The 57387-nt window shown below is 71.9% G+C and carries 51 protein-coding genes (2 of these 51 only partly in view); 15 read left to right on the forward strand and 36 right to left on the reverse strand.

The annotated features are described in order from the left end of the window. From ABT324_RS05580 to ABT324_RS05630, 11 genes are all read right to left on the reverse strand, one after another. Nucleotides 1–104, reverse strand: partial view of a hypothetical protein gene (locus ABT324_RS05580; protein ID WP_351172114.1) — the 5' portion only. The gene continues 52 nt to the left of window position 1, outside the view; the window shows 104 of its 156 coding nt (coding positions 1–104); it begins with the start codon at nucleotides 102–104; its stop codon lies beyond the left edge, outside the window. 55 nt (nucleotides 105–159) lie between these two features. Continuing rightward, nucleotides 160–537, reverse strand: a complete 378-nt coding sequence (locus ABT324_RS05585; RefSeq protein ID WP_351172117.1) for a WhiB family transcriptional regulator — start codon at nucleotides 535–537, stop codon at nucleotides 160–162. 484 nt (nucleotides 538–1021) lie between these two features. Then, on the reverse strand, nucleotides 1022–3109 hold the full coding sequence (locus ABT324_RS05590) for an ATP-dependent DNA helicase UvrD2 (RefSeq protein WP_351172120.1): 2088 nt from the start codon (nucleotides 3107–3109) through the stop codon (nucleotides 1022–1024). 126 nt (nucleotides 3110–3235) lie between these two features. Beyond that, nucleotides 3236–4162: an NAD(+) diphosphatase gene (gene nudC, locus ABT324_RS05595; protein WP_351172123.1), complete on the reverse strand. Its 927-nt coding sequence runs from the start codon at nucleotides 4160–4162 to the stop codon at nucleotides 3236–3238. Between the two features lie 25 nt (nucleotides 4163–4187). Beyond that, nucleotides 4188–5555, reverse strand: a complete 1368-nt coding sequence (locus ABT324_RS05600) for a M16 family metallopeptidase (RefSeq protein WP_351172126.1) — start codon at nucleotides 5553–5555, stop codon at nucleotides 4188–4190. Then, nucleotides 5552–6871 (reverse strand): M16 family metallopeptidase, encoded by a 1320-nt coding sequence (locus ABT324_RS05605; RefSeq protein WP_351172129.1) that lies wholly within the window; start codon nucleotides 6869–6871, stop codon nucleotides 5552–5554. Before ABT324_RS05605 ends, ABT324_RS05600 begins: the two co-directional genes overlap by 4 nt. 80 nt (nucleotides 6872–6951) lie before the next feature. Continuing rightward, entirely contained in the window at nucleotides 6952–7767 is an 816-nt protein-coding gene (locus tag ABT324_RS05610) for an ESX secretion-associated protein EspG (protein WP_351172132.1), read from the reverse strand. A gap of 85 nt (nucleotides 7768–7852) precedes the next feature. After that, nucleotides 7853–9313: a PPE domain-containing protein gene (locus tag ABT324_RS05615; protein WP_351172134.1), complete on the reverse strand. Its 1461-nt coding sequence runs from the start codon at nucleotides 9311–9313 to the stop codon at nucleotides 7853–7855. Between the two features lie 13 nt (nucleotides 9314–9326). Continuing rightward, entirely contained in the window at nucleotides 9327–9872 is a 546-nt protein-coding gene (locus tag ABT324_RS05620) for a DUF3558 family protein (protein ID WP_351172137.1), read from the reverse strand. Beyond that, on the reverse strand, nucleotides 9869–10276 hold the full coding sequence (locus ABT324_RS05625) for a hypothetical protein (RefSeq protein ID WP_351172140.1): 408 nt from the start codon (nucleotides 10274–10276) through the stop codon (nucleotides 9869–9871). Before ABT324_RS05625 ends, ABT324_RS05620 begins: the two co-directional genes overlap by 4 nt. A 163-nt stretch (nucleotides 10277–10439) precedes the next feature. After that, nucleotides 10440–12062, reverse strand: a complete 1623-nt coding sequence (locus tag ABT324_RS05630) for a DUF2207 domain-containing protein (protein WP_351172143.1) — start codon at nucleotides 12060–12062, stop codon at nucleotides 10440–10442. A gap of 390 nt (nucleotides 12063–12452) precedes the next feature. Here ABT324_RS05630 and ABT324_RS05635 point away from each other — a divergent pair, with 390 nt between their 5' ends. Next, on the forward strand, nucleotides 12453–13451 hold the full coding sequence (locus ABT324_RS05635) for a neutral zinc metallopeptidase (RefSeq protein ID WP_351172145.1): 999 nt from the start codon (nucleotides 12453–12455) through the stop codon (nucleotides 13449–13451). 10 nt (nucleotides 13452–13461) lie between these two features. On the opposite strand, the gene ABT324_RS05640 is transcribed toward ABT324_RS05635, so the two are convergent. Together ABT324_RS05640 and ABT324_RS05645 are read right to left on the reverse strand one after the other, a co-directional pair. Then, nucleotides 13462–13890 (reverse strand): hypothetical protein, encoded by a 429-nt coding sequence (locus tag ABT324_RS05640; protein ID WP_351172148.1) that lies wholly within the window; start codon nucleotides 13888–13890, stop codon nucleotides 13462–13464. Nucleotides 13891–13959: 69 nt separating this feature from the next. Then, a complete protein-coding gene (locus ABT324_RS05645) occupies nucleotides 13960–15021 on the reverse strand; it encodes a potassium channel family protein (protein ID WP_351172312.1) in 1062 nt (353 codons plus the stop codon). A 193-nt stretch (nucleotides 15022–15214) separates the two neighbouring features. Here ABT324_RS05645 and ABT324_RS05650 point away from each other — a divergent pair, with 193 nt between their 5' ends. Further along, nucleotides 15215–15742 carry a hypothetical protein gene (locus ABT324_RS05650; RefSeq protein WP_351172151.1) on the forward strand — a complete coding sequence of 176 codons (528 nt, stop codon included), beginning with the start codon at nucleotides 15215–15217 and terminating at the stop codon, nucleotides 15740–15742. A gap of 256 nt (nucleotides 15743–15998) precedes the next feature. Here ABT324_RS05650 and ABT324_RS05655 read toward each other — a convergent pair whose 3' ends face one another. The 3 genes from ABT324_RS05655 to ABT324_RS05665 all read right to left on the reverse strand — a co-directional run bounded on the left by ABT324_RS05655 (nucleotide 15999) and on the right by ABT324_RS05665 (nucleotide 23171). Further along, nucleotides 15999–16607: a hypothetical protein gene (locus ABT324_RS05655; protein WP_351172154.1), complete on the reverse strand. Its 609-nt coding sequence runs from the start codon at nucleotides 16605–16607 to the stop codon at nucleotides 15999–16001. A gap of 56 nt (nucleotides 16608–16663) precedes the next feature. Continuing rightward, nucleotides 16664–19921, reverse strand: coding sequence for an ATP-dependent helicase (locus ABT324_RS05660; RefSeq protein WP_351172157.1), 3258 nt, complete (start codon nucleotides 19919–19921; stop codon nucleotides 16664–16666). Nucleotides 19922–20000: 79 nt separating this feature from the next. After that, nucleotides 20001–23171 carry an ATP-dependent helicase gene (locus ABT324_RS05665; RefSeq protein WP_351172160.1) on the reverse strand — a complete coding sequence of 1057 codons (3171 nt, stop codon included), beginning with the start codon at nucleotides 23169–23171 and terminating at the stop codon, nucleotides 20001–20003. Between the two features lie 329 nt (nucleotides 23172–23500). Between ABT324_RS05665 and ABT324_RS05670 the strand changes: the two genes are divergently transcribed. Continuing rightward, complete coding sequence (locus ABT324_RS05670) at nucleotides 23501–24487, forward strand: chitinase (RefSeq protein WP_351172163.1); 987 nt, start codon at nucleotides 23501–23503, stop codon at nucleotides 24485–24487. A 145-nt stretch (nucleotides 24488–24632) separates the two neighbouring features. Further along, nucleotides 24633–24926: an MGMT family protein gene (locus tag ABT324_RS05675; protein WP_351172166.1), complete on the forward strand. Its 294-nt coding sequence runs from the start codon at nucleotides 24633–24635 to the stop codon at nucleotides 24924–24926. Nucleotides 24927–25077: 151 nt separating this feature from the next. Here ABT324_RS05675 and ABT324_RS05680 read toward each other — a convergent pair whose 3' ends face one another. The 5 genes from ABT324_RS05680 to ABT324_RS05700 all read right to left on the reverse strand — a co-directional run bounded on the left by ABT324_RS05680 (nucleotide 25078) and on the right by ABT324_RS05700 (nucleotide 30376). Beyond that, the gene (locus ABT324_RS05680) at nucleotides 25078–25905 is read right to left on the reverse strand and encodes a uroporphyrinogen-III synthase (RefSeq protein ID WP_351172169.1); all 828 of its coding nucleotides are present in this window, start codon (nucleotides 25903–25905) and stop codon (nucleotides 25078–25080) included. Between the two features lie 55 nt (nucleotides 25906–25960). Beyond that, complete coding sequence (locus tag ABT324_RS05685; protein ID WP_351172172.1) at nucleotides 25961–26758, reverse strand: TIGR02569 family protein; 798 nt, start codon at nucleotides 26756–26758, stop codon at nucleotides 25961–25963. Between the two features lie 128 nt (nucleotides 26759–26886). Then, nucleotides 26887–28059, reverse strand: a complete 1173-nt coding sequence (gene moeZ / locus ABT324_RS05690) for an adenylyltransferase/sulfurtransferase MoeZ (protein ID WP_351172175.1) — start codon at nucleotides 28057–28059, stop codon at nucleotides 26887–26889. 176 nt (nucleotides 28060–28235) lie between these two features. After that, the gene (locus ABT324_RS05695; protein WP_351172178.1) at nucleotides 28236–29279 is read right to left on the reverse strand and encodes a DUF3152 domain-containing protein; all 1044 of its coding nucleotides are present in this window, start codon (nucleotides 29277–29279) and stop codon (nucleotides 28236–28238) included. Between the two features lie 86 nt (nucleotides 29280–29365). Then, on the reverse strand, nucleotides 29366–30376 hold the full coding sequence (locus tag ABT324_RS05700) for an alpha/beta fold hydrolase (protein ID WP_351172180.1): 1011 nt from the start codon (nucleotides 30374–30376) through the stop codon (nucleotides 29366–29368). A 127-nt stretch (nucleotides 30377–30503) separates the two neighbouring features. Here ABT324_RS05700 and ABT324_RS05705 point away from each other — a divergent pair, with 127 nt between their 5' ends. Continuing rightward, the gene (locus ABT324_RS05705) at nucleotides 30504–31124 is read left to right on the forward strand and encodes a TetR/AcrR family transcriptional regulator (protein WP_351172183.1); all 621 of its coding nucleotides are present in this window, start codon (nucleotides 30504–30506) and stop codon (nucleotides 31122–31124) included. 298 nt (nucleotides 31125–31422) lie between these two features. Here ABT324_RS05705 and ABT324_RS05710 read toward each other — a convergent pair whose 3' ends face one another. Together ABT324_RS05710 and ABT324_RS05715 are read right to left on the reverse strand one after the other, a co-directional pair. Continuing rightward, nucleotides 31423–32322, reverse strand: coding sequence for an alpha/beta fold hydrolase (locus tag ABT324_RS05710; protein ID WP_351172186.1), 900 nt, complete (start codon nucleotides 32320–32322; stop codon nucleotides 31423–31425). Between the two features lie 44 nt (nucleotides 32323–32366). After that, nucleotides 32367–33266, reverse strand: a complete 900-nt coding sequence (locus ABT324_RS05715; RefSeq protein ID WP_351172189.1) for an AurF N-oxygenase family protein — start codon at nucleotides 33264–33266, stop codon at nucleotides 32367–32369. 65 nt (nucleotides 33267–33331) lie between these two features. Between ABT324_RS05715 and ABT324_RS05720 the strand changes: the two genes are divergently transcribed. Together ABT324_RS05720 and ABT324_RS05725 are read left to right on the forward strand one after the other, a co-directional pair. Then, on the forward strand, nucleotides 33332–34087 hold the full coding sequence (locus ABT324_RS05720; RefSeq protein ID WP_351172192.1) for a TetR/AcrR family transcriptional regulator: 756 nt from the start codon (nucleotides 33332–33334) through the stop codon (nucleotides 34085–34087). Beyond that, nucleotides 34080–34385 carry a DUF4873 domain-containing protein gene (locus tag ABT324_RS05725; RefSeq protein WP_351172195.1) on the forward strand — a complete coding sequence of 102 codons (306 nt, stop codon included), beginning with the start codon at nucleotides 34080–34082 and terminating at the stop codon, nucleotides 34383–34385. The genes ABT324_RS05720 and ABT324_RS05725 overlap by 8 nt, the downstream gene beginning before the upstream one ends. Nucleotides 34386–34479: 94 nt before the next feature. On the opposite strand, the gene ABT324_RS05730 is transcribed toward ABT324_RS05725, so the two are convergent. After that, nucleotides 34480–34707 (reverse strand): DUF3107 domain-containing protein, encoded by a 228-nt coding sequence (locus tag ABT324_RS05730; RefSeq protein WP_093153123.1) that lies wholly within the window; start codon nucleotides 34705–34707, stop codon nucleotides 34480–34482. Between the two features lie 130 nt (nucleotides 34708–34837). Beyond that, nucleotides 34838–35524 carry a ferritin-like fold-containing protein gene (locus ABT324_RS05735; RefSeq protein ID WP_351172197.1) on the reverse strand — a complete coding sequence of 229 codons (687 nt, stop codon included), beginning with the start codon at nucleotides 35522–35524 and terminating at the stop codon, nucleotides 34838–34840. A gap of 640 nt (nucleotides 35525–36164) precedes the next feature. Here ABT324_RS05735 and ABT324_RS05740 point away from each other — a divergent pair. Together ABT324_RS05740 and ABT324_RS05745 are read left to right on the forward strand one after the other, a co-directional pair. Beyond that, the gene (locus tag ABT324_RS05740; protein ID WP_502949700.1) at nucleotides 36165–37604 is read left to right on the forward strand and encodes a DEAD/DEAH box helicase; all 1440 of its coding nucleotides are present in this window, start codon (nucleotides 36165–36167) and stop codon (nucleotides 37602–37604) included. A gap of 167 nt (nucleotides 37605–37771) precedes the next feature. Next, complete coding sequence (locus ABT324_RS05745; protein ID WP_351172200.1) at nucleotides 37772–38980, forward strand: Rv3212 family protein; 1209 nt, start codon at nucleotides 37772–37774, stop codon at nucleotides 38978–38980. Here ABT324_RS05745 and ABT324_RS05750 read toward each other — a convergent pair whose 3' ends face one another. The 5 genes from ABT324_RS05750 to ABT324_RS05770 all read right to left on the reverse strand — a co-directional run bounded on the left by ABT324_RS05750 (nucleotide 38981) and on the right by ABT324_RS05770 (nucleotide 42193). Next, nucleotides 38981–39361, reverse strand: coding sequence for a hypothetical protein (locus ABT324_RS05750; RefSeq protein WP_351172203.1), 381 nt, complete (start codon nucleotides 39359–39361; stop codon nucleotides 38981–38983). After that, a complete protein-coding gene (locus tag ABT324_RS05755; protein WP_351172206.1) occupies nucleotides 39361–40146 on the reverse strand; it encodes a RecB family exonuclease in 786 nt (261 codons plus the stop codon). Before ABT324_RS05755 ends, ABT324_RS05750 begins: the two co-directional genes overlap by 1 nt. Before the next feature lie 95 nt (nucleotides 40147–40241). Next, on the reverse strand, nucleotides 40242–41123 hold the full coding sequence (locus tag ABT324_RS05760) for a PHP domain-containing protein (protein WP_351172318.1): 882 nt from the start codon (nucleotides 41121–41123) through the stop codon (nucleotides 40242–40244). 87 nt (nucleotides 41124–41210) lie between these two features. Next, entirely contained in the window at nucleotides 41211–41783 is a 573-nt protein-coding gene (locus ABT324_RS05765) for a PH domain-containing protein (RefSeq protein WP_351172209.1), read from the reverse strand. A 242-nt stretch (nucleotides 41784–42025) separates the two neighbouring features. Continuing rightward, nucleotides 42026–42193, reverse strand: coding sequence for a hypothetical protein (locus ABT324_RS05770; protein ID WP_351172324.1), 168 nt, complete (start codon nucleotides 42191–42193; stop codon nucleotides 42026–42028). Between the two features lie 140 nt (nucleotides 42194–42333). On the opposite strand from ABT324_RS05770, the gene ABT324_RS05775 reads away from it, so the two are divergent. The 3 genes from ABT324_RS05775 to ABT324_RS05785 all read left to right on the forward strand — a co-directional run bounded on the left by ABT324_RS05775 (nucleotide 42334) and on the right by ABT324_RS05785 (nucleotide 45451). Beyond that, nucleotides 42334–42762: an NUDIX hydrolase gene (locus ABT324_RS05775; protein ID WP_351172212.1), complete on the forward strand. Its 429-nt coding sequence runs from the start codon at nucleotides 42334–42336 to the stop codon at nucleotides 42760–42762. A gap of 451 nt (nucleotides 42763–43213) precedes the next feature. Next, on the forward strand, nucleotides 43214–44293 hold the full coding sequence (gene corA / locus ABT324_RS05780; protein WP_351172214.1) for a magnesium/cobalt transporter CorA: 1080 nt from the start codon (nucleotides 43214–43216) through the stop codon (nucleotides 44291–44293). A gap of 681 nt (nucleotides 44294–44974) precedes the next feature. Beyond that, entirely contained in the window at nucleotides 44975–45451 is a 477-nt protein-coding gene (locus ABT324_RS05785) for a CAP domain-containing protein (protein ID WP_351172217.1), read from the forward strand. Nucleotides 45452–45485: 34 nt separating this feature from the next. Here ABT324_RS05785 and ABT324_RS05790 read toward each other — a convergent pair whose 3' ends face one another. From ABT324_RS05790 to ABT324_RS05815, 6 genes are all read right to left on the reverse strand, one after another. Continuing rightward, nucleotides 45486–46658 carry an ABC transporter ATP-binding protein gene (locus ABT324_RS05790; protein ID WP_351172220.1) on the reverse strand — a complete coding sequence of 391 codons (1173 nt, stop codon included), beginning with the start codon at nucleotides 46656–46658 and terminating at the stop codon, nucleotides 45486–45488. Nucleotides 46659–46663: 5 nt separating this feature from the next. Next, nucleotides 46664–47509, reverse strand: coding sequence for a carbohydrate ABC transporter permease (locus ABT324_RS05795; RefSeq protein ID WP_351172223.1), 846 nt, complete (start codon nucleotides 47507–47509; stop codon nucleotides 46664–46666). Beyond that, nucleotides 47509–48432, reverse strand: a complete 924-nt coding sequence (locus ABT324_RS05800) for a carbohydrate ABC transporter permease (protein WP_351172321.1) — start codon at nucleotides 48430–48432, stop codon at nucleotides 47509–47511. The genes ABT324_RS05795 and ABT324_RS05800 overlap by 1 nt, the downstream gene beginning before the upstream one ends. Further along, nucleotides 48432–49730: an ABC transporter substrate-binding protein gene (locus tag ABT324_RS05805; RefSeq protein ID WP_502949701.1), complete on the reverse strand. Its 1299-nt coding sequence runs from the start codon at nucleotides 49728–49730 to the stop codon at nucleotides 48432–48434. Before ABT324_RS05805 ends, ABT324_RS05800 begins: the two co-directional genes overlap by 1 nt. 174 nt (nucleotides 49731–49904) lie before the next feature. Then, nucleotides 49905–50426: a YflT domain-containing protein gene (locus ABT324_RS05810; RefSeq protein ID WP_351172228.1), complete on the reverse strand. Its 522-nt coding sequence runs from the start codon at nucleotides 50424–50426 to the stop codon at nucleotides 49905–49907. Nucleotides 50427–50580: 154 nt separating this feature from the next. Next, nucleotides 50581–51792 carry an MFS transporter gene (locus tag ABT324_RS05815; protein ID WP_351172231.1) on the reverse strand — a complete coding sequence of 404 codons (1212 nt, stop codon included), beginning with the start codon at nucleotides 51790–51792 and terminating at the stop codon, nucleotides 50581–50583. A 180-nt stretch (nucleotides 51793–51972) separates the two neighbouring features. Here ABT324_RS05815 and ABT324_RS05820 point away from each other — a divergent pair, with 180 nt between their 5' ends. The 3 genes in view from ABT324_RS05820 to narJ are tightly spaced (each overlapping or abutting the next) and all read left to right on the forward strand, a layout consistent with a single transcriptional unit that may run on beyond the window. Next, nucleotides 51973–55653, forward strand: coding sequence for a nitrate reductase subunit alpha (locus ABT324_RS05820; protein ID WP_351172234.1), 3681 nt, complete (start codon nucleotides 51973–51975; stop codon nucleotides 55651–55653). Further along, nucleotides 55653–57299, forward strand: a complete 1647-nt coding sequence (narH, locus tag ABT324_RS05825) for a nitrate reductase subunit beta (RefSeq protein WP_351172237.1) — start codon at nucleotides 55653–55655, stop codon at nucleotides 57297–57299. Before ABT324_RS05820 ends, narH begins: the two co-directional genes overlap by 1 nt. Next, nucleotides 57299–57387 carry the 5' portion of a nitrate reductase molybdenum cofactor assembly chaperone gene (gene narJ, locus ABT324_RS05830; RefSeq protein ID WP_351172240.1) on the forward strand. It continues 532 nt past the right edge of the window, so 89 of the gene's 621 nt are visible here — the first part of the coding sequence; the start codon lies at nucleotides 57299–57301; its stop codon lies off the right edge, out of view. Before narH ends, narJ begins: the two co-directional genes overlap by 1 nt.

The following is a 57387-nucleotide window of genomic DNA, read 5'->3' on the forward strand; positions in this document are numbered from 1 at the left end:
CACCGCCACCAGCGACCGGCGGACAGGTCGCGAGTCAGCCGTTGTCGATGCGCTTCCTCGCGCAGTTCGTTCATGCGCAACAGGGTCATCTGCTCCGGGAACATGGTCCTCACCTCGTAGTCGTTCGGATGCCGCAGCACGGTTGGTGTTCGGAACTGCTCACGCCGCCTGCTCCTGGCGACGGCCCTGCGCGGCCGCCGGCTGGTCCGCTGGCAGCGGGTGCTTGCGCGGGCGGCCACGCGGCCGCTTGCGGGCGACCACCGCTCCGCGTTCGAAGATCTCGCCGCCCCAGACGCCCCAGGGCTCGCCCCGGGACAGCGCCCCGGCCAGGCACTCGGCCCGGATCGGGCAGTCGGCGCACAGCGCCTTGGCCTGGTCCAGTTCCCGGGGGTTCTCGGCGAACCACAGGTCCGGGTCCTGGCGGCAGGGCAGCTTGTCGTCCAGGCCGGGTGAGCTGTCGAGAAGTCCGGCGACGGTGTCGGCAGCTGGCTGCAAGTCGGTGCCCGAGCTGGTTATCGGCACACTCGCGGTCAACATGCGACGTCCTCCTGTAGTCGATCGGTAACAGGTCGTGGTTGTGGATGCAGCTGGGAAAAGTTGGCGACGCCAAAAAGGCCGCGGACCCAATCGCTGGTCCGCGGCCTTGAACAAGCCTGAGAGGCGCCCCTAGATCAGAGGATCAGGGTTTCGCCAACGAACGGACCGACGCGGGGCCACCGCGCTCAGCGGGAGCGCGCGGAACCACTGCGGCTGGAACTCTCGGCCATAGCCCGCGTGGACGTCAGCTGGCAGTGGCGCGAAAGTGGTGTTGAACAGCGCGATGGCCCCGGCCATGAGGCGGCTGGGGGTGCGGTACATCGAAATCGTCGTCACCGGAGCCACCTCCCTTTCAGGACTTCAGATCGTGGTCCTGCCGACCACGACTCGCGCTCTTGCAGGTTATTGGCACTGCCGTGCCGGTCGCAACGTATTTTTCAAAGAATCCGCCCGAAGGCCTGAAAAACCTCCGTCACCAGGCATTTCACCGCTGATCGGGGCGCTCGCCCTGGATCAGCGCGAGGACGTCGGAGCCAAACTTCTGCACCTTCGACGCCCCGATCCCGGAGATGCCCACCAGCGCGCCCTCGTCGAGCGGGCGCTGCTCGGCGATCGCGGTCAACGTGGCGTCGGTGAACACCACGTAGGCGGGCACCTTCAGCTGGCGGGCCCGCTCGCTGCGCCACGCCTTCAGCTGGGAGAGCAGGTCCTCATCCACATCGGACGGGCAGTCCGCGCAGCGCCCCAGCTTGATGTCCATGGTGCTCACCAGCTGGGCGTTGCAGATGCGGCAACGCGGTTTGACCGGTTTCGACAACCGCTGCAGCGGCTCGCGGGGCTTGGCCCGGCCTGGCAGCGCAGCCGGGTGCTCGTCCGGGACCAGGTTGTACAGGAACCGGCTGCGCCTGCGGAACCGCCGCCCACCAGCGCGCGCCAGCGCCCACGACAGGTGCAGGTGCTCGCGGGCCCGGGTGACCCCGACGTAGAGCAGGCGGCGCTCCTCCTCGACGGCCGCATCGGTGTCGGCGTGCTGGATCGGCAATGTCCCCTCGACCAGCCCGGCGAGGAACACCGCGTCCCACTCCAGGCCCTTCGCCGCGTGCAGCGAGGCCAGCGTGACGCCCTCGACCGTCGGCGGGTGCTGGGACTCGGCGCGCGCGTCCAGCTCGGCGACGTAGCGGGCCAGGTCCGCCTCGGGCGCCGAGGCCGCGAGCTCCTCGGCGAGCTCCACGAGCGCGATCAACGACTCCCACCGCTCGCGGGCGGCGCCACCGGCTGGCGGCTCGTCGGTCAGGCCGACCTCGCGCAGCACGTCGCGCACCGTCGCCGGCAGGTCCTGCGCACCGTCGTCGCGGGCGACGGCCGTCCGCAGCGAGACCATCGCCTGCCGCACCTCGGCCCGCGCGAAGAAGCGCTCCCCGCCCCGCACCTGGTACGGGATCTCGGCGTCGGCCAGCGCCTTCTCGTAGACCTCCGACTGCGCGTTGACCCGGAACAGCACCGCGATCTCCGACAGCGCGACGCCGCGCTTGGCCAGCTGGGCGATCTTGCGCGCGATCGCCTCCGCCTCGACGGTCTCGTCGTCGTACTCGGCGAAGTCCGGGCGCGGACCGTCCGGGCGCTGGCCGACCAGCTTCAGCCGGGTGCCCGCCGGGCGCTCCCGGGCCGCGCCGATGACCTGGTTCGCCAGCGACACCACCTGCGGGGTGCTGCGGTAGTCCCGCTCCAACCGGACCACGGTGGCCTCCGGGAAGCGGCGCGGGAACGCGATCAGCCACTTCGGCGAGGCGCCGGCGAAGGAGTAGATCGTCTGGTTCGCGTCGCCCACCACCGTGATGTCGTCGCGGTTGCCGAGCCAGGCGTCCAGCACCCGCTGCTGCAGCGGGTTGACGTCCTGGTACTCGTCCACCACGAAGGACCGGTAGCGGCTGCGGAACTCCTCAGCGATGTCCGAGCGGTCTTCGAGGATCGCCGCGATGTGCAGCAGCAGGTCGTCGAAGTCGAGGGCCTGCGCGCGGTTCTTGAGCTGCTCGTAGGCGGCGAAGGCCTTGCTGAGCTGCTCCGGGGGCACCGGGACGTCGCGCCCGGCAGCGGCCGCCGCGGCCGGGTACTGCTCCGGGCCGATCAGCGAGGACTTGGCCCACTCGATCTCCCCGGCCAGGTCCCGGACGTCCTCCTTCTCGGTGGACAGCCCGACCTTGTTCGCCGCCTGCACCACCAGCCGGAACTTGTTGTCGGTGAGCTGCCACATCTGGGTCTCGTGCACCCGTGGCCAGAAGTACCGCAGCTGCCGGAAGGCCGCGGCGTGGAAGGTCTGGGCCTGCACGCCCGCCGCGCCCAGCCCGCGCAACCGGGTGCGCATCTCCCCCGCCGCGCGGGCGGTGAAGGTCACCGCGAGGACCTGCTGCGGCGCGACGAGCCCGCGCTGCACGAGGTAGGCGATGCGGTGGGTGATGGTGCGGGTCTTGCCGGTGCCCGCACCGGCGAGGACGCACACGGGTCCGCGTGGTGCGATGACCGCCTGCCGCTGCTCCGGGTCGAGACCTTCCAGGAGTCGCGGTTGTTCGGCCATGCCCGGCATCTTCGCAGACCTGCTCGCCCGATCGGGGTCACACCCCGGAGATCGGACCGCGTGTCGCGGCCCCGTGGCCGGACGACCTGCGCGGGGCCGGTTGGGCGTGTCGACCGGCCCCCCGGGTCAGGACTGCCAGGTGGCCCAGCCGCGGATCATGCGGTAGGCGATGGAGACGCCCGGCGGCAGGCGGAGGCCGTCGACCGCGCCGCCCTCCGACTCCAGGGCCGCCAGCACGGTGTCCCGGTGCACCCAGCGCGCTTCCTCGATCTCGCCGTCGGCCGGGACCAGCGGCGACTCGGGGTCGGCGACCGCGGCGAAGCCCAGCATCAGCGACCGCGGGAACGGCCACGGCTGGCTGCCCAGGTAGCGGACGTCGGCCACGGCCACGCCCACCTCCTCCGCCACCTCGCGCGCGACGCAGGCCTCCAGCGACTCGCCGACCTCGACGAACCCGGCCAGCACCGAGTACCGCTCCGGCGGCCAGCCCGGCTGGCGGGCCAGCAGCACGCGGTCCGCCCCGTCGTGCACCAGGCAGATCACCGCGGGATCGGTCCGCGGGTACTCCTCGCGGTCGCAGCCAGTGCAGCGCCGCGCCCACCCGGCGCGCACGCGCGTGGTGGCCGCTCCGCACACCGCGCAGTAGCGGGCGCTGTCGTGCCAGCCGAGCAGGCCGACCGCGGTGGTGAACAGCCCGGCGCCCGTGTCGTCGAGCAGCCCGCCGCCGCGGCGCAGGTCGAGCCAGCCGTCCTGGTCACCGTCGTGGTCGCTGCGCAGCGCCCAGTAGCTGACCTCGCCTTCGATGCCGAGCAGCACCGCCCCGGGGGCCGGGCGCTCACCGAAGTCACCCGCCGGGTGGGTCACCAGGCCCGCACCCTCCTGGATGCGGGTGCGGCCCTTGGCGTCGACCAGCACCACCTTCCCGGTCGCCCACAGCTCGGCACCGCCGTCCGGGGCGTCCCGCAGCTGCTCGCGGCGATCCACGGTGGACCTGGACAGCAGCGGGGCGGAGTCCAGCTGGAAACCGGTCCCCACGAACACGTTGGAGGTCATTCTCCCGCCTCACCGACTAACGAGATCACGGCAGCACCACACCACCGAGCAGTCGCAGCTGGTCAGCGAGCTGGTCGGCGTCGCCGACGACCACGCCGGTGAACGCGGTCGGGGCGAACCGCTCCGCAGCCCGGGCCACCTGCTCGACGGTCACCTCGCGCAGCCGCTCCGGGTGCTCCACCAGCCAGTCCTGGGTGAGCCCGGACACCGCCAGCGCGACCAGCGTGGAGGCCATCCCGGACTGCGACGCGGTGGAGGTGAGCAGGCCGCCGATGGCGTACTGCCGGGCGGACTCGACCTCGGACTCGGTCGGCGGCACCAGCGCCAGCCGCGCCAGCTCGTAGCGGGTCTCCAGCAGGGCGGCCGCGGTCACCTCGCTGGCCGTGTCGGCGTCCACCAGCAGCGTGCCGTTGCCTGGGGTGAACTCGAACGAGGAGTGCGCACCGTAGGTGTAGCCCTTGTCCTCGCGGATGTTCTCCACCAGCCGCGACGAGAAGTACCCGCCGAAGGTCAGGTTCGCGATCTGCAGCGCCGGGTACTGCGGGTCGGTGCGCGGCAGCGCCTGCGCGGAGAACCGCAGCTGCGACTGCACCGCGCCGGGCCGGTGCACCAGCTTCACGTCGCCGCCCCGCACGACCGGCAGCGACGGCAGCTCGCGGGCGCTGTGCTCGGACTCCCAGCCGCCCAGGCTCCGCTCGACCGCCGCGACGGCCTGCTCCGGGTCGATGTCACCCACCAGCACCAGGACCGACCCGCGCGGCAGGACCGCCTCCGGGTGCAGGGCGCGGACCTCCTCCGCGGTGACGGCGGCGACGTCCTCGGCTTGCGGCACCTCGCGGACGAACGGGTGGTCGCCGTAGCGGTGGCGCTGCAGCTCCTCCCGCGCGATCACCCGCGGCTGCGAGCGCGCGACGGCGATCCGCTCGACCAGCCGGGCGCGCTCCCCGGTGATCTCCTCCTCGCGGTAGGCAGCACCGGTCAGCGCGTCGGCGAGCACGTCGAGCAGCGTGTCGAGGCCGCTGGCCAGGGCGTTGCCGTGGACGCTGAGCCGCTCGGGGTCGACGCCGGCGTGCAGGTCACCGCCGACCGCGGCAAGGTCGGTGTCCATCTGCACGCGGTCGCGGCGCTCGGTGCCCGTCAGCAGCGTCTCGGCCAGCACCTCGGCGACCGCCGGGTGCTTGGCGTCCGCACCGGCGAACGGGATCCGCAGGCGCAGCTCGACCATCGGCACCACGCCGTGGCGGGCGGCGATCACGCGCAGGCCGTTGCTGAGCACGGTGTCCACGGTGACCGGCGGGCGGCCCGGGCGGGGTTCGCCGAGCGGCGGCAGCGGCCGCGGGCCCAGCTCGGTGCGGCCGATCTCCTCGGCGCTGCGGTGCGTAGCGCGGGTCATGCCGCACCTCCGTTCTCGTCGCCAGCGGGTTCGAGCTCCAGGACCGCGCGGGCGTCGGAGCGCAGCGCCTTGGCCGCCGCCGCGACGTCCTCGGCGCTGACCTGGCTGATCCGCGTCGGCAGCTCGGAGATCAGCTCCGCCCGGCCGTGCAGCAGCTCGGCGCTGCCCAGGTCCAGGGTCCGGGAAATCACCCGGTCGTGTTCCCGGTGGAGGCTGGCCGCCCAGCGGGCGGTGACCCGGGCCAGCTCGTCGGCGGTCGGGCCGTCGCTGGCCAGCTTCTCCAGCTCCTCGTCGACCGCGCCGACCACCCGGTCCAGCCCGACCTCCGGCGTGTGGATAGCAGTGACGGTGAAGGTGTCCGGGTCGCGAGCGTCCAGCGGAGCCCCCATCAGACCGCACCCGGCGTGCACGTCGACCACCAGCGAGTCCTGGTGCAGCAGGCGCTGCTGCAGGCGGGAGGCGTCGCCGTCGCTCAGGACCGCGGCCAGCACCACGTCGGCCAGGTAGGCGTCCAGCTCGCCGACCGGGTCGGGCAGCCGGTAGCCCAGGGCGACCGCGGGCAGCGGCGCGTGCGGGTCCGCGTGCTTGCCGCGCAGCTCGCCGGACGGGAACGGCTCGCCGAACGACGGCCGCGGCGCGACCTCGCGGGCCGGGACGTCGCCGAAGTGCTTGTGCACCAGCTCGGTGGTGCGCTCCACGTCGATGTCCCCGGCCACCGTGAGCACCGCGTTGCCGGGCGCGTAGTAGGTGTCGAAGAAGGCGGCGCAGTCGTCGACCGTCGCCTGCTCCAGGTCGGTGAAGTCGCCGTAGCCGTTGTGCGCGTTGGCGAAGGTCGAGTACAGCACCGGGGGCAGCAGGATCCACGGGAACCCGCCGTAGGGCCGGTTGAGGACGTTGAGCCGGATCTCCTCCTTGACCACGTCCACCTGGTTGCGCAGGTTCTCCTCGGTGATCTTCGGCGCCCGCATCCGGTCCGCCTCGAGGAACAACGCCCGCTCCAGGGCGGCCGACGGCAGCACCTGGTAGTAGTCGGTGTAGTCCTGGTGCGTCGAACCGTTGAAGGTGCCGCCGGACCCCTGCACGTGGCGGAAGTGCGCGAGCTTCTCCAGGCTCTCACTGCCTTGGAACATCAGGTGTTCGAAGAGGTGCGCGAAACCGGTGCGCCCCTCCGGCTCGGAACGGAAGCCCACGTCGTAGTGCACGCTGACACCGACCACAGGAGCCTGCCCTGACGCTTGGCCCGCTGCCGAGTCCGGTGCCAGCACCACGCGCAGCCCGTTGGGCAACGTAACGCGATGCAGCTGGGGTTCGACCATGCCATGCAGCCTACGTGCGCTGCCAGCAGCGGCGCCTGCCCCCTTCGCCACTCCCCGGAATCAGGCGTGCGCGGAGCGCATCAGCGCACCTGGGCGATCAGCCGGTCGATCTCCGCCCCGATGGTGCGCGCCTCGGCGGGCAGGATCGCGAACACCGGTTCGCCGGTGCTGCCGCGCTCGACCCGGTTCAGGTAGCGGCCCTCGGGCTCGTTGTCGAACCAGGACACAACCTCGGAGCGCTTCCGGCGGCCGTACTGGTCGCGGGCGTTGGCCCCGATCTGGCCGAGGCGCTGGTGCGGCGCCTTCCCGATCCGCTCGTACAGCGCCACCTGCTGGTCACCGCTGCTGCCCCGGTCCGGGGTGGCCGACTGCATCAGGCTGCCCTGGTCGTAGTCGTCGGGCTGCCGCGGCGCCAGTGAGCTCTGCGGCACGCGCACCGGGCCCTGCGAGCCCGGCCTGGTGGGCGGCAGGGTGGCCAGCAGCACCTGCGGCAACGGGACGTTCTCGTGCACCTCGACGGTCAGCAGCCCGCCGCGCTTCGGGTCCTCGCTCGGCGCCTGCACCCCGAGCACCACCCGGTTGCCCTCGGTGGGCACCGCCAGCGCGCGCCAGCAGTGGTCGCTGCCGACCTGCGGGAACCACAGCGAATCGACCCACAGGTACGGGGTGGCGAGGGTCTTGAGCGCCTCGGCCAGCTGCGGCACCACCTCGTCGTCGGCCACCAAACCCGCGGCCACCATCCGGTCCAGCTCGGCGAGCCCGATCTGCCGGAACTGGTCAGCAGTGTGCCCGAACGACCGGCTGCTCAGCGGCAGCGTCAGGCCGCCGATCCCCAGGTACTTGAGCACGATGTCCAGGTGCACCGGCTGAAGCTGCCACCGCCCCAACACGCCCACTGCGCTTCTCCTCTTGTGAGATCACCTGCCGCGAAACGGCTGACCGGCGGCGCCGCCGCGCGGCACCGCCGGTCAGCACTGCTCGTCACTCCCCGAGGACCGGCGGCGCGGTCTTCGGCATGTCGTTCATCCAGACGTCGTCCTGCTCCTCGAGCCAGGACGGGCGGTCGTGCTCGTCGTCCTCGCCGCCCTGGCCGCGTCGACCGGCGCCACCCATGCCAGCGCCCATCATGCCCCGGCCAGCGCCCGCACCACGGGCTCCGGCGGCACCGCCACCGACTGCGCCCGCGCCCGCTCCGGCACCTGCGCCGAGCCCGCCGACACCGGCCCTGCCGCCAGCACCCAGCCCAGCAGCTCCGGCGCCACCGGGGCCCAGGCCGCCGACCATGCCCGCGCCCCCGGCGCCAGCACCGCCGCCGACACCGGTACCGCCACCACCGGGGAGACCTGGGCCGCCACCACCGGGGATGCCGGGGCCACCGGCTCCCGGGAGGCCGGTGCTGGGCGGATCGGCCCACTGGCTGCCGGTTCCGGAGGGCGGGGTGTAGCCGCCACCGGGAATGCCCCCACCTGGGATGCCACCGCCGGGGTAGCCACCGCCGGGGCCACCGCCACCGGGGATGCCACCACCCGGGTAGCCACCGCCAGGACCGCCACCACCCGGGTAACCGCCGCCAGGACCGCCACCACCCGGGATGCCACCACCGGGACCGCCACCGCCGGGGATGCCACCACCGCCGGGGATGCCGCCGCCACCGGGGCCGCCGGGGCCGGGGTCCCCGGGGCCACCGCCCCAGTCGGTCGGCGGCGGGGGCGGCACGGGCGGCGGTTCCTTGATGTTGCCGTCCGGCGCCGTGTAGCTCGGCATCTTCGCGTCGACCTGGGTGAGCGTGGGGCTGTAGACGCGCGCCATCGTCTCCTGCGCGGCCTTCTCCGCCTGCTCCTGCTCCTCCATCTGGCTGAGCGCGTTGATGCCGCCGCCGACCACGCCGAACGGGACGGCGCTGGCCGCGGCCTCGCCCCAGCTGAAGCCCTCCGGCGCCGGCACCATGCTGGCCGCCTGCTCAGCGGCCTCACCAGCGGTCCGGAGGTTGTTCCCGGTCGCCTCGAAGGCGTCGGCGCTGGCGATCATCCAGTCGGAGGCGGGCTTGCCGACCTCCTTGGCGTTCTCGGCGGCCTCGCCCTCCCAACCGCTCTTGATGATGTCGGCCAGGTCCGTGGAGTACTTCTCGCCGCGGGCGCGCAGTCCTTCGGCCAGCTTGCGCCAGGCATCGGCGACCTCGCCGACGTGACCCGCGTTGATCGACTCCTGGTTGGTCTTGTAGATGTCGGCGTGGCTGAACCCGGACCAGTTGACGCACTGCGTGATCGCCGGCGAGTCGTAGCCGTTGATGTCCAGCCCGGCGTTCTGCTGCGCCAACTGGTTCTGCTGTTGCTGAGCGACCTGGGAGGCCTTGGCCTCCTGCTCCTTGCGCTGCTCCTCAGCCGCGCTCTCCCAGCCGAAGACCCGGGAACCCGCGTTGTCGAGTGTGTCGAGAAGCCCCATCACTCCCCCTCAGTCATTCCGGCAACCGCGAAGCCGTCTGGTCCGCGATCTTCTCCGCCTCGGCGCACGGGTCCGCCAAGGAGTCGCGCAGGTACCCGGTGATCTGGTAGAGCACGATGCCGCCACCCGTGTTGACGACGGTGACGCAGCCGCCCTGGTCGGTCGCACCGGAGACGATCATCCGCCCGGCTTCGCGACCACCGACGGTGATCGGCTCGAACTTGTCGTAGCTGCCGCTCTCCTGGATGCTCTGCACCGTCTCGTCGGCGTTCTTCTGCAGGGCGAGGTCCATCTTTTCGCCCTCCCACGCGCATCCCGGCTGGAAGCTGACCTGCGTGAACTCCTCGGCCTGCGTGGACAGCCCCCAGGACTGCAGCTCGTCGGGCTTGAAGAACGTGCACGGGTCGAAGTCGGCCAACCCGCCGCCCGAGGTGGCCGAGGTCGGTGCCGCAGCGGTCGTCTCCTCAGCGCCACCGCTGGTTCCGCCGCCGCACGCGGAAAGCCCGAACAGCGCCAGTCCGGCAGTCGTCGCGATCAGGGACCGGGAAAACGTGCTCACTGAATACCTCGCCTCAGGTCGTCGGCGTTCTGCTCGTCGGTGGCACGGTAGTCCTTGGCCGCGTCCCGAAACGCCTGCGCCTGCTTCTTCAGCTCGTCCTGCATGTCGCGAATCAGCTTGAGCGCCCCGGAATCGCCGTCCGCCGCCTTGTCCTGGAACCGCTTCGCGAGCTGCTGGCCGTCCGGGTAGTCACCGAGGCCCTTCACCGTGCGGAGGGCCTGGGCTGTTCGCCACAGGTCCTGCAACGCCTCGACCTCGTCGTCGCAGCGCTTGGCGGCGCGCTCGGCCACCTCCGGGTCCAGCGACAGCTTGCCCGCACCGACCTGACTGCTGATCCACTGCGTCTGCCCGCTCACCGCCGCCAGGCCCGCTTTGGCCTTGGCGAAACCCGCATCGTCTGCCATCCCAGACCCCTCTGGATTCTGCGATCTCCCCCACGAAGTGTGGTTACTCTAGCTTGACGCACGCCGGGTCGGAACGGTTCCCACCAGCAATGTTGCCGATGTGCATCACTCTTCTGGCCGCAGATCACGGGATCATCACAGAAGGCGCGAGGTGTAACGCGGATCAGGATTTCAGAACCGTGTTGAACCCCTGCACCAGCTTCGGGAAGACGTGGCGGAAGTTCCGCAGGTCCGCCGCCGGTTCCAGCGCCGCGTACCAGTACAGGCCCGGGGCGCCGTCCGCGGCCGGGTCGAGTTCGGCGAATTCCGCCAGCCAGCGGTCGGTTTCACCCAGCACCACCGCGTACGGGAGGGCGCGGGAGAACACCAGCTCGCGGTCGGCCGCTGGCAGGGCGTTCGCCGAGACGTCGTGGAGGTAGCTGCGCAGGCCGCGGACCTGCATGACCAGCGCGCTGCCGCGGCGCGTCCGGGCGGGCATCAGGCGGGCGCTGGCCACCATCGCGACGCCGCCGAGCACCACGCCCAGCCCGAGCAGCGCAGCGGAGCTCGTCAGCGCCAGCAACGCGGTGAGCGCCGCACCACCCAGTGTGACGCCGATCCCGGCCCACCAGAACAGGTTCCGGTCCGCGTCCGGGCGGCGGGCAAACCACTCCTTGTCCACCACGTCCGCGTACAGCGCGTCGCGCACCCGATCCAGCTCCAGTCCGCGTAGCTGCGACAGGCGCACCTCCGCCGACTCGCCCACCAGCAGCTCGTGCACCGCGCGCTCGAACGGTCGCAGGGCGTCGTCGGCCGGGTTGATCCGGACCAGGCGCCAGTCCTGCTCGGGCAGCTCCTCGATCCGCAGGTAGTTGCGGACCGCGAGGTCGACCACGGTCGCGGTGACGTCGACCGGATCGACCCGCTCGTCGACGACCACGCCGATCTGGCCCGGCAGCACGCCGTCCGGGGAGGCGAAGATGACGCCGCCGCCCGGATCGCGCATCAGCACCTCGACGCGGCCCACGTCCTCGCCGAACGCGCGGACGTCCCGGCCGCGGGCGTACCAGACCAGGCCGAGGCCGCCGATCAGGACCAGCCCGATGGCCGCCAGCCCCGCACCGGTGGCCGGGGTCAGCGAGAACGCCTTCGCCAGGCTGAAGTGCTCCTCGGTCACCGCCGTCGCCGGGACCGTCCCGGCGGGCAGCTTGAACGTGATGTCCACCCGGTCGCCGGGTTCGAGACCGTAGGTCAGCGCCCGCATCTCCTGGGTGTGGGAGATCTCGTACTGGTCGCAGCGGTGCGTGCTGCCCACCGGTCCGGCCAGGCACATGATCGCCTGCGGGACCTTCGGCGCCAGCAGCGACACCTCGACGCGGTCCACCGGCACGTCCCAGCCACCGGTGACCTGCCAGCGCACCTCCTGCAGGTCACCGGCGTCCGAAACCGCGCCGCGCACCGCGTACTCCAGCGTCGAGACCCCGGGCTGCAGGGTCACCCGCATCTCGTCGGCGTCGACGCGCACCGCGCCACCGCCGTCGACCGAGGCGTCCGCGACGCTGAACACCCGGGCCGCGCCGGGACCGCTCGGCTGGCGCAGCGGCAGGCTGCGGGTGACGGGGCGACCTTCGGGAACGGCGACCTGCTCGGTGACCGACACCACTCCGTCGCGCTCCAGCTTGAGGTGCACCTCGCTGGACACCGAGCCGGGCAGCGCGTCGACCGGTTCCTCCTGCGCAGCGGCTGCGGTCGGCGCCCCCAGCAGCAGCCCGGCCAGCGCGATCAGCAGTCCCCGTTTGGTCAACACGGCCCGAACCATAGCGGCCCGAAGTTATTCTCCAGGGCGCAACCGGCGAGATCGATTCGAGGAAGTTGGGGAGCTGACGGGCCGGTGTCGGACCGCCGAACTCCGCTCGATCGTCCACATTCGACACACCGCGAGGAAGACCGCATGACCCAGCCGCCTCGGCCGCCGAACGGACCACAACCCCCGCAGCAGCCGTGGCCGCAGCAACCTCGCGGAGCCCGCCCGCAGCCGCCGCGCCAGGGGCCGCCACCGCAACGCCCCGGCGCGCAACCACCACGCCCACCGTTACCCCCGCCCGGCGTTCGGCCGGTCGCACCACCGCCGACCGCGCGCCCGATGCCACCGAGGGGTGGCGCACCCATGGGCCCGCCACCGAGGGGTGGCGCACCGATGGGCCCGCCACCGCCGCCGATGCCACCGGTGCGGCCGCCTCGGCGCAAGAGCAACGCCGGGGTCATCGTCACGCTGGTGCTGGTCGGCGTCACGCTGTTCGGCATCACCATGATCGGCGCGGTCGCCGCCGCGATCACCTCCGACCAGGCCTCGGACTACGGCAGCAGCCCCACCAGCAGCCAGACCACCACCAGCTCCGAGACCTCCAGCACGAGCTCGGAGACCAGCAGCTCGAAGACCACCACGTCCTCGGCGACCAGCAGCTACGACGCCGAGGACCAGATCCGGCCGGTGGCGCGGCTGGGCGACCACCCGATCAACATCCCGAACAACGGCGCCGTGAACACGTCGTGCCAGCTGCCCACCTTCCGTACCGACGTGGCCTCGCAGGACCGCTTCTACCAGGCCGCGCTGCCCTGCCTGATGGCGGCGTGGACGCCGCTGCTGGAGGAGGCGGACCTGCCGGTGCGCACGCCGAAGGTGGTCACCAGCGGCAGCGACTTCGAAACCCCCTGCGGCACGCGGAAGTGGAACCAGACCGCGATGTACTGCCCCGGGACGCACACCATCTACATGACCGCGCGGTACTACGCCGAGGAGGAGCAGCTCGTGGAACCGGGCGCCTACCTCGGCCAGTTCGCGCACGAGTTCGGCCACGCGGTGCAGGGCATGTCCGGGATCAGCACCGCCTTCGGCGACGCGGCCTACGACGCGGGCGGCCGGGACACCCCGACGGGCCTGGAGCTGACCCGCCGGTCCGAGCTGCAGGCGACCTGCTTCGGCGGGATGACGTTGGCCGCGCTGCAGAACGGCGGGGTCAGCAACGACTACATCTTCCCGGCGCTGTACGACTCCCGCGGTCGCGGTGACGAGCACTCCAACGTCCGCGACCACGGCACCACGAAGAACAACACCGCCTGGGTGGACCAGGGCTTCTACAAGAACGAGATCACCCAGTGCAACACCTGGCTGGCCGCCGCCTCGGACGTCAACTGACGCGCGTGCGTCAGCGGCGGCCGAGCATCAGGGCGTAGCCGCCGCCCGCGACCCCGGCGAGGGTGAGCAGGATCCAGTTGGCCCGGGTGGCCAGGTCGTCGAGCTGCGACTCGTTCGCGGTGGCCGGGCGCACCACGAGCGGACCGGCCGGGTCGGCTGGGACCAGCACCGGCAGCTGCTGGCCGCGGCTGTGCCCGCAGCCGTCGAACTGCGCACGGCGGAGCTCACCACCGATCTCGACCTCGACCAGGTCACCCGCGCCCTGGGCCCCGCACGGGCGCGACTCGACGACGGTCGCCGTCGCCGGGCGCAGCTCCACGCGCTCCCGATCGGCCGCCGCCACCAGCGGCCACACCGCCGCGGCGGTCAGGACGGCACCGAGCAGCCCCAGGACGAGCAGGATCGGCGCGACCGACGCCGAACCACGCTGCCTAACCACGCCCCCGATAGTGCCAGGACCCCGGCGGGTGACCACCGGCAGTCGCGTGATCACCGCCCGTCGAGCAGGTCACGGTTCGGCGGGAGTCACCTTCTTCACGTACAGCAGCCGGTCGCCGGATTCGATCGCGTCGGCTTCCGGCGCGTCCACCCGGTACAGGTGCCCTCCGCGCACCACGCCGAGCACTATGTCGGACAGGTGCCGCGGCGAGCCGCCGACCTCCTGCTCCTCGACCTCGCGCTCGGCGATCGCCAGCCCGGCGTCCGGGGTGAGCAGGTCCTCGAACATCTCCACCACGGACGGCGTGGAGGTCGCCATGCCGAGCAGCCGCCCGGCGGTCTCGCTGGACACCACCACGGAGTCCGCCCCGGACTGCCGCAGCAGGTGGACGTTCTCGGCCTCCCGCACCGCCGCGACGATCTGCGCCTTGGGCGCCAGCTCCCGCGCGGTCAGCGTGACCAGCACCGCGGTGTCGTCGCGGGCCGGGGCGACGACGATGGCCTGCGCCCGCGTCACACCGGCCACCCGCAGCACGTCCGAGCGGGTGCCGGACCCGTTGACCGTGACCAGCCCTTGCGCGGAGGCCGCCTCGAGCGCGGTGTGGTTGGTGTCGACCACCACGATGCGGCCGGGCTCGGCGCCTTCGCCGAGCAGTGCGGTGACCGCCGACCGGCCCTTGGTTCCGTATCCGATGACGACCACGTGGTCGCGCACCTTGGACCTCCAGCGTTGGATCTTGAACGCCTGTCGCGAGCGCTCGGTGAGCACTTCCAGTGTGGTACCGACCAGCACGATCAGGAACAGGACCCGCAGCGGGGTGATGACCAGCACGTTCACCAGCCGCGCGAGGTCGCTGACCGGGGTGATGTCGCCGTAGCCGGTGGTGGACAGCGAGACCGTCGCGTAGTAGACGACGTCGAGCAGGCTGAGCTCGCCGCCCGCGGTGTCCCGGTAGCCGTCGCGGCCGATGTAGACCAGCAGCACCGTGGCCGCCAGCGCGAGGGTGGCGCCGATGATGCGGCGGATGATGGACCGGACCGGGCTGGTCGTGGTGCCGGGCATCCGGATCACGCCGACCAGGGCGTGGTCCGGCCGGTTGGTCAGCTCCTCCTTGTCGGGGCGCCCGCCCATCAGGGGGTGCGCCAGCGACTTGGGACCGTGCCGCATCATGAACCGTGCTCCCCGACTTCGCGACCACTCACGGCGCAGAACAGTAACGCCGCGCGGGGTCCGGGGCGGTTCGGCACCCCGGGTCGACAACTTTTCCTGCAGGACGGAAGAGACCTGTCCCCGGACCGGGGGGTCGACGTTCTACCATGCAGCGGTGCAGCAGCTTCAGCACGCGGCCCGCGCCCTGGGGTGGGACGGCCAGCTGATCCCGGACGTGGAGGTCCTCGGCGCGAAGTTCGCCGCCGTGGTGCGCATCCGCCAGGACGTCCACCAGTGGCGCACCCACCACGGCTGGGCCCCGGAGCTCAACCCCGCCTGGTTCCGCTCCTGGTCCGAGCCCACCGCCCACGACCACGTGCCGGTACCCGCGGTGGACCTCCTCGGCGCCCTGGTCCCGGTGGCCCACCCCCGCTTCGCCCTCCGAGCCTGCGGAACGCTGCTGACCCTGGCCCCGTGCGCGGTGGTCCTCCCGGCGAACCAGCCCTACCGCCCGCTCCGCATGCTCGAACTCGACTACTACGGAGTAGGCGCGGTGAACACCCCCACCGGGGGCCCAGCAGAACTGGTGATCACCCCCGAAGACCGAACAGCGGAGTTCGGCTCCTCCCTGTTCGGCCGCTGGCTCCTGGAAGTCCTCTACTCCCGCCTCCTGGAACATCCTCAACTAACCGAGAACGCCTAACCCCACCCCCAAGCGCGGCGGCACCACAACCTGCGGGTCAGCGGCGAACCTCACGCAATTTCGATTGAAATTGCCTCACCTCACCACCGCAGCCTCCGTCGGGAACGACGGCAACTTCGATTGAAATTGCTACGAGCCACAACGCAACCACCCACCGCTTCGAACCCCACCAACCCCGAACGCAACGGGACTCGTCCTCCCCAGTACCACCACCAACCCCCAAGCATCCCCCAAAACCACCACAGCCCCCGAACCCTCAAGCCAACACGTACTCGTGCCAGTTCAACCCCTCCGGGTTCCACCGCATCCCCCGCCCCTCCTTCAACATCCGCAGCGCCTGCATGGTGTGCGGCCAGCGGCGGATCACGTTGGCCAGGGCGACCGGGGTCATCAGGTCGGCGGTGCGGCGGTGGTCGCCTGGTCCGAGGAGCGCGGTTCCGCCGGGCGTGGAGACGATGTCGGTGAGCGCGGTCTGGCCGGACAGCGCGGCCTGCTCAACGCTGAGGATGGTGTGCGGCTGCAGCTCTTCGGGCCAGCTGCGGCGGTCGATGTCGGAGGCGACCGGTTGGTCGCAGGAGCCGCACTGGCACTCGAACTCGCTGGCCCAGCCGTGCTGCTTCCAGGACCACACGGCGGCGGCCCCGGTGCCCAGGTCGGTCAGCGCGGCGACGTGCGGCCAGGCGCCGACGACGGCGCTGAGCAGGGTCTTCTTCGAGGGGCGCGGTTCCTTGCCGGGGCCGTCGAAGGACCAGGTGCCGGTGTCGTCCCGGTGCACCCGCACCAGTGGGGCGCGCATCGCGAGGACGTCGGCGTCCACGTGCACTTCGGATTCGGGTGGGGCGTTGAGCTTCCAGTGCGTGTTCATCGCGGGCATCCTGTTCCGCCGCGCTGCGCCATCTCAAGCTCCGCCACCCGAACGTGTTACTGGGCTTCGGGGATCGCGGTGATGAGGTCGCGGATCCCGTCGGCGTCGAGGAGGTCCGCGGGGCGCAGGGTGTGGTCGTGGCGGACGTAGTGGAAGGCTGCGCGGACCTTCTCCAGCGGGGTGCGGGACAGCTCCGCCCACGCCAGCCGGTAGGCCGCCAGCTGCACCGACAGCGCGGGCACCTGGTCGGCGCCGGGCACCGCGCCGGTCTTCCAGTCCACCACGGTCCAGCCGCCGTCGGGGTCGCGGAACACCGCGTCCATCCGGCCGCGCAGGACGATTCCCTCGACCTGGGTCTCGAACGGCACCTCGACGCGGTGCGGGGTGCGGTCGGCCCAGGACCCGGCGAGGAAGGCCTGCTGCAGGTCGGCGAGGTCCTCCTGCACCGGCGCGGAATCGTCGGCCGCGCCGGGGAGTTCGTCGGGTTCCAGCAGCGCGGAGGAGGTGAAGCGGTGCTCCAGCCAGGCGTGGAAGGCGGTGCCGCGCCGGGTCATCGGGTTCGGCGGGAACGGCAGCGGGCGGCGGAGGCGGCGGGCCAGGCCGTCGGTGTCCCCGGCCAGTTCGACGAGCTGGCTCACCGACAGGTGCTCGGGCAGCCGGACCTGTTCGCGGCGCTGCGCGGCCGCAGCGCGCTCGGCGAGCAGCACGTCGACGTCGCGGGCCCAGCCGTCCTCGTCCTCCTCGTCCGGATCCAGTGAATCCACATCGGACAGCGCGGCGCGGACCAGGTCCGCGCCTTCGGCGACCGCCGCGCGGCGCGGGCCCAGCGGGTCGACCGGCCACTCCGCGCTGCGCACCGCTTCGGCCAGCGGGTTCGGGTCGTCCTCGGCCGGTTCCGGTGCCACGCGGTCGAGCACGCCGACCCCGGTGCCGTTGAGCACCGCCGCCAGCTCCTGGAGGAAGACCGACGGCCCCTTCGGCCGGTCGCCGTTCTCGCCCCACCAGTGCCCGGAGAGCAGCAGCGTGCGCTCCGAGCGCGTGACCGCGACGTAGAGCAGCCGACGTTCCTCGGCGATGCGCCGCTCCTCGAACTCCTCGTCGTGGATGCCCAGCGCTTCGGTGATCTCCTTGCGGTCCATCCCGGACAAGCGGCCGATGTCCAGCCGCGGCAGGTCCGCGGCGTCACCGCGCAGTTCGGCGGGCAGCTCGGTGACCGAGCGCAGCCAGGACGACGACTTGCGCTTGCCGGGGAAGACCTCGTTCACCAGGTGCGGGACGGCGACCACCTGCCACTCCAGGCCCTTGGCCGCGTGCACGGTCAGCACCTGCACCCGGTCCTCCGCGACCTCGACCTCGCCCGGTTCCAGCCCGTCCTCGGCGCGCTCGGCGGCGGACAGGTAGTCCAGCAGCGACGGCAGCGTGGCGGAGGGGCTGGTCAGGGCGAAGCTGGTGACCACGTCGGCGAAGGCGTCCAGGTGGATGCGGCCCGGTCCCACCGACCGCGCGATGCTCTCGATGTCCAGCAGCAGGGTCCGCTCGACGTCGGCGACCAGTTCCGGCAGCGGCTGGTCGAGGCGGCGGCGCAGGTTGGCCAGCTCGCCACCGAGCTTGCGGATCCGCTGGTAGCCCGCCGCGGAGTAGCGACCGGGGTCGCCGGGGTCGTCGAGGGCGTCGACCAGCCCAGCCTGCTCGGCGTTCTCCCCCGGCAGCGCCGCGGTGACCACTGCGGACGGATCGTCGGACGCCGGTTCCTGGAAGGCCTGCGCGCCGAGTTCGCGCGCCCGGTCCCACAGGGCGGCGATGTCGGCGGCGCCGAGCCGCCAGCGCGAGCCGGTGAGCAGCCGCATCGCGGCCGTCCCGGCGAGCGGGTCGACCAGTACGCGCAGGGCGCTGACCAGGTCGCGCACCTCGGCCTCGTCGAGCAGCCCGCCGAGGCCGACGACCTCCACCGGCAGCCCGCGTTCGCGCAGCACGGCGGCGATGTCGGCCATGTCCGCGCGGCGCCGGACCAGCACCGCCGTGGTGGGCGGCGGGTCGCCCATGTCGGCCGCGGCGTGCCAGCGGGCGGCGATCTGGTCGGCGACCCAGTCGAGCTCCTCGCGGACGTCCCCGGCCAGGGCCAGCCGGATGTCACCGGGTTCCGCGCCGTCCCTGGCGCGCAGCTCGTCCACTTCGAGCCCGGTGCGGCGCAGCGGCTCGGACACCGCGTTGGCGACCCGCAGGACCTCCTCCGGGTTCCGGAAGCTGGTCAGCAGGCCGTAGCGGCGCGCCGGGGCCTTCCGCCCGTCCTCGACGCGGGGGAAGTCGGTGGTGAAGCGGGGCAGGTTCGCCGCGCTCGCGCCGCGCCAGCCGTAGATCGCCTGCGCCGGGTCGCCCACCGAGGTGACGGGCAGCGGGTCGCCCTGCCCGAACAACGACCGCAGCAGCACCCGCTGCGCGTGCCCGGTGTCCTGGTACTCGTCCAACAGCACCGCGCCGTAGCGGGCCCGTTCGCCCTCGACCACCTCGGGGTGCTCGGCGGCCAGCAGCGCGGCGAGCGACATCTGGTCGGCGAAGTCCATCGCGCCTTCCCGCCGCTTGCTCTGCGCGTACTCCTCGACCAGCGGCAGTAGTGCGACCCGCAGCTGCTGCGCGGCCATGACCTTCACCAGGTCCTGCGGCAGGTTCGCGCGCTGCCCCTTGGCGCGGGGCGCGTTCTCGATGACCTGGCAGAGCTGCTCGGCGTGCTCGCGCAGGTCGTCCGGGCGCACCAGGTGCTCGGCGAGTTCCCCGGCCAGCGAGAGCACGTACCCGGTCACCGTGGCGGGCACCTTGTCGGTGTCCAGGTCTTCGGTCCAGGTGCCGACGACGCGGTGCGCGAGCTGCCACGACGCCGTCTCGGACAGCAGCCGCGCGCCCGGTTCGACCGGAACGCGCAGCCCGTGCTCGCCGACGATCCGCCCAGCGTAGGCGTGGTAGGTCAGCACGGTCGGTTCTTCGGTGAGCACCGTGGAGCGCAGCTGTCCGCTCGGGTCGACCTCGTCGAGCAGACCCGATCCGGCGAGCCGCCGCAGCCGCGCGCGCACCCGGTCGGCGAGCTGGCGCGCGGCCTTGCGGGTGAAGGTCAGGCCGAGGATTCGCTCCGGCGTGACCAGCTGGTTGGCCACCAGCCAGACGACCCGCGCGGCCATCGTCTCGGTCTTGCCCGCCCCGGCGCCCGCGACGACCAGCGCAGGCTCGGCGGGCGCGGCGATGACCGCGGCCTGCTCCGGCGTCGGCGGGTGCAGGCCCAACGCCTGCGCGATCCGGTGTGGACTGACCGTCGGCTTGCTCACCAGCACCCCTCCTCCCACGACCACCGCCCCGCTCCCGGCACGACTTCACTGGAAGTGGCGGGACGAGTTGCCTCACCGGTCACTGGGGGACCTGTCTTCCGGCTGGGTGGACCGGGCAGCTGGTGCGGGCCGGGCAGCGAGCGCAGTCGGAGTTCTCCGCCGCCACGTAGGCCGGGCCGAGGCTGTCGGCGGCGGCCTTGTGCACCACGTCGAGCCACACCTTGATCCGCTCCTCGTCCAGCGCTGGCTGGGCGCGCTCGGTGGCCGCGCCCTTGCGGTCGGACTTCGCCACGTAGAGCAGCCGGGCCCCGCCCGGGCCGTCGTGCTCGCCGAACGCGCCCAGCGCGGCGGCGAGCTGGTACACCGCCAGCTGCGGGTGCTCTTCGGCGTCGCCCTTGCTGACCGGGTTCTTCCCGGTCTTGACGTCGACGACGACGGGGCGGCCGTCGCCGTCGACCTCCAGGCGGTCGACACGTCCGCGCAGGCGCAGCCACGGGCCGCCCTCGCGCGCCGGCACCGTGACGTCGAGGTCCTCCTCCACGGCGACCTGGGTGAGTTCGGCCCGCGACTGCACCAGCCAGTTCACGAAGGCGTCGAGCATGTTCTCCACGCGCTTGCGCTCCTTGCGGGAGAACCACGGCGCACCGGCGTCCACCGACTTCCACGCGTCGTCGAGCGCCTTGTGCAGCTGCTCGGTGTCCGCACCGCCAGCGGCGGCCTGGACCAGCGCGTGCACCAGGGTCCCGGTGATCGAGGCGAGTTCGGCGGTGTCCTGACCGCCGTGCCGCTCCGCCAGCCAGCGCAGCGGGCACTTGGTCAGGATGTCCACAGTGGACGGAGAGACGCGCACCGGTTCGTCGTCGGTCACCAGCGGCTCGTCCGTCGAGCTCTCCGGCAGCCCGTACCAGCTCTCCGGGCTGGCGCCCGGAACGCCCGCTGCGGCCAGCCGCGCGAGCTGCTGCGCCGCCCGCCGGCGCCGCTGCGGCACCGCCTCCGCGTCGCACACCACGCGGCGCAGCTCGCCGACGAGGTCGGCCAGCGCCAGTCCGCGCTCCGGCCGCGCGATGGGCCGCTCCACCACGTCGGGGTCGTTGTCCACGCCCTCCAACTCGTCGAGGAACCGCGACGGCTGGTCGTCCTCCCCGCGCACCGCGCTGACCAGCAGGTTCCGCCGCGCCCGGCTGGCCGCGACGCGCAGCAACCGGCGTTCCTCGGCCAGCAGCGGGGCGGTCGCCGAGACCCGCTCGGAGTCCATCCCGGACAGCACGTCCACCAGCCGTTCCACGCCGAGCAGCGACCCGCGCAACCGGAGGTCCGGCCAAATGCCCTCCTGGACGCCGGGGATCGCCACGACCTCCCACTCCTGCCCGCTCGCGGCGTGCGCGGTGAGCACCTGGACGGCGTTGTCGCGGGGCGCGGTCGGCGCCAGCGAGCTGCCCGCGATCTGCTGGCTGGTCAGGTAGTCGGCGAAACCGGCGGCGTCGGCGCCGGGCAGCCGGTCGACGTACTGGGCGGCGGCGTCGAACAGCGACACGATGGCGTCCAGGTCGCGGTCGGCCTGCGCGCCGACGACGCCGGACCGCTCGGTCTGCGCGACCCAGCGCTTCTCCAGGCCGCTGGCCTTCCAGACCCGCCACAGGGTTTCCTCGACGCTGTGCCCGGCGTTGACCGACTCGGTGGCCTTGCGCAGCAGTCCCGCGACGCGGCGGGCGGGTTCGGCCGCGGATTTCTCGAGCGCGGCCAGCCGGTCGTCGTCCTGCAGCACCTCGACCAGCAGCTCCCCGCTGCTCCGGGCACCGCCCGCGGCGAGTTCCAGGCGACGGAGCCCGCGGCGGAGCCGCCGCAGCGCCAGCGGGTCCGCCCCGCCGAGCGGCGAGGCCAGCAGCTCGGCGGCGGCGTCCGGGTCCAACGCCTGCGGGCGCGCCGCGCAGCGCAGGAGTGTCAACAGTGGACGGACCGCGTTCCGCTGCGCCAGCGGGATGTCGTCGACCGGCAGCGCGATCGGCACCCCGGCGGCGAGCAGGGCGCGCCGCAACACCGGCAGCGAAAGACCGGTCGAGCGCACCACGACCGCCATCTCCGACCACGGGACCTCGTCGAGCAGGTGCGCCCGGCGCAGCTGGTCGGCGACCCACGCCGCCTCCTGCGCCTCGGTGGCCAGCAACCGCACCTGCACCGACCCCTCGCGGTCGGCTTCGGGCTCGACCAGCTTGCGCTGCGGCCCCGCCCCGGGCAGGTACCGCGCCAGCCGCTGCACCGCCTCGCGCACCGCTTTGGACATCCGGTGGTCGACGGTCAGCACCGCGGTGCTGTCCCCGTCGGGGTCGGAGTCCCGCAGGCAGCGCGGGTCGGCGCCGCGGAACGAGTACACCGCCTGGTCTGGGTCACCGGCCAGCACGAACTCGGTTGCGGTGTCGCCGAGCCGCCTGATCAGCCAGTACTGCTGCGGGTCGAGGTGCTGCGCGTCGTCGACGAACACGTGGCGCACCCGGTCCTGCTCGGCGGCGAGCAGCCCCGGGTCGGTGTCGAAGGCCAGCAGCGCCGAGCCGACTAGCTCGGCGGCGTCCAGCGCGGGCGCTTGCGCGCCACCGGCCCCGCGCAGCAGCGTGACCTGCTCGTACTGCCGCGCGAACTTGCCCGCGGCGACCCATTCGGGTCGGCCGTGCTGGCGGCCGAGGGCCACCAGCCGCTCCGGGCCGACGCCGCGCTCCGCCGCGCGCAGCAGCAGGTCTCGCAGCTCCTCGGCGAAACCCGGGACGGTCAGCGCCGGGCGCAGCGGCTCCGGCCAGTAGTCGGCCCCGACCTCCACGTCACCGGCCAGCAGGTCGCGCACCAGCGCGTCCTGGTCGGGACCGTTCAGCAGCTGCGGTGGCGGCAGCTCGTCGCGGACCGCCTGGAGCCGCAGCACCGCGAAGGCGTAGGAGTGGACGGTTCGCACCAGCGGTTCGGGCGCGGTGCGCAGGTCGGACGTCGAGCCGGTGAGCAGCCGGGTGATCTCGGTGCGCATCCAGGCCGCCGCGCGGCGGCTCGCGGTGAGCACCAGCACGTTCTCCGGCGACACCCCGCGGTTGCGGACCCGGTCGGCGGCCAGCTCGGCGATGAGGGTGCTCTTGCCGGTCCCGGGGCCGCCGAGCACGCGCAGGAAGCCGAAGGTGTGCGCGAGCACCCGCTGCCCGGCCTCGTCCCACGTGGTGCGCCGCCGCGCGGGTTCGGCGCGGCGCACGAGCACGGGCGCGGTCGGGGAAGGCACGCACCGATGGAACCACGCGCCGACGACAAGGTCGCGAAGGGCTCGCGGTGCGCCGGGATGATCTCCTCACAGGTGAGGGCCCTGCCACTCCTGCCCCGGGAAGGGCGCTGAACCGGCAGGCGGTCTCCGCGCGTGGTGCTCGCGGGAAGATCGGATGACACCAGATCGTCACGCACGATTAGCGCCAACTCAATGTGAATTCAAGACCGCCTTTTGGTGGTACAAACCAATTTTTTCCTCTGGCAAGGTTCCGGACCATCACGGGCTCCCCCGTCCGTGACCTGCGAAATCTCTCCCCCGAGACGCATGGACCCCCGAAGGAGGAAACAGTGAGCAAGGTCCGCAAGAGCCTGCTTACCTGTGCCGCGGCGACGGCAGCGCTGGCCCTCGGCGCCGTCCCCGCGCTCAGCGCCGAAGCGACCGACGCCCCAGCTGAGGCCGCCTCTCCGGTCTCCGCCTCGCCCTACCTGTACAACGGCTGGGGCAACCCGCCCGCCGTGGGCGAGGTGATGAGCGCCACCGGCATCAAGGACTTCACGCTGGCGTTCATCCTCTCCGACGGCACCTGCAACCCCGCCTGGGACGGCAACCGCCCGCTGGACGGACCGGACAAGGCGGTGATCGAGGACGTCCGCGCCAACGGCGGTGACGTCATCCCGTCCATCGGTGGCTGGGCGGGCAACAAGCTCGGCGAGGCCTGCCAGGACGCCCAGTCGCTGGCCGCCGCCTACCAGAAGCTGATCGACGCCTACGGGCTGACGGCCATCGACATCGACATCGAGGCCTCCGAGTTCGAGACGCCCGCGGTCCAGGACCGGGTCCTGGAAGCGCTGAAGATCGTCAAGGAGGCCAACCCCGGCCTGCGGACCGTGATCACCTTCCCGACGCTGATCAGCGGCCCGAACGAGCACGGCCAGCGGCTGATCGACAAGGCCGCCGAGATCGGCGCGGGTGTCGACGTGTGGACGCAGATGCCGTTCAACTTCGGCGGGCAGGACATGGCGGCCGACACCATCACCTCCACCGAGGCGCTGAAGGAGAAGCTCAAGAGCGCCTTCGGCTACACCGACGCGGAGGCCTACGCGCACGCCGGGATCTCCTCGATGAACGGCAACACCGACGTCGGCGAGGTCGTTACCCCGGCCGACTTCCAGAAGATGGCCGACTACGCCAAGGAGAAGAACCTCGGCCGGTTCACCTTCTGGTCGCTCAACCGCGACCGCTCCTGCGAGGGTGGCGGCGGCGCTGACTCCTGCAGCGGCATCGACCAGCAGCAGTGGGAGTTCACCAAGATCGTCGCCGGCTTCCAGGGCTGAGCACGTCATGGGGCGAGCGGCCCTCCCACGCGCAGGACGCGCCGCTCGCCCCACGATCCCCACGGACCTGGTGCCCACCGAGGACGACTGGGCACGGGACGTCGGGGAGGCCGAGGCGGTCAGCCGGGTGCGGTAGCTTCGGTGCGTGGACGACGAGACCGTGGAGCAGGTGCGGGCGATCGTGGCGTCGATCCCGCCCGGGTCGGTGCTCTCCTACGGCGACGTGGCCGAGATCGCGGGCCTGCGCTCGGCGCGCATCGTGGGGCGCATCATGGCCGAGGACAGCGCTGACCTGCCGTGGTACCGGGTCCTGCGCTCCAACGGCACGGTCGCCGACCACCTCCGGCACCGCCAGCTGGAGCTGCTGCGCGCCGAAGGCGTGCTCGCCGACGGAGCCCGCATCAACATGCGCCGCTACCGCTGGGGCGCCGGGGCCTGATCCCGCCCTCGGCGTCGAACGGTGTGGCACCAGACACGGAAGCTCCGGCACGACGACTGACCCGACCCACCCCGCCGCGACCGCTGCGGCGACCGGATCACCACGCCACCAACCGGTTCCCGCGACCGACCAGAAACTCCACAGTGGACGTTCAGCCGCGGGCGCGCGCCGGGAGTGCCTCCGCGACCAAGCGCACCAAGGCCGCTGTCCGAGAACGGTCCGGTGTCGAGTACGGCAGTCCCGCCGCCGCGATCGGCACCGCCGTGACCGGGCCGACGCAGGCGATGAGGACCCTGTCGCGCAGGACTTCCCGCAACTGCTCGCCCCGACCGGTGCGGTCTGCCCGGGCGAGGAAGTTCGTGGCCGCGGGAGCGCTGGTGAACGGCAGCGCATCGACCTCACCGCGCAGCACCGCGTCGATCAGGGCATCCAACGCGTCCAGGTCCACCGGGTCCGTCCACCGGTAGACCGCCACCGGCACCACCTCAGCACCGGCATCGCGCAACGCGCGGCGGAACGACAGCATCGGGTCACCGTGCACCTGCAGCACGACCCGCTTCCCGGCGAGGTCCCCTTCGAGCAGGTGGGCCAGCACCTCGGCGGACTCCTCCGACGGCGAGGTGAAGGACTCCACGAGCCCGGCACCCCGCACCGCACCACGGGCCTTCGCACCCCGCGCCGCCACCTCGGCCGACCGCAGGTGCTCCCGCAAGCGGTCGGCGACACCAGCGTGCTCGGCCGCCTCGAACCAACCCCGGAACCCGACCCCGGTGACCGCCACGACGTGGTCCACCGGCGCCGCCAACACCGCCTCGGTCGCCGCCGCGAGCTCACCGTCCTCGGGCAGGGGCACGGTGTGCATGGCCGCACCGAACACCACCCGAGCACCCCGCCGAGCGAGCAACGCCCCGATCTCCTCGGCCTTGCGCTCGGCAGTCACACCCACCGTGAAACCGCGCAGCGGCTGCTCCTCATCCACAACCCCATCCTCACACCCCGCGACAAGCCCGGTGAAGGGTTCCCGTCACACAGGCTCAGAGCACCTCGAGGACCATCTGGGAGGCGCGTTCGAGGCCGGTCAGGGTCTGCGCGGACGAACGCGGGTGCAAGGCGTGCACCGCCAAACGGAAGAGCAGCGCGCGCAGCAGCGCCTGCGGCCAGTCCAGCAGGTGCGACCAGCGCTCCACGATCGCCGCGTCCGCACCACCCCAGGCCAGCGCGTCGATCACCACGACCGCCGCCGCCCACTCCGCGGGCCGCCAGTACGGGTTGAAGTCGATGATCCCAGGCGCCGCCTCGTCGGTGAACAACACGTTGCCGAACAGGTCACCGTGCACCACCTGCGGGGTCAGCTGCACCTCGCGCCGCGACCCGGCGAGCACGTCGTAGAGCCGCCCGCCCTTCTCCTCCGGCAGCGAGTACTCCTCATCGCCCCAGGCCATCCGGTCGGCGAGCGCGTAGATGTCCTGGCGCGCCTGCAGGAACCGCGGCCGGGCCAGGAACCGGCTGGCCGAGTGCAGGCGCAGCGACATGGCCACCACGTCGTCGTGCCGCGGCTCGGCCCGACCGGCGATGTTGCGGCTGGCCGACCACCCGGACACCACCCACCGGCCGTCGGTGGACCGGACCGGGCGGGACACCCGCACCTCGTCCGGTTCGAGCAGGTCGAGCGTCTGCGCGACCCAAGCGGCCTCGGCGGTGTTCGCGGCGGGCTTCAGCACGATGTCCCCGCACCGCCAGGCAACCGCGCCTTCCAGCGGCTCGGGGTCTTCGACGCGCGCACCGAATGCCGCGCGCACGTGCGGCGGTGGCGGCTCCGGCGTAGGACTCACGCGCCAGACGCTACATCGATGATCGCCGAATCCGCAGCAGGCACTCCGACACCCGTGCGCACATCACGTCAAATGACGGCGGGCCGGCGAGTGCCCGGAGCACCCGCCGGCCCGCTGCGCCACCAGCGTCAGTACGTCGGCAGGCTCTGGTCCACCTCGTTGGCCCAGCCGAGGACGCCGCCACCGACGTGCACCGCGTCCGCGAAACCCGCCTTGTGCAGCGCCGCCAGGGCTTCCGCCGAGCGGGCACCGGACTTGCAGTGCAGGACGATCTTGCGGTCCTGCGGCAGCTCCGCCAGCGCCTCGCCGGAGAGGATGCGGTCCTTCGGGATCAGCTTCGAGCCCTCGATCTTGACGATCTCGTACTCGTGCGGCTCCCGGACGTCGATCAGCTCGAACTTCTCGCCCCGGTCGAACATCCCCTTGAGCTCGACGGGGGTGATGGTGCTGCTCGCCGCGGCCTGCTGGGCGTCGGCGGAGACCACGCCGCAGAACGCCTCGTAGTCGATCAGCTCGGTGATCGGGGTGGCGTTCGGGTCCTTGCGGATCTTGACGGTGCGGTAGCTCATCTCCAGCGCGTCGTAGATCATCAGCCGACCGAGCAGCGTCTCACCGATGCCGGTGATCAGCTTGATGGCCTCGTTGACCATGATCGAGCCGATGGAGGCGCACAGGACGCCGAGGACACCGCCCTCGGCGCAGGAGGGCACCATGCCGGGCGGCGGCGGCTCGGGGTACAGGTCGCGGTAGTTCGGGCCGTGCTGGTCCCAGAACACGCTGGCCTGGCCCTCGAAGCGGAAGATCGAGCCCCACACGTACGGCTTGCCGAGCAGCACCGCCGCGTCGTTGACCAGGTACCGGGTGGCGAAGTTGTCCGTGCCGTCCAGGATCAGGTCGTAGCCGCGGAAGATGTCGAGCGCGTTGTCCGAGGTCAGGTGGGTCTGGTGCAGCACCACCTCGACGAACGGGTTGACCTCGGCGATCGAGTCGCGGGCCGACTCGGCCTTGGGCCGCCCGAGGTCGGACTGCCCGTGGATGACCTGGCGGTGCAGGTTGGACTCGTCGACCTCGTCGAACTCCACGATGCCGAGCGTGCCCACCCCGGCCGCGGCCAGGTACAGCAGCGCCGGGCTGCCCAGGCCACCCGCGCCGACCACCAGCACCTTGGCGTTCTTCAGCCGCTTCTGCCCGTCCATCCCGACGTCCGGGATGATCAGGTGGCGGCTGTAGCGCGCGACCTCTTCCTTGGTCAGCTCCGCCGCCGGTTCGACCAGCGGCGGGAGCGACGTTGCGCCGGACATTCCCAGCTCCTCCTCAATGGTCAGCACCACCAGCGCGCGAGCACGTCGGCAGCACCTTCAAGCGTCCCCGGAGAGCGCGCCCGGAACGGGGGCTCACGGAATCTGCAACGCAAGAGTCCCCGATGGTCTTCCGCAACCCAACCCGCTCCCACACTCCGGGACGAACTTGCGCGGGACTACGGGATCGGGAACGGCCACGCGTTGGGCTTGCAGACGAAGCCGTCCGCCGGGATCTTGGTGCCCTGGTCGGCAATCTTGTTCAGCTCGTGCAGCTCGTTGTTCGAGACGCTGAAGGTCTGCTGCATCATCACCGGCGCGAGCCCGCCCTGCGCGGGGCAGCCCACGTGCTTGTTGCCGAAGACGTGCCCGACCTCGTGGTTGATCGCGTAGCGCCGGTAGCTGCCCAGGTCGCCCTCGAACGACACCGCGCCCCGCACCCACCGGGCCGCGTTCAGGTAGACCATCTCGCCCTTGCGGCAGGAGCTGTCGTAGGGCACGCCGTTGCTGTAGTCGCAGGCCTCGCGCGCGGTCTGCTGGCTGACCAGGATCACCCGGAAGTCCGGGCTCGGGCCGCTGGCGTCCACCCGCTGCAGCGAGATCGTCCCGGAGCCGGTGGCGCCCTGCGGGTTGGTCCAGCTGCGCGGGTCGGACAGCGTCGACTGCACCAGGTGGCCGAACTCGACCTCGGCGTTGGGGTCGGCCTTCTCGATCCCGACCTCCATCTCGACGGTGTAGCGGTACAACTGGCCGGTGCCGACCACCTCCGAGGTGCCGGGCAGCACCCGGAAGGTGCGCGCGCCGGTCTCCGGGATCGCGCCGCCCTCGGGCGGCAGGTCCGCGGAGAACAGCTCCGGCCCGTACTCCTGACCCGGTGCGGCTTCGGTGACCAGCGGTTGCTCCGGGGTTGCCGACCCGCCCGCCGCCTGCTGCTCGGTGCTGGCGTCCCCGTCGGTGGGGCGCACGGTCTGGAACACGGCGAGCGCGCTGATCACGACCAGCAGCGGGACGGCGTAGATCCGCCAGCCGTACCGGGACGCCACCCCGGCGCGCGGGCGGCGCGGCTCGTCCTCGAAGTCCTCCGCCTCGCCCACGACCTCGGGTTCGGCGGTGGGGTTCCAGGACGCCGCGAGTGGCTCCCCCGCACCTGCGCGCGCCTTGGTTCGACCTGCCGGACGGCGGTCGTTCGCGGTGGTACGAGGTCGCTGCGGCGGGCTGGTCACGCGCACTAGCGTGCCACAGCCCATCCCGCACCCCAGGTCACACCGGCCACTCGGGGTGATCGCCCCGGCGGAGCGGGGTGGTCAGATCAACACCAGTCCGCGGAATCCACCAGGCCGAGCAGCGCCCGCGCGACGATCCGTGGCCGCTCCATCTGCGCGACATGCCCCGTTCGTGGCAACACGAGCAGCTTTCCGCGTGGGATCAGCAGCGCGGTGCGCGGGGCCTTGCGCACCGAGACCACCCGGTCCTCAGCACCCCACACCACCAGCGTCGGCGCGCTGACCTCCGGCAGCCGCCGCCACAGCGACCGCGCGGGCGGCACCAGCCAGGACCGCACCAGCTCCACCGTGGTCCGCCCGAGGGCGGGCCCCGCCCAGGCCAGCCCCTCGCGCTCCTCGAACTCCGCGACCGCCTCGGCGAAGCGGTGCGGCGGCACCAGCCCCGGGTCGGCGAAGCAGAGCCGCAGCAGCTGCGCGGTCCGCTCGGCCGCGGTCGTGGTGGCCAGCTGCCGCCGCGCCCGGGCCCCGAGCACCGGCACCACCGCCAGCGCGATGCGCGGGTCGGACAGCCGCCGCGGGTCCAACCGCAGGTCGGGCATGGCCGGGGAGACCAGGGTCAGCGTGCAGACCAGGTCGGGGCGCTGGGCGGCCACCTCGACCGCCACCGCCGCGCCGAAGGAGTTGCCGGACAGGTGCACCGGCCCGGGCAGCTGCGCCAGCAGCGCGATCACCGCCTCGGCGTTGGCCTCGCGGGTGCAGGGGAAGCCGGGCGGCGGTTCGGTGTGGCCGAAGCCGGGCAGGTCGACGGCGATGCTGCGCAGCCGCCCCGACAGCAGCGCGGCGAGGTCGGTCCAGTTCGTCGAGGAACCGGCCAGCCCGTGCAGGTGGACCGCGGTCTCCGCCGGACCGGGCGTCTCCCGCACGTGCAGGCGCACCGGCCCCCAGCTGGTCGCGAGCGGAAGGTGCCGACCGGGTGGCGGCTTGGCGGCGAGGTCGACCGGTGGAACGCCGTCGACCGCCAGCGGTACCCGCGTCAGCTCCCGCCAGCCCAACCGCGCTCGTCCGCGCCGCCCAGCGGTGGATGTCGTCGTCGTCACAGCTACAGCATGATGGCCCGGCGACCACCGAGTTTCGCGACCTACCACTACCGACGAGTAGAGTCAGTCCCCACCGGTGGCCGAGAGGCCGCCTGGCGCGTTTGGAAGGAATCGGGTGGAGGCGAGGATGACCGAGACCGCGCAGCCGAGCCGAGGTGTCCGGTTGCCCCGCGACGCACGCCGAGCGCAGCTGCTCGAAGCTGCCCAGCACGTGTTCGTGAACAACGGCTACCACGCGGCGGCCATGGACGACATCGCGGAGCGCGCGGGGGTCAGCAAGCCCGTCCTCTACCAGCACTTCCCCGGCAAGCTGGAGCTCTACCTGGCGCTGCTGGAGACGCACGGCAACGAGCTGGTGCGCCGCGTCCGCGAGGCCATCGCCTCCACCTCGGACAACAAGCTGCGGGTGCGGGCGGCGATCGGCGCGCTCTACGAGTTCGTGGCGGGCGAGGGCCAGGCGTTCCGGCTGGTGTTCGAGTCCGACCTGCGCGGCGAGCCGGTCGTGGAGAAGGCCGTGGAGGACGCCCTGAACGGGTGCATCGACGCGATCACCGAAGCAGTGACGGCCGATGCCGGGCTGGACGCCGAGCGAGCCCGCCTGCTGGCGGTGGGCCTGGTCGGCCTGAGCCAGGTGACCGCGCGCTACTGGCTGGACGCCCGGGAGACGATCTCCCGCGACGAGGCCGTCGGCCTGATGTCCACCCTGGCTTGGAAGGGCCTCGCGGGCTTCCCCCTGCAGAACCCCTGATCAGGGGGCGCCCCACTCGCTGTGTCGGCGCGCCAGGCGTCCGACACGCCGACAACTGCGGCACCGTCCCGCGTCTTCGGTGGAAATGAGATGTCTGGTTTCCACCGAGGTGATCTCACCGGCCCGCACAGGCGGGTCGCCGGATGATTCACAGTTTCAACTGAAACTGTAACCACCGGTGTGTCGGGCACCCGACACGCCGGTGACGCGTCGGGCGCCTTCACTGAGATCGCCTCATTGGAATCGCGAGCCCCGGGGCCGGGGCGTCGGGTCCCGGGGCGAGGTGACGGGCGCCGGGTCAGCGGGCGGCTCGGGCGACGAGCTCCGCGATCCGGGCGGTGACCTCGGCCGATCGTTCCAGCGGGAGCATGTGGCCCGCTCCCGCGTAGATCAGCAGCCTCGCGTCGGGGAGCGCTTCGGCGATGCGGCGCGAGTGGGTGTGCGGGGTGAGTCGGTCCGCCAACCCGGAGAGCACCACGGTCGGGATGGACCGCAGGGCGGTCAGCGCGCCGATCCGCTCGTGCTCGGCCAGGGCCTCGCGGTAGGCGGCCATGTTCGCCGGGTGGCAGGCCGCCACCCAGTCCGCGGTGACGGCCACGTCGGCGGCGTCCGCGCCACGCCCGAACAGCAACCAACGCATGCCCGGTCGCAGCCAGGACGACTGCGGGACCAGGCGCTTCCCGCGAGCCGCCGCGAGCCGTTTGCGCACCACCCGCTCCCCGCGGTTGGCCAGCGCCGCGACCGGCCCGGGCAGGCCGAGGGTGGGCGCCGCCAGGCCGCCGCCGGAGGTCGCCACCAGGGCCACCCCGGCGACGCGCTGCTCGACCAGCTCCGGGTGCTGCTCGGCCAGCGCCATGATCGTCATGCCGCCCATCGAGTGCCCGGCCAGCACCACCGGCCCGGTGGGCACCCGCTGCTCGACCAGCTCCGCCAGGTCGTCCGCGCAGCGCCGGATGGTCGCGCTGCCCGGCTCCGCCGGGTCGCTCCCGCCGTGGCCGCGCAGGTCGTACCGCAGCGTGCGCACCTCGACCCCGGCCGCCTTCGGCAGCCCGGTCGCCACCCGGTCCCAGGTGTGCATGGTCAGCGTCCAGCCGTGCACGAGCACCGCGGTGACCGGTGCGTCGGCCGGGCCCTCCTCGACGACGCGCAGCCGGGCGCCGTCGCTGGTGGTGAACTCGTCGGCGGTCGTGGTCTGCAAGTTCGCTCCCGTCGTTCGAACCGTTCCGTCCTGGTCCCGCACCATCACCGGAGCAGGTGAGCCTTCTTCCACCAGCGCATGCCTGGTCCGCCGACCAGCCCGGCCTCCCGCAGGAACGCCATGATCTTCTCGCCGCCCCAGTGCAGGGTGTCCTGCCAGTGCGGGTTCCGCCAGGCCGCCTCCATGCCCTCCCTGGGGCGGATCCCGACCGACTTGTAGACGTGCGGGTTGATCAGGCTGAAGCAGATGCAGTAGGCCACCAGCGCGGTCCAGAACTGGTGGTAGGCGCGTTCCGCGGCGTTGCACTCGGCCATCCGGCGCACCACCTCCTCACGCGCGAAGGTCACGTGCCGGGCCTCCTCCAGCACGTGGATGCGGTTGATCATGCGCACCAGCGGCTGGACGCCCTCGTCGTTCATCTGGTCCCGCTGGTAGCGGTCCAGGATCTCCTCGGCGACCAGGATGGACGCGTACGCGGACGGCCCGCGCAGGGTCGCGGGCAGGATCCGGCCGCCGAGTTTGAGCAGCGGCAGCGGCCCGTAGGCGGGGGCGCCGACCCGGTCGACGGCCTTGGCGAACATCGTCGAGTGGCGGCACTCGTCGGCCACCTCGGTCAGCGCGTACTGGGCGTGGTTGGTGCGCGGGTCGGTGTCGTAGACCTCCTTGAGCAGCATCTGCATCAGCAGCACCTCGAACCACAGGCCGTTGGAGGCGATGCTGGCGAACTCGTGCTTGGTGAGCTCGATGCGCTGCTCGTCGCTGAGCCGGTCCCAGAGCTCGGTGCCGTAGAGCGAGCTGCGGTGCAGCGGGATGAACGGTTTGCCCTCGTCCAGCGGCGCGTCCCAGTCCACGTCGACCTCGGGGTCGTAGCTGTTCCGCGCGGACGAGTTCAGCAGCCTCCCGGCCGTCTTCTCCCGGTCGTTGACCTGCAGGGCCCTGCTCATCCGTGGATCACCCTCTTCACCCGCCGCATTGCGTGTTACTTCAGGTAACAGTTACCTTGGGTAGCGTGAGCCACACCCCTCGACCTGTCAAGGCCGTCCCGCGCGACGGCACACGCGGCGACGCCCGCCGGGAGCGCTGGCGGGAGCACCGCCAGGCCAGGCGCGCGGAGTTCGTCGAGGCCACGGTCCGCGCGATCGGCAAGCACGGCGCCGAGGTCGGGATGGACGACATCGCGGCCGAGGCGGGCGTCAGCAAGCCGGTGCTCTACCGGCACTTCCACGACAAGAGCGACCTCTACGTGGCCGTCGGCGAATGGGGCGCGGAGCTGCTCATGCAGCGCCTGCGGCCGCTGTTCCACGAGGGCGGCAGCCCCAACCAGCGGATCCGCCGCCTGCTCGACGCCTACCTCGGGACGATCGAGCAGTACCCGGAGCTGTACCGGTTCGTCGTGCAGCGCGACTTCGCCGACCGGCCGGTGCGCAGCGACCCGGTCTCGGCGGAGAAAACGGTGATCGCGAACTCGCTGTCCCGCATCCTCGGCGAGTACCTGCGGCTGCTCGGCCTGGACTCCGGCGGGGTCGAGGTCTGGAGCCACGGCGTGGTGGGGATGGTGCAGGCCAGCGGCGACTGGTGGCTGGACCGGCAGTCGATGAGCCGCAGCGACCTCACCGACTACCTGGCGCAGATCATCTGGCACGCCATCGACGGCGTGCTGCGCTCGGCCGGGCTGGTGGTGGATCCCGACGAGCCGCTGGAGATCGGCGAGCACGGGTTGCGGCTGGTCGCCGAAGCCGATGAGGAGGAGGCAGAGCATGGCTGATGACGAGGACGACTACCGCGGCCCGGCCACGGTGCGCACCGCGGACCGCGAGGTCGCGATCCAGGTGGTCCTGCGCGGCCACTTCCAACCGATCGACGGCCGGTTCCACTGGTACGGCCGGGTGAGCGCGCACGACGAGGTGGCCGAGCTCGCCGCGAACCGCAGGACCCCGGTGTTGCTCAGCACCCCCACCGGCGAAGCCCGGGGCACCCTCTCCGACCCTGACCCGTGGGGCCGCTACCGCATCACCGGCACCGGTCGCCCACCGTTCCCGCTCCCCACCGAAGCGGACGGCTGACCAGCAGGAGAAAAGGGCACTCCCCGTCACCCGGGAAGTGCCCTCGACTTCCGGCACCGCCACCCAAGGGCGGGCTCGGAACCCTCCGAGGAGCTCAGCCGACGCCGAAGCCGACTCGCGGCAGTTCGGCTGGGCCGATCTCCACGTAGGCGACCTTGGTCGAGGGGACGATGATGCGCCGCCCCTTCTCGTCGGTCAGCGCCAGCACGCCTTCAGCGTTCTTCAGCGCGTCGGCGACCAGCGACTCGACCTCTTCGGGGGACTGTCCGCTGGCGACCGTCAGCTCGCGCGGGCTGTCCACGACGCCGATCTTGACCTCCACGCCGAACCTCCGTTGGCACTCGATTCCGATGGGTGTGGTCAGGCTATCCCAGCCCGCGCCGACTACGGGCAACGAAGCCCGCCGCGCCGGTATTCCAGCGAGCGCCCCCGTGGGACCGCAGAGCTGCGGCTCAGCCCAGGCCGAGCCGGCCCATCCGCTTGGAGTGGTTGCTCTGCAGGCGGCGGAACAGCGCGCCGATGCCGGTCAGGTCGCCAGAGCCCTTGATGATCAGCTCGGCCAGCGCGTCGCGCTCGGCGACCACCCGCTGCGCCTGCATGATCGCCTCGCCCAGCAGGCGCCGCCCCCACAGCGTCAGCTTGTCGCGCAGCGTGCGGTCGTTCTCGCAGGCCGCCTGCACCTCGCGCTCGGCGAAGGCCGAGTGGCCGGTGTCGGCCAGCACCGCGAGCACCAGCTCCCGCGTCGTCGGGTCCAGCCACTCCGCGACCTCGCGGTAGAAGTCGGCCGCCAGCCCGTCACCCACGTAGGCCTTGACGAGTGATTCCAGCCACGAGTGCGGCGCGGTGGACTCGTTGAACGCCTCGAACGGCTCTGCGAAGGGTTGCATCACCTCGCCGATCGAGACCCCGCGCGCGGCCAGGTGCTCCTCCAGCAGCCGGTAGTGCCCCATCTCCGCCGCCGCCATGCTGGCCAGCGCCGCGCGCCCGGTCAGCGTCGGGGCGGTGCGCGCGTCCTCAGCGAGGCGGTCGAACGCCGTCAGCTCGCCGTAGGCCAACGCCGCCAGCAGATCCACGACGCCTTCCGAGTAACGCTCGTCACTTTCTCCGGGCAGCGCCGTGCTCTGGTCAGCCTCACTCATGCCTGTGAGCCTAACCGGCGGCACGCCCGAGTTACGCGCACCACGGCGAGAACGAGGGGCGAACAGGTATCCTCAAGGGCGGAGGAGCTTCGGCGTCCAGCGGGCGGGTACCGGTCGGGACCGGTGCGATCACCGCGGGGCTGGCTCCCCGAACGTCACGATCCGGGCGCGAACGCCCGACCGGGACGGCCCCCGGACCACTGCCGGCGCGAACGCGGCCCACGTGAGATCGCACGCTGGCTTTGGCGCACGCGACGCCGAGAGGAACGAACCACAGCGGTCAACCCGCTGAGCGAACAGAGGCGCGCATCATCACGTCGGTGACCACGAGCACAGCGAGCGGCTGGCAACAGCAGGCCGCGGTGCCGGGAGGACGTCGCCACGGATCGGCCCACACCGGGACGCGAGCGCGCAGGTACCGAGAGAGGCGATCATTCTGACGTTCACCAACGACCAGGCCGCGGAAGGCCTCGATCCCAACGGGGGCGGCAGCCCCGACGCGGACACCACCCCCGCCCAGTCGAACCCGGACTCCCCGACCTTCGCCGAGCTGGACGTCCACCCGGACATCGTCCGGGCGCTGGGCGAGTCCGGCATCGAGCGCACCTTCGCCATCCAGGAGCTGACCCTCCCGCTGGCGATGGGCGGCGAGGACCTGATCGGCCAGGCCCGCACCGGCACCGGCAAGACGCTGGGCTTCGGCGTCCCGCTGCTGCACCGCCTGCAGCTGCCCGGCGACGGCACCCCGCAGGCGCTCGTCGTGGTCCCCACCCGCGAGCTGTGCCTGCAGGTCACCCGCGACCTCACCGACGCGGGCAAGCACCTGGGCGTGCGCACCCTCGCCATCTACGGCGGCCGCCCCTACGAGGAGCAGATCTCCGCGCTGCGCAAGGGCGTCGACGTGGTCGTCGGCACCCCGGGCCGCCTGCTCGACCTGGCCGAGCAGCGGCAGCTGGTGCTCGGCAAGGTCCGCGGGCTGGTGCTCGACGAGGCCGACGAGATGCTCGACCTGGGCTTCCTGCCGGACATCGAGCGCATCCTGCGGATGGTCCCCGAGCAGCGGCAGACCATGCTGTTCTCGGCCACCATGCCGGGCCCGATCCTGACCCTGGCCCGCACCTTCATGACCCGGCCCACGCACATCCGCGCGGAGCAGGCCGACGAGAGCGCGATCCACGAGCGCACCCGGCAGTTCATCTACCGGGCGCACGCGATGGACAAGTCCGAGCTGATCGCCAAGGCCCTGCAGGCCGAGGGCCGCGGCCTGGCGATGATCTTCAGCCGCACCAAGCGGCAGGCGCAGAAGCTGGCCGACGAGCTCACCGAGCGCGGCTTCGCGGCCGGGGCGGTGCACGGCGACCTCGGCCAGGGCGCCCGCGAGAAGGCGCTGCGCGCGTTCCGCTCCGGCAAGGTCGACATCCTGGTCGCCACCGACGTGGCGGCCCGCGGCATCGACGTCGCCGGGGTCACCCACGTGATCAACCTGCAGTGCCCGGACGACGAGAAGACCTACGTGCACCGCATCGGCCGCACCGGCCGGGCGGGCCGCGAGGGCGTCGCGATCACGCTGGTCGACTGGGACGACGAGCCCCGCTGGAAGCTGATCAGCGACACGCTGGGCCTGGACAAGCCGCAGCCGGTGGAGACCTACTCCACCTCGCCGCACCTGTTCACTGACCTCGACATCCCGACCGACGTGACGGGCCGCCTGCCGCTGTCCAAGCGCACCCGGGAAGGCCTGGACGCCGAGCCCGAGGCGCAGGGCGAGGGCGAGGCCAAGCGCCCGCGCCGCAACCGCCGCCGCACCCGCGGTGGCAAGGAGTCGCGCGAGGCCGAAGCAGGCGCCCGCCAGGACAGCGACGCCGAGACCCGGCCCGCGCGCACGCGCCAGCGACGCCGCACCCGCGGCGGGGCCGACACCAGCGCCCAGGCCCCGGAGGCGCCCGCCGCAGGCGGGGAAGCCGACGCGGGCGAGCGGCCGCGCCGCCGACGCCGCAGGCGTCGCTCGGGCGGCAGCGAGCAGGCCGGCGAAGCCGGCGGTTCGGCCCGCAGCGGCAACGCCGAAGGCGGCGCCGCGTAGGGAGTCCGGAGCCGTGGTCGCCTGGCGCAGGCGACCACCGCCGGAGCTGTTGTCGAAGCCGCTTCCCACTGCCGGGAGCGGCTTCGCTGCTCATCTGGTGGTGGCACCCCGGTGGCGGGTGCGCCACTAAGCTCTCCGGCGGGGAGAGCTCACCTTGCTGAGGAGTGATGGTGGTCCGGCCGGAGCGGCGTACGCGTACCGACCTCGTCGTGGTGGCGCTGATCGCGGTGGCCGTGGTCGTCACCGGGACCGTGCTGTGGTTCGGCAGCGATGCCCGGGCCACCGTTTCCGAGGTCGCCGCGCAACCACTGCCGGACCTGCCCGCTGCGGAGCGCGTCCCGGAGGCGCTGACCGAGGTGTGGCGGGCACCCAGCCCCGCCACCCCAGTGCCGGTGGTCGCCGGTCCGGCGGCGGTGACCGGGGCGGGCAACGAGGTGCTCGGGCGCGATCCGGTGACCGGCGAGGTCGCCTGGCGCTACGCGCGCGACATTCCACTGTGCACGGTCGGCGGCGAGTGGGACCGGGCGATCGCGGTCTACCGCAAGTCGCTCAACTGCAGCGAGACCACCTCGCTGCGCGGGCCGACCGGTGTCCGCGGGCCGCAGCGCAACTCCGATGCCGAGCTGGGCACCCAGCTGCTCTCCGACGGCACCTACGTGACCGCCACCGGGCAGCGGACCTTCGAGTCGTGGCGCTCCGACCTGGTGCGCACCCAGCAGTTCGGCATCCCGCCCGCCATCAAGAACCCGGACAACAACATGAAGCGCCCGGACTGCACGTACACCTCCACCGCGGTCGGCGACGAGCGCACCGCGGTCGTGGAGAACTGCCCGCGGGAGCTGGGCCGGATCACCGTCGTCAAGACCAAGCCGGAGGACGACGAGAAGCCGGAGGAAGTCCTCAGCGTCGGCCTCGGCAGCAGCTCGGCCGCGGTCGTCGCGGTCACCGAGCAGCACGTCGCGGTGGTCGAGCGCGACCGCTCCGCGGTGGCGGTGCTAGACACCGGCGGCCGCGAGGTGGCCCGCTACCCGGTCCGCATCGGGAACCCGGACTTCCGGGCGAACGTGCAGGTCGAGGCGGTCACCACCACCAAGGACCGGATCTACTGGCACACCGGCGCGGACACCGTCGCCCTCGACCCGGCCACCCTGATGCCGTTGTGGACCGCCCCGGGCACCCTCGGCCCGGGCGTCGAGTTCGGCGGCAAGCTGCTGGTCCCGGTGCCGGGCGGGCTCGCCGTGCTCGACCCCGCCACCGGTGACCGGGAGCGGGTGGTCCCGGTGGACCGCGCCGGGCACACCGGCTCGGTGCAGCTCAACGCGGTCGGCCCGGTCATCCTCGAGCAGCGCGGCGACACCCTCGTCGCGCTCCGCTGATCAGGCCCACCACCAGAACCACAGCGAACCGAGCACCAGCACGTACACGCCCAGCGTCGCCACCCCGCCGGTCAAGCCGCGGTGGCGGTCGGCGACCGCCTGCACCGCCAGGGCCACCAGCGACGTGACCAGCTGAGCGATCACCGCGGGCACCCCGGGCCCCTGCTGCCCCTCCCCCGTGGCCCAGAACTGGACGCCGACGAGGACCAGCGCGAGCACCAGCGAACCGGCTGCCAGCGCACCGCTCAGCCCTCGGGCGGCGGCCCCGCTCCGGCCGGACGGCCGGTGCGCGTGCCTGCGCCCGCCACCGGCGGGGACCGGCCGGGTCCGGTGCTGGCGTGGCAGCGCGTCGCGCCGCCTCTCCTCCGCTCGCCTGCTCATCACACTTCCAACGCGGACCACGACGGCAGATCCGGTGCTGCCTGCGCACCTTCGACGCAGTGGGCCCGGAAATCGCACCAGGAGCAGTGCTTCCCGGTCCGCACCGGGAACAACGACTGCGGGTCGCCGCCGAGTTCCAGCTCGTCGGTGGCGCCCTGGAACTCCGCGGCCAGCTGCTCGGCCCGGTCCCGCAGCCCGGCCAGGGACTCCTCGGTGTGCTCCCAGCTCGCCACGGTTCCGCTGGGCAGGTGGTGTAGCTCGACCCGGCGGCAGGTCCGGTGGAACTGCTTGCGCACGGCCAGGGCGTAGAGGCCCAGCGCCAGCGAGTCCCGCGCGTCCGCGACCTGCAGCCCGAACCGACCGGTCTTGTAGTCGACCACCACGAGCTCCCCGTGCCGCTCGTCGATGCGGTCCACCCGGCCCTCGGCGATGATCGACCCGACCGGCGCGGACACCCACCGCTCGACCGCGAGCGGGGTTTCCGCCGCGGGCAGCTCGGCCACGTACCCGCCGACCCACTCCTGCGCGCGCGCCCGGTACTCGGCGGCCTGCTCCGGGCCGGAGAACCCGTCGGACTTCCAGTGCTCCCGCACCAGCGCCGACGCCCGCTCCGGCGTCCGCTGGTCGACCCGCAGGTCGAAGTAGGCCTTCAACGCGTTGTGCACCACGGCGCCCAGGGTGGCGTTCGCCCGGGCGCCCGCGCGCGACGGGGATGGCCGGTCCAGGTAGGTCATGCGGTACTTGCGCGGGCACTGCTGCCAGGTCGAAACACGCGCGGGAGTCACCCGCACCAACTTGCTCGGAATGCCCTCGAGACCCAGCTGCCCTTGCACGCGCCCCACAGTACGCAGTTTTCCCGCTACTCCTCGAACGACCCCGCTCAGCCGATCACCTTGCTGCCGGTGCACCGGTCGACCAGCCGGTCCAGCGAGTCCGGCGGCGTGGTCTCCTGGCCGATCCGGATCGTCTTGTTGGTGCCGTGGTAGTCGCTGCTGCCGGTGGGGACCAGGTCCAGCTCGTCGGCCAGCACGCGCAACCGCTCGCGGGTCGCGGCGTCGTGGTCGGGGTGGTCGATCTCGATGCCCGCCAGCCCGTGGTCGGCCAGCTCCGCGACGATCCCCGCGGTCACCACCGGTCCGCGGGCCGTCGCGAACGGGTGCGCCAGCACGGTCACCCCGCCCGCGGCGGTGATCATCTCGATCGCGCGGTGCACCGGGGTGTCGGTGCGCGGCAGGTAGTACCGCCCGCTGCCGCCGAGGTACTTGGCGAACGCCTCGTCCACGCTGGCCACCGTGCCCGCCTCGACCAGGGCCCGCGCCAGGTGCGGGCGACCGCCCGGCGAGTCCGGCGGCAGCCCGGCCATCAGCCCGTCCGGGTCGATCGGGAAACCCTCGGCGGCCATGTGCCGGGCCATCTGGTGCAACCGCTCCCGCCGCTCCGCGCGCAGCCGCGACTGCTCGGCGACGAGCGCCGCCGAGTCCGGCGCGAACAGGTAGGCCAGCAGGTGCACGGTGATCGTCCGGCCGTTGCCGTCCGGGCACGAGCAGGACAGCTCGGCCCCCGGCACCAGCCGGAACCGGCCCGGCTGCCCGAGCTCGCGCACCGCGCGCTCGGCCTCGGCCCAGCCCGCGGTGGTGTCGTGGTCGGTGATCGCGATGGCGTCCAGCCCGGCCGCGACGGCGGTCGCCACCAGCTCAGCCGGGGTGTCGGTGCCGTCGGACTCGGTGGAATGCGTGTGCAGGTCGATTCGCACACCCACCAGTGTGACCCATGCCCCGGGAACCGGTTCGACCGCTGTCCGCGCAGCGAACGGCCCGGCGGGCGATCCACCCGCCGGGCCGTGCTGAACTCAGAGCTTGGCGGCCTTGCGCTTGCCGACCGCGGCGCGGCGCGCCTTGAGCATCGAGAAGCGGTCCTGTTGCTGGCCCTTCTTGTCACCGAAGACCAGGCCGGAGATCGCGTCCTCGACCTCGGTCGGGTTCGGCACGTACTCGATGCGGTTGAGCGCCTGGATCTGACCGGCCGACTCCACGACGAGCGTGCCGTACCCGAAGATGCGGCCCATCAGGGAGCGCGCGAAGGTCAGGTCGGTGACCTTGGTGATCGGCATCATCGCCACGTTCGTGGTGAAGATGCCGGTGGTCAGCAGGAACCGCTTGTCGGTGACGACGATGCGCTCCACGTACCAGTCGAGCACCTGGTAGGTGAAGCGCACCAGCACGATCAGCCCGGCGTACCAGAGGATGTTCTGGAACAGCCAGGCGTTGTTCGTCGGCAGCAGGTAGGACACCATCACCAGACCGACGAGCAGGCCGACCGCCTCGAAGAGGTCCCACACCAGGCACGCCCAGTGGCGCCGCACGCGGATCACCCGGCGTTCGGTGTCCAGCAGGTACTCGTCGGGATCCCTCGGAGCGAACAAGGCACCCGCCTCCCGCGGCTCGCGCTTACTGGGTCTTTGCCATCCTGGTCAGCGCTCCGCGGTGGCCGGTCCGCAGCTGTCGCCGAGCGCCTTCGGTCCCAGCCCAGCATCCGGCACCGCAACGGGATTCTCAACCGCTCCCCAGGGGAACTGCCCCTCCGCCGCGCACCGAGGAGGGGCACCCGCTGTCCGGGAACGGCCGGGTTGCTACCCGCACCGCGCAGGACGAGGCTGGGAGGACCTCACGTGAAGAGGTTCTGCATGAAGGTGATGACGGCCTCGGCTGCGCCCTTCAGGCTGTCCAGGATGCCGTTCACCACGCCGCTGGCTTGCGCCGGCGCGGCGAACAAGAAGTACAGGAGGAAAGCAACTCCGGCCCACGTGAGGATTTTCTTCATGTTCACTGTCACGCACCCCGTCCGAAAATGCCCTTGAGTAGCGCAGGCGTTTGCTGATCCGTTGTACCGCACTTCGCCGCTTTACGGCAGCTTTGTACCGCACTTGGGTCAGTCGTTTCCGAGCAGGCTCGGATCAACTACCCTCCGTGTTGATGATCGTATCGGAGAACCCGGTGATTCGCTGCGTCGGAGCCGTGATCCACGACCCACTCGGCCGGTTGCTGCTGGTCAAACGCGCACATGAACCGGCATCCGGGAAGTGGTCGCTACCCGGGGGCCGGGTGGAGCACGGGGAATCCGACCGTTCGGCGGTACAACGCGAAGTCCGCGAGGAAACGGGACTCTCCGTCACCGTCGGGGAGCTCGTCGGCCGCGTCCTGCGACCCGCCCCGAAGGGCACCTACGAGATCCTCGACTACTCCTGTTGGACGAATGAGCACACCCTTTGCGCTGGTGATGACGCCGCGGACGCGATCTGGGCGGATGGTGCGACTTTCGCCACACTTGACGAAGCAGGCGCCCTGACGCCGGGTTTGGCGGACTGCCTGCGGTCCTGGAGTAGTTTACCCCGCAACGAGTGATCACCGGAATTCGTCCGGGTTACCGCAATCGCACTCCGATGACCGCATTGTCCGAACCGGAGCCCGAGGGGCGCCCGGACCCGGCAGCGGGCAATCGCCCACACCGCCCAGTTCACCCGCTTCCCCCAACGTCCGGGTGCGCGCTGTGACGTTCCGCGAGAGCGGTTGCTGCATCGATGCACGGACGGAGTATCGTTGCCGGTTGGCTGACGCGAGGACCACCGCATCGGTGGATGACCGGAGGAGGTGAGGGATCGTGGGCGGTAGCGCCGACAGCGCTCTTCCGTGCAGTACCAACCGCATCCCCGCCGGAGGGACCGTCCGCCAGTAGCGCGGGCCCACGCCCGCTCCGGGCCCGGCCGGGATGCGCGAGCAGCGAGACTCCCGCTCAGCGCCGCGTCCCCCGGACGACCCACCCGGGTGGACCGCGCCCGGACTTCTGGAGGCAGCCGTGCCCAACCTCCCTTCGCTCGGCCTGCGCAACCGGAACAACCGCGCACCCCGCAGCACCCCGCGTTCGCCCGCGCCGACGTCCGACTACGTGGTGGACTGCGCGATCTACGTCGACGGCCACCGGGTCGAGGGCACCTGGACCCACACCGACGCCGTCGAGGAGGTGCGCCGCCGCGGCACCGGGTTCGTCTGGATCGGGCTGCACGAGCCCACCGAGGAGCAGATCAACGGGCTCGCCGACACCTTCGGGCTGCACGAGCTGGCCGTCGAGGACGCCGTGCACGCCCACCAACGGCCGAAGCTGGAGCGCTACGACACCACGCTGTTCATGGTGCTCAAGACCGTCCGCTACCTGTCATCGGAGCGCCGGTCGGCGACCAGCGAGATCGTCGACACCGGCGAGCTGATGGTGTTCCTCGGCCGCGACTTCGTGATCACCGTCCGGCACGGCAAGCACGCCGGGCTCGCCCAGGTGCGCAGCCAGCTGGAGGCCGACCCGGAGCAGCTGGCGCTCGGCCCGTCCGCGGTGCTGCACGGCGTCGCCGACCACGTGGTGGACACCTACCTGGAGGTCACCGAGGCCATCCAGGACGACATCGACGAGATCGAGGCCGAGGTCTTCGAACCGCGCACCAAGGTCGACGCCGAGCAGATCTACCTGATGAAGCGCGAGGTGCTGGAGCTGCGCCGGGCGGTGCTGCCGCTGACCAAGCCGATGCAGCGGCTGGCCGAGGGCTACACGCCGATGGTCGCCGACGACGTGCGCTCCTACTTCCGCAACGTCGAGGACCACCTGGCGAAGGTCTCCGAGATGGTGGGGTCCTTCGACGAGCTGCTGACCACGCTGGTGGACGCGACGCTGGCCAAGATCACGCTGCAGCAGAACACCGACATGCGCAAGATCTCCGCCTGGGTCGCGATCATCTCGACACCGACCATGATCGCCGGGATCTACGGCATGAACTTCACCAACATGCCCGAGGTCGACTGGACCTACGGCTACCCCGGGGTCCTCGTGGTGATGCTGGGTGCCTGCCTGGTGCTGTTCAAGATCTTCCGGCGGAACAAGTGGTTGTGATGGCACTCGGTAACGAAGTCCGGATCTCGGACGATACCCTGGGTGGGGTCACTCCGCGCCCGGTCTTCTGCCTGGCGCACCACCTGCCGTTCTCCGCCACCCGCCGCGTTCGGGTGGTGTCCGCGCGTGAGGAGGTTGTCATGCACCGGTTGCTGCAGCACCGAGGTCCGGCCAGGCATCGGCAGCCCGCTTCGCCGCGGCCGCGGCGAAGTCCGGTGACGCGCCGGCAGATCGCGGAGCAGTTGTTCCGGCACACCTCGTGGGTGCAGCGAAAACCCGGCGCGATGTGGGACGCGGTTCCCGCCGCGCGCTGACGCCTGCCGGGACGACCGCGGGCCACATCGTGAGGACGAATCTCTCGCAGCTCTTCGTTGTTCACGCCGGAGGCACCGCAATGACTCGCTTGATGACCAACAAGCTCACCATCCTCGTGGCCGTCCTCGTCGGATGGATCTTCACCCTCTTCCTGCTGATCTCCAACCAAGCCTGAAGGACTGCCCCGAGCTCGCCCTGTCCTGGCGACGCGCGGAAAGCCCGGCTGCGCAAGATCAACCGTCCACTGTGGCTTGAATCCGCAGCCACGAACGGTAGCCGGACTCAGCGACGTGGCCGCGCAGGGTGGTCCTGGCGCGGTTATAACTCCCACCGGGCAAGGCTTTCTAACGGCGGGGGTGGTCGAGGATGTCAGCTTTGCGCGCAGCCGCTGCTGCTCTGGTGGTGCTCGGCGCCGGGCCGCTGCTCATGGCGGCGAAGGCGCCACCACCGGTCGAGCAGCAGCTGCTGGACCTGACCAACGACGCCCGCGCTGGTGCGGGTTGCCCACCGCTGCGGCTGAACGCCGACCTCAGCGAAGCAGCCGCCGGGCACAGCGCCGACATGGCGCACCGGAACTTCTACGACCACACCGGCAGCAACGGCAGCGAACCCGCGAACCGCACCAAGGCCGCCGGCTACCCGGGCGACTACATCGGCGAGAACATCGCCGCGGGCTACGACTCGATCGAGGTCGTCTTCCAGAAGTGGATGGAGACCACCGCGCACCGCGACAACATCCTCAACTGCAAGTTCACCGACGTCGGTGTCGGCCACGCGGAGGTGCCCGGCAGCCGCTACGGCGACTACTGGACGCAGAACCTGGGCCGCCCCACGGGCAGGTGACGGGCGCCCCTCCGGGGAGGGACGCCCGTCGGGGTCAGGTGAGGGTGGCGCCGGTGGCCGGGTTGAACAGGTGGATCTTGTCCGGGTCGAACCAGACCTCCAGCGGCTGGTTCTCGCGGGCCGTGGACTCCACCGAGAGCCGGGTGACCACCTGGCCCTCGTCGGAGGGGACCTCGCTGCTGCCGCTGTCGGCGGCCAGCTCGTCGAGCTCCGCCGTGCTGGCCCGCCCACCGCTCAGGGTGAAGTAGACGTACTTGTCCGAGCCCATCTCCTCCACCACGTCCACCTCGCCCCGGAACGTCGCGCCCGCCGCGCGGACCGCGTCGTCGAGCAGCGCGGCGTCCTCGAAGTGCTCCGGGCGGATTCCCATGACCAGTTCGCGCGGCGCGTCCGCGGCCTCCAACAAGCGGCGGACCCGGTCCCGCAGCGGCACGTCGCCGAGCGCGGTGCGCAGCACGCCGTCGGCGACCTCGCCCGGGACGAAGTTCATCGCCGGGGAGCCGATGAAGCCCGCCACGAACAGGTTCGCCGGGTGCTCGTAGAGGTGCTGCGGCGCGCCCACCTGCTGCACCACGCCGCCGCGCAGGACCACCACGCGGTCGCCCAGGGTCATCGCCTCGGTCTGGTCGTGCGTGACGTAGACCGTGGTGGTGCCCAACTTCTTCTGCAGCCGCGACACCGAGGTCCGCATCTGCACCCGCAGCTTGGCGTCCAGGTTGGACAGCGGCTCGTCCATCAGGAACGCCTTGGGGCTGCGCACGATCGCCCGCCCCATCGCGACCCGTTGCCGCTGCCCGCCGGAGAGGTTGGCGGGCTTGCGCTCCAGGTGCTGGGTCAGGTCGAGGACCTTGGCCGCCTCCTGGACCTTCTCCCGCACCGTCGCCGCGTCGACCTTGGCCAGCCGCAGCGGGAACGCCATGTTCTCGAACACCGTCATGTGCGGGTACAGCGCGTAGGACTGGAACACCATCGCGATGTCGCGGTCCTTCGGCGCGCGCTCGTTCATCCGCTCCCCGCCGATGCGCAGCTCGCCCGCGCTGATGTCCTCCAGCCCGGCGATCATGTTCAGCGTGGTGGACTTCCCGCAGCCGGACGGGCCGACCAGGATCACGAACTCGCCGTCCGCGATCTCCAGGTCCACCTCGTCGACCGCCAGCGCCCCGTCCGGATAGCGCTTGGTCACCTTGTCCAGCACGATCTCGGCCACTTCGGTTACCCCTTCACTGCGCCGGAGGTCAGTCCGGACACGATGCGTCGCTGGAAGAACAGCACGAACACGATGATCGGCACGGTGATCACCACCGCTGCGGCGGAGATCGACCCGGTCGGGTCCTCGAACTGCGAGCTGCCGGTGAAGAACTGCAGCGCCACCGGCACCGTCCGGGAGTTCTCCGTGGAGGTCAGCGAGATCGCGAACAGGAAGTCGTTCCAGCAGAAGATGAACACCAGGATGGCGGTGGTGAACACGCCCGGCGCGGCCAGCGGCGCGATCACCCTCGCGAAGGCCTGCCCCGGCGTGGCGCCGTCCATCTTGGCCGCCTTCTCCAGCTCCCAGGGGATCTCCCGGAAGAACGCCGACAGCGTGTAGATCGACAGCGGCAGCGAGAAGGTGATGTAGGGCAGGATCAGCCCCGGCCAGGTGTCGAACAGCCCCAGCACCCGCTCGATCTCGAACAGCGGGGACACCAGCGACACCTGCGGGAACATCGCGATCAGCAGCGAGACCCCGACCAGCAGCCGCTTGCCGGGGAACTCCAGCCGGGCGATGGCGTAGGCGGCCATGGTGCCCAGCACCACCGCGATCAGGGTGGCGATCAGCGCGATGCCGATGGAGTTCAGCAGCGCGCGGGTGAACTCGGTGGTGCTGAAGATCGCCGCGTAGTTCTCCAGCGTCCACTCGCGCGGGATCAGGTTGCCGTCCGACAGCGTGTCCGGGGTCTTGAACGACAGCGACACGATCCACAGCACCGGCAGCAGCGCGTAGACCACGACGATGACGTTGAGCACCGTCCACTTGGCCTTCCGCGCGGGGGTCTCCGCCCCGCCCACGCCCGCCATCAGCGCCTCCCCTTGTCGTCGCTACCGGGCGCGGCCGTGCCGAACAGCTTGACGAAGATCCACGCGATGAGCGCGACCGCGACGAAGATCAGCACCGACATGGTGGAGCCGATCCCCAGGTTCAGTCCCTTGATCAGGTTGTTGTAGGCCAGCACCGACACCGACGAGGTGTCCTGCGCGCCCGAGGTGAGCACCACGATGTTGTCGAACACCCGGAACGCGTCGAGGGTGCGGAACAGCAGGGCGACCAGGATGGCCGGTTTCATCACCGGCAGCATCACCTTCACGAACCGCTGCCACGCCCCGGCGCCGTCCATCGCCGCCGCCTTGAGCAGGTCGTCGGGCACCAGCGCCAGCCCGGCCATCAGCAGCAGCGCCATGAACGGGGTGGTCTTCCAGACCTCGGCGAGGACCACGATGGCCAGCGCGCTGGCGTGCTCGGTCAGCGGGGCGCCGTCGGGGGTGATCGCGTTGGCCAGGTAGCCGGTGTCCGGGGTCCACGCGTAGCGCCAGCTGAAGGCCGCCACCACCGTGACGATGCCGTACGGGATGAGGGTGACGGTGCGGATCAGGCCCCGGCCGACCAGCGCCCGGTGCATGACCAGCGCCAAGCCCATGCCGAGCACGAACTCGATGACCACCGAGATCGCGGTGACCAGCACGGTCACCCCGAACGCGGTCCACCAGTAGCCGTTGCCCAGCACCGTGACGTAGTTGTCCAGCCCGACGAACTCGCGCTGGTCCGGGTACTTCAGGTCGAAGCGCTGAAAGGACAGCCAGAGCGCGTAGAGGATTGGGTAGCCGGTGACGGCGAGCATCACCAGCGCGGCCGGGGCGCACAGCAGCCAGCCGAGCTTGCGCTCCGCCTTCTTGCCCTCGCTGATCGCCTTGGCCACCGGCAGGGCGTCCTGCTTCTGCACCATCACGGCATCACTCCCTTGGACTCCAGGGCGTTCTGCACCTCGGTGCGCATCCGCTCCGCGGTGGGCTGCGGGTCGATCTCCCCGATCGGGGACAGCAGCTTGGACAGCACCATGGAGACGTTCTGGGCGGCCGGGGTGATCGGGCGCACGCCCGGGTCCTTGAGGGCCTCCAGGATGGTGTCCCGCATCGGGTACTCGGCGGCGATCTCGGGGTCGGCGTAGACGGACTCGATCGTCGGCGGCACGCCGTCGTTGAGCGCGGAGAACTTCTGGCTCTCCGGGCTGCGCAGGCACTTGGCCGCCTCGAAGGCCAGGTCCGGCTTGGTGGAGAAGTTGCTCACCGCGTAGTTGGCGCCGCCGATGGTGGACTTGCTCGGCACTCCCGGCTGCAGGCCGGGCAGCCGTGCCCAACCCACCTTCTCCGCCAGCTCCGGTTCCTTCTCCTTCATCGACGCGTAGACGAACGGCCAGTTCAGCTGGAACGCGGCCTGCCCGGTCTCGAACTCCTGCCGGGCGTCGTCCTCCTTGGCGTTGTTCATCGACGGGCTGGTCACCCCCGCCGTGCCGAGGTCGCGCAGCGCCTGCAGCGCGCGCACCGCGCCCTCGTCGACCACGGCGGTGCGGCCGTCGTCGGACACCACGTGCCCGCCCGCCGACTCGACCAGCGTGTTGAAGTGCACGTACACGCCTTCGTACTGGGCGCCGGTGAAGGAGATCCAGTGCGGCTTGCCCTCCTGCTCGAGCCGCTGGGCGGTGGAGATCATCTCGTCCCAGGTCTCCGGTGGTTCGGGCACCAGGTCCTTGCGGTACCAGAGCAGCTGCACGTTGGTGTTCTTCGGCGCCGCGTAGAGCTTGCCGTTCCAGGTGGCGGTCTCCAGCGGGCCCTGCAGGGTGCCGCGCTCCACGTCCGCCCTGTGCTGCCCGGTCCACTCCCGGATCCACCCGGCCTCGGCGAACTCGGCGACCCAGGTGACGTCCAGGTACAGGATGTCCAGCCCCCGGTCACCGGCGGCGAGGCGGCGCACCATCTGCTCGCGCTGGCCGTCGGCGTCGCGGGGCAGCTTGTGGTAGACGATGTTGTAGCGCCCGCCCGACTCGGCGTTGCAGCGGTCCACGTTCTGCTGCAGGTTCTCCTCGGGCGCGCTGTAGAGGTTCACGGTGTTCGCGCTGGATGCCGGGGCGCAGGCGGTCAGCGCGGACGCGCAGACCAGCGACGCACCCAGCAGCGCCGCGCGACGAGTGCGGCGAACTCTCACTGTCAGTCCTCCCAGTTGCTGGTCGCAGGCACGACCAAGCATCGGGGGTGCCCACGCTTCGTCGCCTGCCACCACCGGCGATGGGCCGGTGCTGGAAAGCTAGGCCTCTTGATCAGTCAAGGCAAGGCATGTTGCCAACACGTGAAAATCGGACCGCAACGCAGCCGCGGGAGCAGGACGCCCAGGCTCCGGGGCGGGGCCTGGGCGTCGACGTGGTCACTGGGCTGGCGGGGGCCGCATCGCGAGCTTGGCGAGCAGGTCCCGGCCCTGCTCCGCGTGGCGGGGCTGGGCCAGGACGTCGTAGCGGCCCGCGACCAGCTGGCTCGCCGAGGAGAAGTCGCGGCGGCCCCGGGTCGAGGCGTAGCCGACCGCGGCGAAGACCAGTCCGAACAGCACCCCCGCGCCGAGACCGGCCAGCACCGGGCCGAGCCAGCTGCCCTGCGGGGTGAACATGCCCATGATCAGGCCGACGAGCAGACCGAACCACGCGCCGGAGGCGGCACCGCCGCCCAGCACCCGGCCCCAGCTGAGCCGTCCGGTGACCCGCTCGACGAGCATCAGGTCGACGCCGACGATGGTCACCTCCTGCACCGGGAAGTCGGTGTCGGCGAGGTAGTCCACGGCGCGCTGCGCCTCTTCGTAAGTGCTGTAGGAGCCGATGGGCCAGCCCGTGGGCGGCGTGGGCAGGTTGGGTGTGCCCGGCGTCGGCCGGCTGGCGCCGGTGAATGGGTTGGACACCGCTGACACCTCCGTGGAACGTGCTGGGCGAGGGCGGGGCTGCGGTGGTGGGCGAGCCCGATTCCGCCGCAATGTCCCTTCCCCCATCAGGCTACCTTGCAGGGGCTTCCCGGAGATCATGTCGGTCCCCGCCGCGGACCGCATCCGCGACCCGTCAGGCGGCTGCCTCGCGGCGCACGACGGTGAGCGCCAGCCCCGCGCAGCCCAGGGCGGCCAGCGCCAGCAGCACGAAGCCCCAGGTGTACTGCCCGGAGGCGCCGTAGATCGCGCCCATCGCCAGCGGCGGGAAGAAGCCGCCGAGCCCGCCCGCGGCGCCGACCAGCCCGGTCACCGCACCCACCTGGTCGGCCGGGGCCAGCTTGGCGACCAGTGCGAACACCGCCCCGGCCCCGGCGCCGAGCACCGCGGCCAGCCCGAGGAAGGCGGTGGTGCCGACCGGCACCAGAGGCAGCTCGAAGGCGGCGAGCCCGGCGAGCACGGTCGCCAGCGAGCACAGGGCGCCGAGGACGGTGGCCGGGTGCACGCGGTCGCACAGCCAGCCGCCGAGGGGGCGGGCGACCACGGCCAGCACCACGAACCCGGCGGTGCGCGTCGAGGCGTCCGCCGCCGTCAGGTCGTAGCCGGTCTTCAGGTAGGTGGGCAGGTAGACGCTGAACGCCACGAACCCGCCGAAGGTCAGCGCGTAGAGAACCGACAGCTGCCAGGTGACGCCCAACCGCAGGGTGTCGACGGTGCGGCTGAAGGCCGAGCCCGCGGGCGGCGTGCGGTCGGCCGGATCGCGCAGCAGCGCCCAGGACAGCGCGGCCACCACGACCAGCGCCACCGACACGACCAGGAACGGCGTGAGCTCGCCGTAGGCGCTGATCAGGGGCAACGTGGTGAAGGTCGCGACGGCGGTGCCCCCGGTGCCGACCCCGAACACGCCGAGCGCCATGCCGCGGTGGGCGGGCGGGAACCAGCTGTTGACCGCCGGGACCCCGACGGCGAAGGTCGTCCCGCCGAGCCCGAGCAGCACTCCGCCGAGCATCAGCACCGGCAGCGCGTCCGGGAACAGCCCGACCAGCAACACCGGGATGATCGTCAGCAGGCTCAGCGCGGTGAACATCGGCCGCGCGCCGTACCGGTCGGTCAGCGAGCCGACCGGGATGCGGCCGACCGAGCCGATGATCACCGGCAGCGCCACCAGCACCGACTGGGTGAACGGGGCAAGGCCGAGCCGCTGCCCGATGCCGGGCGCGAGCGGGGCGAGCAGCGCCCAGGCCCAGAAGTTGACCGCGAACGCGGTCGTGCAGACCCCCAGCACGACCCACTTGCGGGCGGTCGCCGCCGCCAGCCCGAGGTCGAGGGGCGCGGGATGACTGACCACTGCGAACACCTCAGCTCTGCCGTGCCCGGCGATCACTTCGCGGGGACCGGGCCGGACGCCGAGTTGCGGGCTGCGCTGGTCGGCCCAATGGTCGAGTTTGCGGGCCGCGGTCGCGCACGGCGAATCGGAGCGCGAGCCCAGCGGTCACCACCCCGGCGACTCGCGAAGGAGCCCGGCCCCATGGCGAAACGAGCGGACGCGGGACTCGACGGACCGGTCTCCGAGCTCCTGCTGCGCACCCGCAAGCTGCTGTCCCCCGGCGCGGTCTCGGCCGACCTGCGCAGCCTCGAGCTGGTCGGCGGCCGCGAGGGCGACGTCTTCTACCGGGACCGGTGGAGCCACGACAAGGTGGTGCGCTCCACGCACGGCGTGAACTGCACCGGCTCCTGCTCGTGGCAGGTCTACGTCAAGGACGGCGTGATCACCTGGGAGGCGCAGGACACCGGCTACCCGTCGGTCGGGCCGGACTCCCCGGAGTACGAGCCGCGCGGCTGCCCGCGCGGGGCCGCGTTCTCCTGGTACACCTACTCGCCCACCCGGTTGCGCTACCCGTACGTGCGCGGGGTGCTGCTGGAGATGTACCGCCGAGCCAAGGCCGCCACCGGGGACCCGGTGCGCGCCTGGGCGTCCATCGTGGACGACCCGGAGGCGCGGCGGCGGTACCAGCGGGCGCGCGGCAAGGGCGGGCTGGTGCGGGCCAGCTGGGACGAGGCCGTGGAGCTCGTCGCCGCCGCCCACGTGCACACGATCAAGCGGTACGGGCCGGACCGGATCGCCGGGTTCTCCCCCATCCCGGCGATGTCGATGGTCTCGCACGCCGTCGGATCGCGGTTCCTGTCGCTGATCGGCGGCACCATGCTGTCCTTCTACGACTGGTACGCCGACCTGCCGGTGGCCTCGCCGCAGGTGTTCGGCGACCAGACCGACGTGCCCGAGTCCGCCGACTGGTGGAACGCGGCCTACCTGGTGATGTGGGGGTCCAACGTCCCGGTCACCCGCACTCCGGACGCGCACTTCATGGCCGAGGCCCGCTACCGGGGGCAGAAGGTCGTGGTGGTCTCCCCCGACTACGCCGACAACGTCAAGTTCGCCGACACCTGGCTCGCGCCGCACCCGGGCACCGACGGCGCGCTGGCGATGGCGATGGGGCACGTGGTTCTCCGGGACTGCTACGTGCAGCGACAGACCCCGCGCTTCGCCGACTACGCCCGCCGCTTCACCGACCTGCCGTTCCTGGTCGCGCTGCGGGACACCGGGCAGGGGCTGGTGCCGGACAAGTTCGCCACCGCCGCCGACCTCGGCGCGACCGGGGAGCACGACCGCTTCAAACCGGTGCTGGTGGACGAGCGCACCGGTCGCGAGCACGTGCCGGGCGGCAGCCTCGGGTTCCGCTTCGACCCGGCGGGCGCCGGGCGGTGGAACCTCAACCTCGGCGAGGTCCGGCCGCAGCTGAGCCTGCTCGACCACCCCGCCGCCGAGCCCGTCGCCGTGGAGCTCCCGCGCTTCGACGTGCCCGGCGACCGCCGCGCCCGGCTGCGCCGGGGCGTGCCCGCGATCCGGCTCGGCGGTCGGCTGGTGACCACCGTGTTCGACCTGGTGCTGGCCAACTACGGGGTGGGGCGGCCGGGGTTGCCCGGCGACTGGCCGCGCGGGTTGGACGACCCGCAGCCGCACACCCCGGCCTGGCAGGAGGAGATCACCGGGGTGCCCGCGGCGCAGGCGGTCCGGGTGGCCCGCGAGTTCGCCCGCAACGCCGAGGAGTCCGGTGGCCGGTCGATGATCCTGATGGGCGCGGGCACCAACCACTGGTTCCACTCCGACACGATCTACCGCGCGTTCCTGGCGCTGGTGGCGCTGACCGGGTGCCAGGGCGTCAACGGCGGCGGCTGGGCGCACTACGTGGGGCAGGAGAAGTGCCGCCCGGTCACCGGGTGGGCGCAGCTGGCCGGGGCGCTGGACTGGTCGCGCCCACCGCGCCAGATGATCGGCACCGCGTTCTGGTACCTGGCCACCGACCAGTGGCGCTACGACGCGCTCGGCGCCGAGGAGCTGATCCACCCGCTCGGCCCGGGGAAGCTGTGGGGCATGTCGATGGCCGACTGCATCGCGCAGTCGGCGCGGCTGGGCTGGATGCCCTCGTACCCGACGTTCGACCGCAACCCGCTGGACCTGGTCGACGACGCCCGCGCCACCGGGGCGGACCCGGCCGAGCACGTGATCGCCGAACTCCGCGCCGGGCGGCTGGCGTTCGCCTGCACCGACCCGGACGACGAGGCGAACTGGCCGCGGATCGCCACCGTGTGGCGGGCGAACCTGCTGGGTTCCTCGGCGAAGGGCAACGAGTACTTCCTGAAGCACCTGCTGGGCACCGACTCGGCGCTACGGGCCGAGGAGGCCCCGCCGGAGCGGCGCCCGCACGACGTTCGCTGGCACCCGCGCGCCCCGGAGGGCAAGCTCGACCTGCTGCTGTCGCTGGACTTCCGGATGACCAGCACCGGCCTGTTCAGCGACGTGCTGCTGCCCGCCGCGACCTGGTACGAGAAGCACGACCTGTCGTCCACCGACATGCACCCCTTCGTGCACGCGTTCACCCCGGCCATCGCACCGCCGTGGGAAACCCGCAGCGACTTCGACGCCTTCCACGCGATCGCCCGGCAGTTCTCCGAGCTCGCCGCGGAGCACCTCGGCGTGCGCGAGGACCTGGTCGCCGCGCCGCTGCTGCACGACACCCCGGACGAGCTGGCCACCCCGGGCGGCGTGGTGCGCGACTGGACCCGCGACGAGGTCGAACCGGTGCCGGGCGTGACGATGCCGAAGCTGGTGGTCGTCGAGCGCGACTACCCGGCGGTGGCGGCGAAGATGGCCGCCCTCGGCCCGCTGGTGGAGCAGCTCGGGGTCGGGAACAAGGGCTGGCAGGTCGTCCCCGACCAGGAGGTCGAGCGGCTGCGGCAGCAGAACGGGGTGGTGCGCGGCGGGGTGGCGGACGGGCGGCCGTCGCTGGCGCGCGACGTGCACGCCTGCGAGGCGGTCCTCGCGCTGTCGGGCACCACCAACGGCCGGATCGCGGTCGCGGGCTTTCGGGACCTGGAGCAGCGCACCGGGGTGCGGTTGGCCGACCTGGCGCAGGACGCCGAGGGCAGGCAGATCACCTTCGCCGACACCCAGGCCCGTCCGGTCCCGGTGATCACCTCGCCGGAGTGGAGCGGCAGCGAGCACGGCGGGCGGCGCTACAACGCCTTCGTGGTCAACGTCGAGCGCCTCAAGCCCTGGCACACCCTGACCGGCCGCCAGCACTTCTACCTCGACCACGACTGGGTGGCCGACCTCGGTGAGGGCCTGCCGGTCTACCGGCCGCCGCTGAACATCCACCACCTCTTCGGCGAGCCGGAGTCCCCGGACGGCGCGGCGGTCTCGGTCCGCTACCTGACCCCGCACTCGAAGTGGTCGATCCACTCCGAGTACCAGGACAACCTGCTGATGCTGGCGCTCTCGCGCGGCGGCCCGGACCTGTGGCTGAGCCCGGCCGACGCGCAGCGCATCGGCGTGCGCGACAACGACTGGGTCGAGGCGGTCAACCGCAACGGCGTGGTGGTGGCCCGCGCCGTGGTGTCGCAGAAGATGCCGCCCGGCACGGTCTACGTGCACCACGCCAAGGACCGCGTGGTGGACGTGCCGAAGTCGGAGGTCTCCGGGATGCGCGGCGGGATCCACAACTCGTTGACCCGGTTGCTGCTCAAGCCCACCCACCTCGTCGGCGGGTACGCCCAGCTGTCGTTCGCGTTCAACTACCTGGGCCCGACCGGCAACCAGCGCGACGAGGTCACCGTGATCCGCCGCCGCAGCCAGGAGGTCGAGTACTGATGCGTGTGATGGCCCAGCTCGCCATGGTGATGAACCTGGACAAGTGCATCGGCTGCCACACCTGCTCGGTCACCTGCAAGCAGGCGTGGACCAACCGCGGCGGCGTCGAGTACGTGTGGTTCAACAACGTGGAAACCCGCCCCGGGCAGGGTTATCCGCGCACCTACGAGGACCAGGAGCGGTGGCGCGGCGGGTGGCGGCTGCGCGGTGGCCGGTTGACGTTGCGCTCCGGGAGCCGGTTCAGGCGGCTGCTGTCGCTGTTCGCGAACCCGAAGCTGCCCGCCATCCAGGACTACTACGAGCCCTGGACCTACGACTACGACAACCTGATCTCCGCGCCCGCGGGCGAGGAGTTCCCGGTGGCCCGGCCGCGGTCGCTGATCTCCGGTGAGCCGGTGCGGATCTCCTGGAGCGCGAACTGGGACGACAGCCTGGCCGGCTCCCCCGAGCTGACCCGGCAGGACCCGGTGCTGCGGCGGTTGTCCGACGAGGTCCGGCAGTCCTTCGAAGAGACCTTCATGTTCTTCCTGCCGCGGATCTGCGAGCACTGCCTCAACCCGTCCTGCGTGGCGTCCTGCCCGTCCGGCGCGATGTACAAGCGCACCGAGGACGGCATCGTGCTGGTCGACCAGGACCAGTGCCGCGGCTGGCGGATGTGCGTCACCGGCTGCCCCTACAAGAAGGTCTACTTCAACCACCGCACCGGCAAGGCCGAGAAGTGCACGCTGTGCTACCCGCGGATGGAGGTCGGGCTGCCGACGGTGTGCTCGGAGACCTGCGTGGGGCGGCTGCGCTACCTCGGCGTGGTGCTCTACGACGCCGACCGCGTGCTGGCGGCGGCCTCGGTGCCGGACGAGCACGACCTGTACCCGGCGCAGCTGGACGTGCTGCTCGACCCCCACGACCCGGAGGTGCTGACCGCCGCGCGGCGCGCCGGGATCCCCGCGGACTGGGTCGACGCCGCGCAGCGCTCCCCGATCCACGCGCTGATCAAGGACTTCCGGGTCGCGCTGCCGCTGCACCCGGAGTTCCGCACGCTGCCGATGGTCTGGTATGTGCCGCCGCTGTCGCCGGTGGTGGACAAGCTGGTCGAGACCGGGCACGACGGCGAGGACGTGGGCAACCTGTTCGGCGCCATCGACGCGCTGCGCATCCCGGTGGAGTACCTGGCCGAGCTGTTCACCGCCGGGGACACCGGACCGGTCACCGCAGCGCTGCGCAAGCTCGGCGCGATGCGCGCCTACATGCGCGACATCAACCTCGGGCGGCCGCCGAACCCGGCCATCCCGGAGGCCGCCGGGCTGGACGTGCCGCAGGTGGAGCGGATGTACCGGCTGCTGGCGCTGGCCAAGTACGAGGAGCGCTACGTCATCCCGCAGGCGCACCCTGAACTCGCCGGGCAGCTGGACGAACCCGGTTGCTCGCTGGACTACGAGGGCGGGCCGGGCATGTACGAGTCCGGGCCGTTCGGCGAGACCTCCGGGGCACCGGTCCCGATGGCCGTGGAGAACTTCCACCTGCTCAAGCAGCGGCAGAGCGGGGAGCACTTCATCGCGCCGGACGGCTCGCGCCGGGTGAACCTGCTCAACTGGGACGGTCGCGGCACCCCCGAAGGCCTGTTCCCGCCCGATGGCGAGGACCGCTGATGCCCTTCGACCGGACCCGCGCGCTCACCCACCGCATCGCCGCGTTCCTGCTGGCCTACCCCGACGGGGAACTGCTCGAACGGCTGCC

It is taken from the genome of Saccharopolyspora sp. NPDC000359 (assembly GCF_040300525.1).
GTDB lineage: Bacteria > Actinomycetota > Actinomycetes > Mycobacteriales > Pseudonocardiaceae > Saccharopolyspora.

Excerpts from the sequence above, each read along its gene's own strand:
- ABT324_RS05585 (WP_351172117.1), bottom strand. The coding sequence starts at position 537 with ATGTTGACCGCGAGTGTGCCGATAACCAGCTCGGGCACCGACTTGCAG.
- ABT324_RS05590 (WP_351172120.1), bottom strand. The coding sequence starts at position 3,109 with ATGGCCGAACAACCGCGACTCCTGGAAGGTCTCGACCCGGAGCAGCGG.
- nudC (WP_351172123.1), bottom strand. The coding sequence starts at position 4,162 with ATGACCTCCAACGTGTTCGTGGGGACCGGTTTCCAGCTGGACTCCGCC.
- ABT324_RS05600 (WP_351172126.1), bottom strand. The coding sequence starts at position 5,555 with ATGACCCGCGCTACGCACCGCAGCGCCGAGGAGATCGGCCGCACCGAG.
- ABT324_RS05605 (WP_351172129.1), bottom strand. The coding sequence starts at position 6,871 with ATGGTCGAACCCCAGCTGCATCGCGTTACGTTGCCCAACGGGCTGCGC.
- ABT324_RS05615 (WP_351172134.1), bottom strand. The coding sequence starts at position 9,313 with ATGGGGCTTCTCGACACACTCGACAACGCGGGTTCCCGGGTCTTCGGC.
- ABT324_RS05625 (WP_351172140.1), bottom strand. The coding sequence starts at position 10,276 with ATGGCAGACGATGCGGGTTTCGCCAAGGCCAAAGCGGGCCTGGCGGCG.
- ABT324_RS05635 (WP_351172145.1), top strand. The coding sequence starts at position 12,453 with ATGGGCCCGCCACCGCCGCCGATGCCACCGGTGCGGCCGCCTCGGCGC.
- ABT324_RS05645 (WP_351172312.1), bottom strand. The coding sequence starts at position 15,021 with ATGGGCGGGCGCCCCGACAAGGAGGAGCTGACCAACCGGCCGGACCAC.
- ABT324_RS05655 (WP_351172154.1), bottom strand. The coding sequence starts at position 16,607 with ATGAACACGCACTGGAAGCTCAACGCCCCACCCGAATCCGAAGTGCAC.
- moeZ (WP_351172175.1), bottom strand. The coding sequence starts at position 28,059 with ATGTCCGGCGCAACGTCGCTCCCGCCGCTGGTCGAACCGGCGGCGGAG.
- ABT324_RS05705 (WP_351172183.1), top strand. The coding sequence starts at position 30,504 with ATGACCGAGACCGCGCAGCCGAGCCGAGGTGTCCGGTTGCCCCGCGAC.
- ABT324_RS05715 (WP_351172189.1), bottom strand. The coding sequence starts at position 33,266 with ATGAGCAGGGCCCTGCAGGTCAACGACCGGGAGAAGACGGCCGGGAGG.
- ABT324_RS05725 (WP_351172195.1), top strand. The coding sequence starts at position 34,080 with ATGGCTGATGACGAGGACGACTACCGCGGCCCGGCCACGGTGCGCACC.
- ABT324_RS05735 (WP_351172197.1), bottom strand. The coding sequence starts at position 35,524 with ATGAGTGAGGCTGACCAGAGCACGGCGCTGCCCGGAGAAAGTGACGAG.
- ABT324_RS05740 (WP_502949700.1), top strand. The coding sequence starts at position 36,165 with ATGGGCGGCGAGGACCTGATCGGCCAGGCCCGCACCGGCACCGGCAAG.
- ABT324_RS05745 (WP_351172200.1), top strand. The coding sequence starts at position 37,772 with ATGGTGGTCCGGCCGGAGCGGCGTACGCGTACCGACCTCGTCGTGGTG.
- ABT324_RS05750 (WP_351172203.1), bottom strand. The coding sequence starts at position 39,361 with ATGAGCAGGCGAGCGGAGGAGAGGCGGCGCGACGCGCTGCCACGCCAG.
- ABT324_RS05775 (WP_351172212.1), top strand. The coding sequence starts at position 42,334 with ATGATCGTATCGGAGAACCCGGTGATTCGCTGCGTCGGAGCCGTGATC.
- ABT324_RS05785 (WP_351172217.1), top strand. The coding sequence starts at position 44,975 with ATGTCAGCTTTGCGCGCAGCCGCTGCTGCTCTGGTGGTGCTCGGCGCC.
- ABT324_RS05795 (WP_351172223.1), bottom strand. The coding sequence starts at position 47,509 with ATGGCGGGCGTGGGCGGGGCGGAGACCCCCGCGCGGAAGGCCAAGTGG.
- ABT324_RS05800 (WP_351172321.1), bottom strand. The coding sequence starts at position 48,432 with ATGGTGCAGAAGCAGGACGCCCTGCCGGTGGCCAAGGCGATCAGCGAG.
- ABT324_RS05805 (WP_502949701.1), bottom strand. The coding sequence starts at position 49,730 with ATGCTTGGTCGTGCCTGCGACCAGCAACTGGGAGGACTGACAGTGAGA.
- ABT324_RS05820 (WP_351172234.1), top strand. The coding sequence starts at position 51,973 with ATGGCGAAACGAGCGGACGCGGGACTCGACGGACCGGTCTCCGAGCTC.
- narH (WP_351172237.1), top strand. The coding sequence starts at position 55,653 with ATGCGTGTGATGGCCCAGCTCGCCATGGTGATGAACCTGGACAAGTGC.